Consider the following 56,956-nt stretch of genomic DNA (forward strand, 5'->3'; position numbering starts at 1 on the left):
ATCTGGCCGAACAGATTATGGCCGAGCAACGCCGCTCGGTAGCATCGCAAAGACAATCACCCGTCGCCAGGCCGCAACGAAAACAGGAGGATGCCATTTCACGGGTTGTCGGGCAGTTTATCACCCCATCCGATACATCGGAACCTAAACCGCCACAGCTCATTCCCCAACCTGAACACGAGGAAGCTCCTCAGGCCTGTCCAACAGAAATACCACAAGAAATTGCCCCGCAGGATACCCGCTCTCATGCATCAGAACTTCTGTTTGCCGACATCGTCAAACGTGATATTCTGCGGTTCCTTGACAAAAAACGAAAATCATTACAGAGACCTTCATGGTCCTGGAATCATAATTGATCAAGGATGATGGATGTCGGATTTATAGTATTGTTCATCGATTGGGCAGAAGGCATACTGGAAACACCTTATTTTTATGTGGCCGTTGGTGTTTTTTTTACCGGTATTTTATTTTTCACGCTTTGGCATTTGTTGGGCAAACCCAATCAGGCATCGGACAGTCATTCCGGCAAAACACACCAGAGGGTTACCGAGGAACACTATAGCCAATGTGCAGCCGAGATTACACAAAAAATCCGGTCGATGAATGGAAAAAATAAAGTGATTCTGTTCGCAGGGGCAAGCCTTGAAACCCTGCCTGTCACTATCCCCATAAAAATTGCGATTGCCCTGGCCCAGTCTGATTACAAATGTCTGTTTATCGATTTGGACACACGCCGCAATGCTGCCGCCAAGGCATTCGAACTCAATTCCAATACCACCGCAGGCATTATCACCCCGTATCCCCTGCAGACAGTCATCCGCAATTTGTTATTATGGCCGGCTGAATTTTTTGTGCGGTTCAGCCAGATTAATATTCGGATCGTCACTCAGGCTGCAAAAAAGCATTATCATATTGTCCTGATTAATGCTCCTTATCTGGACGGACACCCGGATCGCAAATTGATCGCATCCTCGGCAGACTATGGATTGATTTTCTATAACAAGCAGGCCCAGTTAGGACGCCTCAAGGCTATTTTTTCCGAAAATGACTGCCGGTTGATTCAATCCCAATCCATCAATGAGCTGAATAAGTAGGATTTGCCGCCTCGGCATCCACAAACCAGGTCATTTTATCCACCGCAGGCCAGAGAGCGTGTACTGGATATTGCCAAGGTCGAAGCGGCGGGGTCATCACTTCTCGGAGAATTTCCTGTTTGGAACTGCCCGTGATGATAAATAGAAGTGACCTGGCCGCAGTCAGCACCGGAGCAGTCAGTGTTACTCTGGTATGCGGCATCGTCTGTGAAAATACCGCGGCAGCCATATCGGTCTGATTATCCACAACGTCAGTCCCCACAAGCAGGGATGCCGTGTGCCCATCGGTTCCAAGCCCGAGCAGCACAACATCCAAGACAGGCCATTGACCAGCCTGCAATTCCATCACATGGCAAATTGTGTTTTGATAACGTTCAGCAGCTTCCGCCGGCGGCAATTCCCCAAAAACACGATGAATATGATGCGACGGGACCGGAACTTTTGACAATAGTGTAGTTTGAGCCAGTCGATAATTACTATCCGGATGATCCGGCCCCACACATCGTTCATCGGCCCAGAAAAAATGGATTCGCTGCCAATCCAGTGCCTCACTGGCAAGCTGTTCAAAAAACATCTTCGGACTGCTGCCGCCGCTGAGAGCACAATAGCAAATCCCTCTTTTCTCGATGGCATCCCGCACACAATTACCAAAGAAGGACACCGCCTGTTGAGCAGCCTGCACCGCCGTTGGCAATGATACAATCCGAGGCCTGCCCAGGGATTCTTTTTGCTGTTCCAGAAATGCCTGAAGAAAGACCGCCGCAGCAATGGCATCCTGCCGCTTTTTCCTCTCATCGCGGGTCCAGTCTGAACCGGCCAGCTTCCAGTCCGCTTCGGCACTGCTCAGACGCTCATCAAAAAGCGTGACAGGGACAGAAACGACCTTTGTTAATTGAGCTGCAAAGTCTCGAGATAGTTTTGCTCGCGGCCCCTCCGAGCCATCCATATTCAAGGGCAACCCGACGACCACAGCCCCCACCTTTTCGGACTGAATTATTTCTGCGATTCGGGCCATCAGTCCCGGCCCTGTCCCAAGCCCCCCCAGCGGAAAGGCCATCGATTGACCGGCGTCACTGATAGCCAGTCCAACGCGTTTTTGGCCCAGGTCAATGGCAAGATAACGCAATCCTCTGCTCCCTATCGTTACAGATAATGCTGACCGCCGTGCTGCTGAATTTGTTCCAGCAATTCCTTGATGCGATGACTCTGGCTGGCCGGGCAAATCAGCGTCGCATCGGAGCTGTGAGCCACAACCATATTTTCCACGCCGATTAAAGCAATAAGATGTCCGGCATCCTCGGTTACAACAATAGAATTCCTGCAGTCCAGCAGTTCGGCCTTCGGGGCGGCGACAATATTATTCGCCGCGTCCGATTCGATAATATCCGCCAACGCCGTAAAAGACCCCAAATCCCGCCAGCAGCAATCCAGCAAAATCCCGTATACTTCAGATGCTTTCTCCATCACCGCATAGTCAATGCTGATTTTCGGCAGCTTCACAAACCATTCCCGGATGGCATCCTCCTGCTCTGCTCTGCCCCAGGCGGACTGGATTTTCTGGAGCGGCTCAACACAAGCTGGCAGGAAATGATGCAATTGATCAAGAATGGTTTTGGTTTTCCACACAAACATCCCTGAGTTCCAGCAGTACTGACCGCTATCCACATACGCTTTGGCGGTTTGTGCATCGGGTTTTTCTTTAAAAGCTTCAAGCCGGCGCACCGCATCTGCGGATTCACCGCAAGGCACCGGCTGTCCCAATTTAAGGTATCCATACTGCGTACTGGCATATGTCGGCTTGACCCCAAATGTCAGCAGAGCCTCGGGGTGCTCCTCAACAAAATCCAGCGCAATCTGCATGGCCTTCTGGAATGGTTCGTCCGGCTCAAGGACCTGATCGGCCGTTACTACCGCCATCGTGGAATGCAGGTCATATTTATGAAGAACGGTTGCAGCAAGCCCGATGGCCCCCGCTGTATCGCGGACCATCGGTTCAGCAATCACATTCTCGGCAGGCAGTTCCAGCAGATTCTCACGGACCATATCCACATAACCCACATTTGTAACCACCAGAATATTCCGGAGATCAAATAGTCCACGGAGGCGATCAAAGCACCGCCGCAGTAAAGTCTGACCACCCAACAATCGTAACATCTGTTTGGGGCGATGCTCACGACTCAGCGGCCAAAGCCGCTTGCCGGATCCACCTGCCATAATCACTGCATAGTTCATCTCGTCTCCTTCACGATTGTCGTTGGGAACCGTCCGTTCGACGCTTATACAAGATAGCCGCCGTCAATCTGCTGGACGGGCTTAATCTTTTCGGCCAACTCTTCGTAGCCAGGCTGGTCCATCAGAGCAAATGTCGCTTCCTTACCCAATTCCACCGCGGGCTGATCATACGCATTGATATCAAACAAAAGGCCTGCCAGAGAAGTGGTCACTTCAAATAAATAGATAAACTGACCTATCGTAAACGCATTAACCTGATCGAAAAGCACTGTCATACAGGGACGCTTGTCATGCAGTAAGGCATATTCAGTCCCGATTTTTTCGCTGTTTAGCAGCCGCGACATCTGTTTGCCGGCCAGATAATTTAATTCCGGCGTGTTTTCAGGAGCCGGACCGATGATAATATCCCGGTCAAACTGCTTGACCTGAAGGAATGTGAAGATTTTGTCATTGGGACCTTCGCGATACAACTGGACCTGACTATGCTGGTCGGTGGTCCCCAAAGCATTTACCGGCGTGGGGCCAACATAGACATCCATTCCCTTGAGATTCTTGGTTTTACCCAGACTTTCCGCCCAGAGCTGGCGATACCAGTCGGACAAGTCCTTCAGACGCCAGGCATAGGGAAACATCACCGAAATCCGCTTGCCGGCATTATAATAATGCCAATTAATCGCTGCATTCAGGGCTGCCGGATTGGCAAAAAAATCCGTCCGACTGACCCGCTGATCCATATCCCGAGCACCAGCCAGCAGGTTTTCAATATCAATACCGCAAACTGCTGCACTCAGCAATCCGACGGGACTAAGCACGCTCCAGCGTCCGCCGACACCATCCGGGACTTCCAATGTCCGGAATCCCGCCTCGTTGACAATCTTGCGGAGGGTACCTTCTTTTGGATCGGTAGTTGCAATAATCTGTTTTTTATAACCGGCCGGACCAAGCTTTTTGAGCAGCATTTCACGGATAATCAAAAACTGGGCTGCGGTTTCCGCCGTACGCCCGGATTTGCTGATAACGTTAAAAATCGTCTTATCCAATTTATCACCAACCCAATCCAGAAAGCTGGCCAATTGCATCGGATCTACATTGTCAAAGACAAACAAACGCGGACCTTTACGCTGGGCGGCATCCAGATTATACAGATATGGATTTAACGCTGTCTGCAAAGCAATATTGCCCAGCGCCGAACCGCCAATCCCTAGAACAACAAAATTCTCACATTCATTCACGACTTGAGAAGCAATCTCTCGGACCTGTTTGGGATACTGCTCATTGTAGGGCAAATCACGATAACGGACCTTGCCGGCCTTGCGCTGCTGATTGAGCTGCTCAATTAGCGGGGTGGTTTTCTGGGCCAGCGTCTGAAACTGCTGGGCAGTCAATCCGTGTTCAGTTCCGATGACTTCGGCGGTTACATTTTTATAGTAAAAATGAATTCGTGCACTGGTCACACTATATCTCCTTGTTCAAGACTTAAATATTCCTGATTTATTTCCCTGCTCGTGTCAGGTTGGCATATTTTACCATCAACGATTTCGTTTTTCCAGACTGGAATTGTACAACAACAATACTATCCGGCCCCAGATCGAGAAATTCCTTAACCCGGCCCGGCCCGAACGTGTTGTGAACGACCATCTCTCCCACTTTAAACATCCCGGGCCTGGGGGGACAAACAGACGGCTCAACCACGGATTTTTCATCGTCTATACCGTAAGCATCTTCCGCAAATGAGACTTTTTCGCCTCCAAAGCCCACTTCATATAGAAATTGGGATGGAGTCGATCGGATAAACTGCCCCCGCAAGACGCGGTGCCGGGCGTAAGTCACCGTCAGGCTGTTCCTTGCCCGGGTGATACCAACAAAAAATAGTCGCCGTTCTTCCTCCAGATCATCCGGACTGTGAGCACTTCGTTCATGCGGCAAAAGTCCTTCTTCCAGCCCGGCAATATAGACATGGTCAAATTCAAGACCCTTGGCCGCATGCATGGTCATCAAAGAAACCTTGGACGTCCCGGCATCATAGGCATCGGTATCGCTGTATAAGGCAATGGATTGCAGATAATCCAATAACGACGGATTTTCCGCTTCGCGGTCATATTCCGCGGCAGCATTGATTAATTCATTAATATTTTCAATCGCATCGGTATTGGCCTCACTTTTGAGGGCATCGGCATAACCGGTTTCAGCAAAGACACAATCCATCTGGGGAGCAACTTCTCCGGTACTGTCCTGTTGAAACTTGTGGATCATCCTGGCAAATTCGCGCAAGCGTGTTCGGGTGGAAGATGAAACCGAAGTCAAATGGTCAGCACAATCCGCCGCAGCAAGCAGACTCTTGCCAGATTCTCTGGCAAACTGAACCAGCTTATCAACCGAGGTTTTGCCAATACCACGACTATGGGTAGCAATCGCTCGCAAAAATGCCAGATCATCCAGCGGATTGGCTATGAGTTTTAAATAACTCAGAAAGTCCTGAATTTCCTTGCGGGCATAGAATTCCACTCCGCGAACAACCTGATAAGGGATTCGAGCCCGCATGAAGGCCTCTTCAATCGGACGACTCATCGAATTGATCCGGTAAAAAACGGCAATCTGACCCGGATCCACGCCCGCTGTGATTTGTTTAAGAATGCGGTCGGCCAGCAGACGAGCCTCGGCATTTTCATCATCAGCGGCAAGAAATTCCACATCTGAACCTTCCGGTCGGGTGGCAATCAACCGCTTGGCTTTGCGGCGCGTATTACAGGCAATCAATTTGTCCGCACAGGCCAGAATCTTGCCGCAGGAACGGAAATTTTCTTCCAGCTTGATCACCACGGCCTTGGGCCAGTCTTTTTCAAACGCCAGAATATTGCCAATATCCGCACCCCGCCAGCGGTAAATGGATTGATCCGGGTCACCGGTCACGCAGATATTGCCATGAGCCTGTGCCAACAAACGGGCAATCTGGTATTGAGCGTGATTGGTATCCTGGTATTCGTCAATCAGCAGGTATTGGAATCGATTGCTCAATTCCATGCGAACCTGGGGATGGTTGCGAAGCAGCAGTGCTGTTTTCACCAGCAGATCATCAAAATCCAGGGCGTTGTTTTTGGCCAGAATCGCCTGATATGAAGCATAGACTTTGGCAGCTGTTTTCCCGAAATGGTCATAGGCGGCAGCCTTAAAAGACTCCACATCTTCAAGATTATTTTTCAATCGAGATACAAATTCCAGCATCCGTGAAGGCGAAAAATTGCCGCTGTCCACCTGACAGGCAGAGACCGCTTCTTTCATGCAGCGAAGCTGATCGCCGGAATCATAAATCGTAAAACCGGGCTGGATACCTGCCTGTTCGGCATATTGTCTGAGCAGACGGACACACAGCGAATGAAAGGTGCTGATGCAGGCGCCGCGGCTATCGGCGGCATCCACCCGATTCCGCATTTCTTCTGCGGCTTTATTGGTGAATGTGATCGCACAGATATGATAGGGCCGCACCCCCGATTCTATGAGGGCAGAAATGCGGCAGGTAATAACCCGGGTTTTGCCGCTGCCCGGCCCCGCCAAAACCAGCAAGGGACCGTCTTTATGCAATACGGCCTTTTTCTGTGAGGCCGTCAGTTTTTCCAGTGGCACCGCTGCAGACAAAATAAACCTCCGTGTTTAAAATCCATTAATATTGATCATAGTTGAGTATTCCATTTTGGCAAGACCCGTCACAGCGGAATCAACGAGGTGCTTCTTTTGGCCCGCGCCATACTCACACTTGCCAGATAGACATTCCGGATGATCCGCAACCGAGGCGTGATTATACACAAAACATCCCAAAAAGAAATACGTATTCCAGAAACCTTTTATGGCTGCTGCGGGGATTGCTCTGCTTGCTGTTGTTTTCTCAGTTGCTCAAAATAGGCCTGATCCTGTTTCTGCAATTTCTCAAACAAGTCCGGACGCTCAACCTGTAGCCGTCCCAGCAAATTCATTCGCAGTTCTTCCGGATACATTGGATCATACAGAAAATCCATAAATGAGGTGTATCGCAGCATTTCAAAAGTGGGAAGTCCCATGCGATAGGCCTCGTCAGCATGTTCTTTCTGATAAAACGTATGCACTTCCTGAGCCATTTTTTCAAGCCCCGCAGCCTCGTCGTCATTATGTACAGCATAACGAAAATAGCTTTCCCGCAGCATGCCGGTAATCGCCTCCACGGCATCCCGAAGACCAAGCCCCTGAAACTCCTCTTTCATGCGTTTCTGCAGGAATTCAATCATGGGCAATTTAAAATCTTCTTCTTCGATACCTTCATCGTTAATTTTATACCGCGTAATCATATTACGGTAGATATCCAGAGCCTGTTTAACATGGCCAGCCTGATAAAATGTCATCACGGCATTTTCAAGAAAATTCTTATGCCCCCCTCGCACCGCCTTTGGATTGCCCTTTTCCAGCGATTCATATTTTTCGATGATTTTTCGCCAGGTCTGATCACAACTGGCAAACATCCGCATGTCCGGACGAAGGAAAATATCCGTTTTGCCGTCTTTGCTGGTAAAGAGAATAATCGTGCCGGAACGATACAGCATTTGCAGACTGTGAAAAATAATCCGGTCGGTATTTTTTTCATCTACACGATACTGCCCCTCGCGTCCTGCAATATCCAGGCCTTTCGCAGACCAGTAAATGGCATGAACCGCCGGATGTTCCCAATTCAGCGGATCTCGCTGGTTGGGATCTTCCAGACGCATCGGACCATACTTTTGATTGAGCTGATGCATATAGGCAGGGTCCATTTTCCAGACATGCCGTATCTTATAAGCCTTGGCAAACACATCAAACTTTTCCAGGCCGGGGTCCTGTCGGAACTGATCGATCACAGCAAACGTCTCTTTGGGAAAACGATCCGGATTTTGCCGCAGGGTCAGATATTGATCAACAAATTGATCGTCGGAAAGAAAAGTTTTATCTGCCTGTCGCAGCGCATCCACAAAAGTTTTAACCTGCGGGTCTTTGAGAATCTCTGCAAAGGTCTGCGGAGCGGCAGCCAGTTTCTCAAAATAGGCATTGGTCTTATCCCCCAGCAGCGGTCGCATGGATAATGCCAGTTCCCGTTTGTAGTACGTATTGCAATCGTCGGCAATATCGCCTATTTTGTGAAGGAATATCCAGGAAAGCTGCCGATACAGCATAATACTGTGGGGATTATAGGCGATGCCTTTATCCCGCAGCAATTCATAGCCGTTGCGGACCCATCGCCAACGCTCCTGACACTGGGTATTGGGAATGGCTACAGAAATATTATACGCCATATTCCAGGCATGAAAATCCCAGACGGCTGCGAATCGCGGCTGAAGCATGGATATCCACTCAGCAAGCTGTTTGGCATCAAAGAACTTGCCGTCCTGTTTCAATTTATCCGCACGCATCCAGAGGACATCAACAATCAAACCGCGAAATGCCCCCATTGCCACCGTGGCAAAGGCCAGCGACGGCGGAGCATCCCCCAGATTGGTCGTCAGCATCAGCCCCATCTCTTTGCGGCTTGCACGGATGGAATCCTGCTGCGATGAAGCCAGATACAGCATCGCTCCGCAAACCACCACACACAACAGGATTATTCCATAGTCTTTCCAGCGCATCTCGTCACATCCTCAAACCACACTTTTGGCCACTTCCCGGCGGTGAAAGATATAAATTCCAAATCCCAGCAGAATCAATCCTTTTAATCCAACCGTAATGGCCGCCGTCTTGAGCAAAAACAGCCATTGAATTATCCGGCCGGAAACAATATAGCTGGTTGGATTATAAACCCCGTCAAACTGCGGCAACAGCAGCAGAAACGGTTTTATGGTATAGGTATAAAGAATACCAATCCCTGCCCCTAATCCGTCAATCGATTCCATAATGAAGCCATTGACAATTCCGGCCGAAAAAACCGCAAGGCACACCAGAACTGCCACGGGGAATGAAAGCCAGGTCGTCAGCGTAATTCCCAACGCCGCCAGAAACAGCAGCCGGATCAATATCAGCAGGGTTGCACGCCAGAAATTACCGGTAAATGTCCCGACTTTATATAAAACCTCCAAATCCTGAACCATCACAGTCACCATATTCAGATTCGGATTATTCATAAAACCCACTTCAAGAACACCATCCTTGGTCACGGCATCCGCCGGGACGGCAAATTCCTGAACGGCACGCGTCACAGAATCCTTCTGGAGATTGTATATCGGGGTTGTCAGCGACCCGCCGCCCTGTTCATACGCCGTCAGATCACCCACAGCCCACAGGCCATACACCGTCACATCGGAAACCGCATTGGTAGTATCCAGCTTGTACCGGACAAAAATCATGGCATTCGGATCGCTGGCTGGATGCACATTTTTAAACGTCCATTTTCGATCCCGCCCCACCTCAACGCTCTGATCCCGGAGGCGTTCTTCCCGCATTAGCTCAGTAAGAACCTCGATTTGAGTCATGGTATCGGGAAGACGGCGCTCTGCTTTAAGTTTTTCATACCGTTGCTTGACCCGTTCCTGCAGCATCTGTTCATCGGTAGACACCTTCAGGCCAACTCGGGCCGTGAAAAACTCGTCCTGAGCCTTGCTTAATTCGTCGGGAGTCGCTGCGATAAATCGCGGCATAAATAGGGTCAGACCGAAAATCAGTCCGCTAAACAACCCCAGCAGCACCACATCTACAATGACGATACCCAGAAATTTTCCTGCCAGAATTTGCCATCGACGCACCGGCTTGGTAACCACCAGAAATATCTGCCGCCGCTTCATTTCATCGCTGAGCGTAAACGTGGAAATGGCGATCGTCAAAATGCACAGCAGAACCCCCACCAGGCTCAATCCATAGCTGGAAAAGGTCTGCAATTTCCCCAGCAGGGTTCCATCTCCAATCATAATCATGCTCATCATCGGCAGCAGAATCAGCAGCAACACAACAACAATTCCCGCAATTTTCATTCGCAGGGTTTGTGCTATGGTATTTCGTGCGATAGCCCAAATACTATTCATAGTCCCTCACGCCTGTCATCGGGGATTGTCGGTTGGTGTTGTCGAACCATCGCTGGAGGGTCTTCGATCCATCAACTGATTGAGCAGGTCTTTTTTGACTGCCTCCACCGGCTTGACCGGCTCGGTCGCAACAGCGGTGTCGGACTGCCCTGGTGCGGCAGGTTTTGCTTCCATCAGTTGACTGAGTAATTCGCGGTTTTGGGATGGTTCCTGCCTGGTCTGCTGAACTGCAACAGTGTCGCTTTCGGCTGTTTGGGCTGGCTGGGGTGTCTTGGATGTGACCAGCTTTTCCAGGATGCCCGGCTGACGCACAATCTCTTTGTCCGCAAGAAAACCGCTGATGCCTGAGCCGACACTGGCACCACTGGTCGCCTGCTTTTCCTGCTGAGCCTTATTCACTATGCGAATAAAGAAGGACTCCAGCTTATCCATCGGGTGGACGATTTCACATTCACAGTGTTCCTGTTCCAATACCGCCCGAACCTTGTTTAACACCGTATCACTGATCCGTGAAGTCTGAATACATGTTTTGCCTGTCTGTTCCAGCAGTTCCTTCACAGACCCTTCCACCTGCATCCGGCCGCCATACATAATGCCGATCCGATCACAGATATCCTCCACATCGGCCAGCAGATGACTGCACAGCAAAATTGTTTTGCCGCGTTTGCCCAGCTCCACCAGCAAATCCTTCATCTGGCGAGTTCCCATCGGGTCCATTCCGGATGTCGGCTCATCCAGAATCAGTAAATCCGGATCGTTAATCAGGGCCTGGGCCAGCCCAATGCGTCGAGCCATCCCTTTGGAGAAGGTCCCCACCTGTCGATTGCCCGCCCCGGCCAAGCCCACCATCTCCAGCAGGGTTTCGATACGGGCCTTGCGAACAGAACTGGGCAGTCCAAACAACCGCCCATAAAAATCCAGCGTCTCATACGCCGTCAAATACCGATATAAATACGATTCTTCCGGCAGATATCCAATCCGGCTTGACACGGATGCCTGATCCGATGTGCCCCCCAGGACCATTGCCACACCTTTAGTAGGATGCAGCAGATTCAGCAGCATCTTGATGGTCGTCGTTTTGCCGGAACCATTGGGCCCCAGAAAACCATAAATTTCATTAGGATAGATTTTCAGATTCAGATTATCCACCGCAACCACACGGGGTCTGCCCCACCAGTCCGGGAATATCTTGGTCAATGAAATCGTTTCGATTGCAAATTGGTTCTGTGCCACTGAGGACCTCGCTACGCAAATTAATAATGATGCCCGGGCTGAATATGCGGGTCCAGATGCTCGCCGAACCGTACCAGCCGCGCGCTGTTAAACACCACCAGAACCGAACCGCCGAAATGGAGGAACGCCGCCACAATCGGAGGCAGCCACCCAACCGCCGAAGCAGCAATGCCCAGCACAATAAACAGAACGCCGAAAAACAGGTTCTGGTTGATTACGCCGCGGGTCTTTCGTGAAAGCTGCACCAAAAACGGCAGTCGCCGCAGGTCATTGCTCATCAGGGCAATGGACGCCGAATTGATCGCCACATCGCTGCCGGCCGCTCCCATCGCGATACCCAGATCGCCTGCCGCCAGTGCCGGGGCGTCATTGATGCCATCGCCAACCACCGCCACGATATGCCCATCCGCCTTAATACGTTCCACCACCGCCAGCTTATCCTGCGGCAGGCACTGCGCCTTGTAATCCGTGCAGCCCAGCTCCGCCGAGACCCGATTGGCCACTTCATTCCGGTCGCCGGTCAGCATCGTTACCCGCCGGATATCATTATCAAATAATTCCTTGACCGCCGCCTGGGCCTCGGGGCGAGCCTTGTCCTGCAGACCAATCCAGCCGATGCAGTGATTATTTTTCGAGACATACAGCGTGCTGAATCCCTGCTCCTCGTGCATCGACGGATCCGGCACACCGCTGACATCAATCTGATTCTCTTTCAGGAAACTTTCACGTCCGACCATCACCCGTACACCACCGACAGTGGCCATCACGCCTTTACCCGGGGTTTCCTTGAAATCTGATGCTCGCTCATAGGACACATTCGCTTCTTTGGCCAGATTGATCACTGCCCTTGCAGCCGGGTGTTTGCTCATTTGCTCCGCAGAGGCCGCCAGCGCCAGCAGTTCCGCCGGCTCGACCCCGCTGGCCGGCTCCAGCTTGGTCACATAAAGCTGACCGGTTGTCAGCGTTCCGGTCTTGTCAAAGACTACCGCCGTGATTTTCCCGGCGATTTCCAGCAGCGATACATTCTTTACCAGAATTCCCAGCCGAGCCGCCGCAGACAGCGCCGCCACCATCGCTGTCGGAGTCGCCAGAATCAGCGGACACGGACACGAAATCACCAGTGCCGAAATCGAACGATTCAGGTCTCTGGTAAAGAAATAGATAATCGCACTGATCATCAAAATCGTCGGGATATACCACATCACATACTGGTCGATCATTCGCATAATCGGAAGCTGTGTCTTTTCCGCTGCCATGATCAGCTGCTGAACCTTGCCCAGTGTCGTATCCTGGCCGGCCTTGGTCACCACAATATCCAGAACCCCTGTCAGATTGGATGTCCCTGCAAACACCTGCATTCCGGCCACTTTGTCCACCGGCAGCGACTCTCCGGTAATCGTCGCTTCATTAATCGAACTGAGGCCTTCACGAATCTGGCCGTCGGCAGGAATGTTATCACCAGGCCTGACCCGCACCACATCGCCGGGCTTGAGGGTCGCAACATTGACTTCGCTTTCCAGCCCATTGTTGCTGATTAGCGTCGCGGTGGTTGGTGTCAGCCGTATCAGGGATTCGATGGACGCCCTTGCCCCCAGCGCTGTACGGGTTTCCATCAATTCGGCCAGCAGCATGATAAACCCCACCACTCCGGCCGTCACATAGTCGCCCGAGGCAAATGCGGCAATCACGGCCAGGGCAACCAGCTCATCCATGTGCATGTGGCCATGGATGACCCCCCGAATGGCATGCACAATAATCGGCAACCCCAGCAGCAGCGCCCCCACCATAGCCACAATTTTACTGACATCTCCGTCCACGCCAAACAGGCTCGGCATCCACTTGGCCAGTTGGGCATTCAGCAGCAGTACCCCGCCGGCCAGTGTCCCGAACAGGGCAAAGCTGACCCGCATCTGCTTACCATGCGTATGCCCGCCTTCCAGTTCCGTCTGTTTTACTCCAATATGCGTATGAACCATAGCACTCTGTCTCTCTGAATTACTCTGTTATACGTAACTTCTGTTTTTCCATGTTTCCCAAGTCAATACCACCGGTTTAAACAGCTCGCCGAATAGTGTCTCCTGTTGGTTTGAATTCCATCACAGGACCCTGTCATCGCCTGTATTACTTGGTGGGTTCCTGGGATTTCTTCTGGCTTTTGGCGTCGCGATTGATCTGGATGCGCAATTCCTTGGGATTTTCGCCGCCGGGCTGAATAAACATTTTCTCTTCGGCCCTGGCCATAATCTGTTCAATGGCATCCTGATAAATCCGCTGCAGCACCAGCTCTGGACGCTTTCTATATTCCGGCAGCAGCTTCTGCAGGTATTCAGCATTGGCACGAGCCTCCGCCACAGTCGTGGTTTTGTAGCCGCGGGCCTCGGAAATCAAACCCTGCACCTGCCCTTTCATCTGGGCCACCAGCTCTTCTTTTTGAGCCTGGGTCAGACCGGGTTGTTTGAGTTTTTCCAGCAGCACCTCAGCCTCCGGTCCGGCCGTGTCGGTCAGCAGCTTTTCTTTGTAGGCATACGCATCGGTAACGGCAGTCTTGCTCTGCTGGCCGGCCTGAATCGACGCCTGAAACGCATCATCGACCTGACGCGGCCAGATGATCCGCTCGGCATTGACCCCGTCTATTTTCAACCCGCTGTTCAACGCATCCAGTTTTTTCTGCAAGAGGATTTTCACTTTTTCAGAAATATCACGATTGCTGGTCACCGCATCGTCAATACTGTATTTAACCATGGTACCGACAATCGCTGACGAGGCAAAACTTTCCAGCATCGGATTAATGGATTCGGATGCAGCATCCAGAAAATCCTCGCCGGGGCGCGGCTGGCGGTAATGCACATTTTCAAAAAACAGTTCCGGCCGATCAATTACATAGGTAATCGTCCAGCGGGAATGGACAATATTATAATCCTCCCCCTCCAATCCCAGAATGCTGTCATTACGAGTCAGACAGTATCCATCTTTAATCGGATCCAGATAATCCGGAGGAAATGGATTTTTCTGCCCCATTTTTTCCTGGGGCGTCTCAAAATACCAGAATGAATCCACATTCAGGGTCTGCACCTTGGTCACCGGGATACGGATGATTTCACTGATGGGTTCAGGCAGGGTAAAATGAAGTCCCGGCTTGAGCACCCGAGCGTCACCCAGCCCCTGCACCTTGCCGAACAGCAGCACCAGGGCCTGTTCATCCTCGCGAACCTTGAAAATGCCGCTGGCCAGAAACAAGACGACCAGGACAATCATGATAACCTTCAGGATGGCAAAGCTGGTCTTTAAGGCGCTGGTCAGCGATTTACTCGCAGCATCCTGCGGTTCAAACGCCGACCCCTGCGGCTTGCACCCGCAGCCTGAATGATGGTGATGGTCATGACTATGTGACATGCGTATTCCTTCACAATAGAATATTGTGTTATGAATATAATGGATTAATGCTGGGATTCCGTTTTCTTCATCTCGGGAATTCCCTTAAGCAACTGCATCGGCTCGGTGTCGGTCCCCAGTACAATCGTGGAGCGTTCTTTTAAAATCGTACGCAGGGCCTCCAGATCACGCAGAAACATCGCCAGCTCCGGATCCGCCTCCAGCATCTTGTAATAGGCTGCGGCTTCGGCATCGCCGGCCCCGCGGATCGCCTTGGCCTGAGCCTCCGCAACGGCCAGCAGTTCTTTCTGTTTAGCCAAAGCATCGCTGCGAATCTTTTCGGCCTCCGAGGTGCCCGCCGCAAGAATATTATCCGTCTTGCGTTTCCGATCGGCTTTCATCCGCTCAAACACCTTCTCGGTGGTCTTGGCACTGATTTCAAGCCGCTTGATGCCAACCGATGCGACCTCGATACCGTAGCTGCTTCTGGCACGCGGGGCGATTTCGTCCAATATTTCCTTTTCAATCACCTCAAACCGAACCTTGTCCGGATCCGTATTGACAAAATCACTGAAATAATGACGCCCAATGACTGAATTCTGGGAGTTCCTCAGCAGATTTTCAATCCCTTTCTGGGCTCCCTTGGTATCCCGAACCGAAACCAGATATTTGTGAGGGTCTGCAATGCGCCAGACAATAAAACTATGCACAATAATCGGCTCACCGCCGGCCGTTGTGGTCTCCTCCATCTTGATATCCAGCAGTTGAAGACGGGAATCAAACTTATGCACATTTTCAATCCCCACCGGCCAGCGGAACTGAAAGCCCGGTTTGTCGATCGTACGCACCGGATTGCCAAACCGCGTCACCAGAGCGGTTTCTGTCTGCCGTACCTGAAAGCTGCACATCGCCAGTGCCAGCGCCGCCACGACCACAACAATACTGATAATACCCCAAAGATTCTTCATATCTCTATCCTGCTACTGGTTAGTGTTATGTCCGATTATTGACTTATTTATTGGTATCCTGAATCACAGACCCAATGTCCATATCATACAGCGTCGGCGTCAGCTTCTCCTGCAAATCAACGATATAGACCTGAGTATCTTTTGTATCGCCTGCAACCACATACTTGCGAATCTTCTGCAACGTCTCCTCAAGCATCTTGAGCCGCTCAATGCGCTTATACAGCATTGGATTGGCCTGATAAGCCTTAAGCTGACCGGCAAACCGCTGTCCGGTCGCCTCGGCCAGAACCGCTTTTTCAAACGCATCAGCTTCAGCTTGCCGGATCGTCTTGAATACCTGCCCCCGCGCCTGCTCCAGGGACGCAGTCAACTGCTTACGCATCTGCTCCTGCTGCTCCACAGGCAGGGTATCTTTGACCCTGGAATATTCTCCGATTAATGCGTATAAGGCATCCACTTCCTCGATGGATCCTGCCAGCTCGGTTAACGTCCGGATCCGATCGGCCATCGCATTTAAAACCGACGCCTGGCGCGTTTGAATCGCAGCAACAACACTCTGATAATCCTCTGCCAGCTTCGGCGGGGGATGAATCCCCTGCAAACCGCATAGCACAATTTCGACTCCCAGCCCGGCATCATCGGCAGCCTTTTGAATCCGCTCCTGCAGAATCCGTGAGGCTTCCAGACGGCCTTTGCCAAGCAGGCTGAATTCAATGACATCCGTATCGGTTTCAATCGTCGCACTGGCCCCGAATCGAACCATCTCGCGATAACTGATCATCTCCAGCATCTTTGCTGAATCGGTGTGATTATACAGATAGTCAGAGACATTCTTGATACGGTAAAAGACAGGAATATTAGCACGGACAATACTGACCGGCGGAACCTTAATGTCGCTTTGCTGCCTGGAAATGACCTCCGTTGACGCAACCAGCAGATCAAATTCCTCTTTATAATGTTCCTTGCCCCACAGCAGGTCTTTGGCTCCGGCCTCATCCTCGACAAAGCCCACATTGATTTGCTGAATCAAATCCGTGGGGTACAGATAGACAATATCAAACGGCCATGGCCACTTCAGCGTCAGCCCCGGGCCAACCTGTCTGCCCCCCTGCGCCGGATCCGGCGATCCAAAATGCTCGATCACCCCCATTTGTCCAGGTCCCACAATCACCAGGCTGGTCATCAGGTACATCACCAGCGCCGCAAACAGAATCAGCGGCAGAATCGCCCGTTCCAGCAGCTTGTAAAACCAGGTTTGCGATACCTGAAATCCAAACTGATAATCAATCGCATTGGCTACCGAATGAAACAACCCGCCAGGCTCATTGACCAGCCCCAGCAGTCGGCTGTCAAATGCTGCCTGGGCATACTGCCCCGCAACCCGCGGCCGATAGATATCCAGAATCGTATTCAGCAGTATCTCCGCTCCCAGAACAATCAGCACCCAGGGAATCCCATACTCCAGCACGGTGAGACCAACCGTGTATTTATATTGTGCCCCAATCATTGCCGCGGTGGTCAACGCCCCCAGCACCGCCGTCAGCAGCAGATAACTGCCCCCCGCCCGCAGCGGACGCCAGATAACCTCACTGCTCATCCCTGTGGCATATCGACTGACCAGAAAACTGATAAACGCGACCAGAACAATCAGAATCGCAGCCAGAAATGGATTGGCCAGTTTTGGAGAGGCCACGATATCGGTCGCCTTGCGATACAACAAAAGCCCCACGACGATTTCCATGCAGGCAATCAGCGTCCCAGAGATAGGCAGTATCCATTTTTCGAAGAATACCAGACGTTTCTGTGCCTGTTCAAACAAGGCTGTTCGATCCGCCCCGCCTGAAAAAATGGTGTCCTGCTGAATCGCCTTGGACATCCGTGACATATCCAGCTTTTCCTGCTCAGCCAGCACCCGTTGATAAAACTGGATTAGCAGAACCAGCCACACCAAAGCCCCCGCAAGAATCTGCCAGCTCAAAAACGACAACACCCGGGCAGACCAATAAGCCCCAAGCCAAAACGTCACCAAGAAAAAAACAACCGACAAACACAAGCCCAGCCATGCTGTATTCTGGGCCTTCTTCGAAGAGATATTCATACTTCCTATTCCTGTCTTTTCTGGAAAATCGAAGAACTTTCTATTGCTAAAAAAGTAAAATTATAATAATTTTCTTAGCTAAAGGCAATCCTGACCCGACGATTCGGGAGAATATAACAGGATTCTATCGATAGGTTAAGCACTTTTTTCTAAAAATTATGTTCACAGCATTATATAGCATTGCCAAAAATACTTTTGTTGAAACCCTGCGACAACCCATCTATGCGGTTATCATTGTGACTGCCATTCTGCTATTTATCCTTGCTCCCTCTGTCAGCATGTACACCCTGGATGAGGATGTTAAGCTGCTCCGGGAATTGGGGTTATCTACGCTGTTTCTGGCGGGTTTGTTCATTGCTGTTTTTAGCGCCACCGGTGCAATTACCGAGGAAATCGAATCCAAGACCATCACCACGGTCCTGTCCAAACCAGTTGCCCGGCCGATCTTTGTCATAGGCAAATTCCTGGGGATTTCCTCAGCTGTGTGTCTTGCCCATTTTATCGGCACCGCAGCCTATCTTCTGGCCGCACGCCACGGCGTCCTGACAACTGCCCATGATGAGATGGATATGCCGGTAATCGTTGCCGCCATGACCATTATCCTCGGCAGCCTGCTGATTAGTGCGATTGTCAACTATTCGTATGACTGGAGCTTTTCGGCATCAGCCATTGTAACCGGAGCTATTTTGTCAGCTATTGCCCTTTTCCTGCTGACATTTGTAAATAAGGAATGGAAAATCGGTCCAACCGAAGGGCAATTCAGTCGATTCGACATCTATGCAAGCCTGTTGCTGCTGTTTGGCACCCTGATTCTGGTCGCTCTGGCGGTTTTGTTTTCGACACGGTGCAATATGGTGATGACATTAGTCTTTTGTATATCGGTATTTATGCTCGGCCTAATCAGCGACTGGGTGGCCAGCCAATACGCCGGCGAATATCTCTGGGCTAAAATTTACACCACCCTGCTTCCGAATATGCAGATATTCTGGGTCAGCGATGCTATTTATGAAAAAGGAATCGTGCCTTTTTCATACCTTATCAAAGGGTTGTCTTATTCAGCCTCATACACCGTGGGGATACTGGCTTTGTCAGTCGCCTTCTTCCAGCGTCGGCAAGTCGGATAAACGCTTATAATTCCATCATCAAGGCTGTTTCGTCGCAGTGGTCCTGCTTGGGACAAAGAGCACAATCGCTCCAGACCTTCATTGGGAACGCATTCTTTTCCGCACGGGTAAACCCTGCCTTTTCAAAGAAATCCGGGACCAGCGTCAGGGTAAAGACCTTTTTCAACCCCAATCGTCGTGCCTCCTCAACGCAGGCATGAACAAGAGCCTTGCCCGTCCCCCGACCGAAATACTGCTGGTCCACTGCCAGAGATTTGACCTCCGCCAGGTCGGACCAGATTACCTTCAGCGCACAGCAACCGATAACCTTGCCATCTTGTTCAGCTACTTTAAAGATCTGAAGATTCTCATAGATATCCGCCATCGAACGAAATAGCATCCGATCCAGTTCCGCATAGAAACTGATCAGACTGTGAATAGCCGGGACATCTTTAACCGTGGCATTTCGTATTTTCATTTTGCGTAATCCGTACTCGAATTATCCATATTTGCCATTTTGGGCGACATCTTACGCAAGAATCTCAACTAAGTCAATACGGAGGGATTGGGTTCGTTTGGTCAAAATGCATCAACACATAAACAGGATATATTGAGTCTGAATATAGATATATCTTGAAAAACCGTGTTGATTGAATTTGGGCTAACTCCCTGCAGAACGATCGGTAAAGACCGTCTGGCAGACAGACGATTTGTCAGGGGAGTATCCCGTCAGGTATTTGGCGAGAAGACGGGTCAGATTTGGCTTGTCAATGGGTTTTGGCAGGTAGTCATCACAGCCATTCTCGATACATTTTTGCATATCCCCCTGCATAGCGTTGGCAGTCAGAGCCACGATCGGCGTTTTGATATTGCGATGTCTAAGGATTTGGACAGCATCATAACCATTCATCACCGGCATCTGCATATCCATCAGTATCAAGTCGTAGGCGGTGGCCGTTGCTGCTTCCACCGCACTTTGGCCATTATCTACAAGGGTTACAGCCAGTCCCATTTTTTCCAACAGGATTTGAATCAACTGCTGATTGGCCGGATTGTCTTCGGCAACCAGAATGTGTCCGCCAAACCGGGCAGAACTTTCAAGAGATTCCGAGTCGGCTATCTCTTTGACAAGATTGACCGCCTGCGGCTTGACAGCAGAATCAACAGGCAGCGGCAACAGGATACTGAAAACAGATCCCTTGCCCGGCTCACTTTTGACCTCCATCGTTCCGCCCATCATTTTTACCAACTGGCTGGTGATGGTCAGGCCAAGGCCGGTGCCGCCGTATTTGCGGGTCGTGCTGTTATCCGCCTGGGTGAAGGGTTCAAAAATCACCTGCTGTTTTTCCGGCGGAATGCCTATCCCGGTGTCTTTCACGTCGAACCGTAACAGACCTGCAACATGATCGGGATCATACGATACATACAGATGCACATGCCCCTGGTCCGTAAATTTGATGGCATTGCCGACCAGATTCACAAGACACTGTTGAAGTCGCAGCCCATCCGTACGAATTATTTTGGGCACGGTCGGGCTGGAAATGATATTGAATTGAATTTGTTTGGCCCTTGCCCGGACCTGCATCAGATTGCTGATATTATCAAGCAGCTCAGGCACAGCACAATCTGCCATTTCAATCACCACCTTGCCGGATTCGATTTTGGATAAATCGAGAATATCGTTGATGATGTTGAGCAGATGTTTGCCGGCCTTATTGATAATGTTGACATAGTTGGCCTGTTCTTCCGACAACTGTTCTTCGGCCAGCAGATCGGAAAAACCAATGATGGCATTCATTGGGGTCCGGATTTCATGACTCATATTAGCCAGAAACTGGGATTTTGCCAGGTTGGCTTCTTCAGCCTTTTTCTTCTGATACTCCAGTTCAAGAATACGGCGCTGCTCGGTCAAATCCGAAATCATGGCAAAAGACCCAACATGGCGACCTTGTTCATCAAACAGCGGCGACGCATTAAACTGGCAAAACACCGTTGTTCCATCGCTGCGGTTCAATACCACATTATAAATGGAGTTTGTTTTCTGCTCAGCACGGATTTTCAATTGCTGCTGAAATATCGCCTGGTTTTCATCGTCGGCCAGATCGAACAGGGTTTTGCCGACTAACGTTTCCATCTTGAGCAGCCGGCATATTGCGGGATTGGCCTCCTGAATCCGCCCGGACGTATCGACCAGAATAAACCCCTCCAGCGAGGAATTGATGATGGAACGCAGACGTGCCTCGTTCATCACGATTGCCTGATGCGAGATTAGAGTCTCTTTCAACAGATAAAAATGGCAATTCTGCGGCTTGTTCAATCCATTGAAAATAGCCATTGCCATAGCCTTGCATTCCCCATAACCGCATGAATTGCAATTGTACAGGTCCTCATCGCTGTATTTATGCATGCTCCGGTAGATGTCCTGCAACTGCTGCGGGTCGGGAATGCGGAGGTGAAGGTTTCCACTCAAATCAACATAGCTGCGGCGATACAAATCCTGATTCCAGTAGCGATTGACATTCTCTTCGATATTCAAACACGGCCTGTTCGGGTTGGCCGCAGCCTGTTGATAGAGCGCCTGCATTTGTTCTTTGCGCTGGCGCAAAGCATATTCTATCTCATCAATGGTTTTTTGCGACAGGACGGTTCCCGTTCCAACATTACAGCCATACTGACAGTTCAGGCAATCTATCAGCAAAGGAGCTGTACCCTTGTCAATCGATGATTTAAGACTGTCCAGATATTTGTAAACCGCCGGGGCACCCTCGATTTGCCGGGTCTTGTTGCGAATATCCGGCATCATCCTCTCGGCCGTCTGAGTCAGTCCGCCGGGAGAAGGAAGAATCACAGCTCGTTCGGCAGGCGGATTATCAAATTCGACCGGCTCAAATGCATCCAGAGTGATTTGATTAGTCTGCAGATGGTGTTCCAGAGATTGATAGGTAATATTATAATCCCCCAGGCCGGTCTCGACAAACTCCCGCTTTTTAGCAATGCACGGCGAGATCACCGCAATCCGGTGATTGCTGTAGTGCGGGTAATAATGGCGTATCATCTGGATGGTGTGCAGCATGGGACTGTGGACCGGGGCCAGATACGGGATCAATTCGGGCCTGTATATCTGGATGTAATTGACAATCACCGGACAGGACTGTGCAATCACAGTTTTGGGATTATTATTTTTAATATATTCAATATACGATTTGGCGGTTAATTCTGCCCCAAAACTCGTGTCAAACAGGGCTTCTACACCCAGTGACTTGAGCCACCCATTGAGATGCAGATACAGATTGGGAAAGTTTGACACCACCGAAGGTGCAACAACCGCTACCATGCGAATCCCATTATGGATATCCTGCACGAACGCAGCGTAATCATCCGTGTAAAAACGAGCATTATGCTTGCAGGCACGCAGACAATTGCCGCAATTGATGCACAGGTCCGAATTTACCGTCGTAGGAATATCACTGCCGTTATTGGCATATTTGACCGGACAATAGATAATACAAGCGTGGCAATTGACACACTTGTCGGGCGACACATTGATAATCGGATAGGGCTTTGTCATATAACCCATTCAAACTTGATTCGGAAGCATCTGTCTTCACTGACATTCCAATTTTGCTGCCTGCCGCAGTCAAAGATCCAAATTGTCAGCAATATTACCCTAAATATCGGGAAAAATACGGGATGGTATAACTACGTATTCATTATTAGACATTAAAGGCATCCCGGCTGCATTTTTCTGTCTATTATCAGACCATACCTGCAACGCCGGGACCATAAAACCGCCCAATTGCTGACGTAAAAGTCTTTGCATATTGTAATAGCGGCGGGTAAAATGGGAGACAATTCGATACTTTATAATAGGAGTTGTCAGCTTATGGAATATACCACCGATCAAAAGGTCTTCCCGGCCGGGGAAGGTGCCTTGCTCAGCATCAATGATATGCTGGCCTATTTTGAGAAGCAGGGAGCCATGCGGGTATCCGATCTGCATATCAAGGTGGGCACACAACCCTGCTATCGCATCGATGGAGAATTGGTTAAACTCAAGGGCGGAATCGTAACCCAGGATGTGGCAGAAAAACTGATTTTCCCGCTCTTGGGGGAAAAGAACATCGAATCCCTCAAACGTGATTTGGCGGTGGATTGCTCTTTTAAATACGGGACAATCCAGTTCCGGATTAACGCCTTTTATGAAAATGACGGCCTGTGTGCGGCCATTCGGGCCCTGGGAACGGTAATCCCTCCCCCGGAGCAAATCGGGTTTCCCAATGATGCCTGGCAGGACATTGTCCGGCGAAAACACGGTCTGGTTTTGTTCACCGGAATTACCGGGGCAGGCAAAAGCACCACGATTGCCTCGCTGATTGAACGGATTAATGAAAACCGTGCCTGCCGGATTATCACCCTGGAAGACCCTATTGAATATATCTACTCCCAGAAAAACTCGATGATTTCACAACGGGAAATCGGGCGTGATGTTACATCGTTTGCATCGGGATTGCGATCCATGATGCGGCAGGACCCCGATGTGATCTTCGTCGGTGAGATGCGTGATCAGGAAACCGTATCCATGACTTTGACAGCCGCAGAGACAGGGCATCTGGTATTTTCGACTCTGCATACGCGTGATTCGGTCGGTTCCATTACCCGTATTCTGGATTTTTTCCCGGAAGGCCGGCAGGAAGAAGTTCGCAACCAGTTGTCGCTTGGATTGCGGTATATCATCAGCCAGAAGCTGCTGCCTCGCAAGGACGGCAAAGGACGCGTCGTGGCGATGGAGATATTAAACAACAACTATGCCATCGCCAACCTGATTCGCAAAAACAAGCTGGAACAGGTTTATTCGCAGCTTCAGGTCAAGACCAAAAACCAGGTGGAAGAGAAGATGATCACCATGGAACGCCATCTGGCATTGCTGGTCAAACGTGGTGTTGTCGATTTGCGTGAGGCTCAGAAATGGGCCAATGATCTCAAGAGCTTCCAGGATGCCATGAACAGCGAAAGTGATCTTGAGCTGACATAAAAAATAAGCACGCGGTCCTGGGGGCAAGCATCATCAGGGAGCTGGATGTGCTGAGTTTCAATTGTCCCAAATGCAAACGATTTTGTGCGGTGGTGGAAGAGTATGCCGGGCGGCGAGTTCGGTGTACTCATTGTTCCTGCCGTTTTATTGTGCCAGCCAAACAGGGTGAGAAGGCCAAAATCTATGTCGATCCCCCAGAACCTCCCCTGCCGGGCTTTTACCGGGCAATTTTTGTGGATGGCTGGAAAGGCCTGTTTGTCAAAGACAGCATGGTAGGTCTGGTATTCTGCCTGGCAATGACGGGATTTCAGTTTTATTTTAGAGACCTGGATTATTCGTTTTCGGTAACCGGAGCTTCCGGTGGATGCTTCCGGCTACTGCTGATTGTGGGCTGGATTACGCAGTTTTTTACACTGGGGGGACAGTGCTGGTACTATTTCCAAATTATTGGTGCAACCGCGATCGTCCCAGACAGCCTGCCGGAACTGGATATCGGTTTTGGATTTGAATATCTGGGTAGTCTGATTAAGTCGATCTATTTATTTGTCGTAGCAGCCTTTCTATCCCTGATTCCAAGCATGATCATAGCCATCTGGCTGCAATCTCTGGGCATTGCAGCCCTGTGGATTCATGTCGTATTGATGCTGACATCCGGTTTGTTATTCGGACTTATCTTGGCGATATTCGGCATGGATACCCCTTCCTGGGTCGTGGTCTTTCGGCCAGATCTGGTGATTCGGACAATCATAAAAACGTTTAGACCCTATCTGGTCACCACGGTAATTGTCGATATCGCCTTTGTGGGCTGGTTTTTTAGTTTGTTTACGTTTGCCACAACCAAGGAGATGACTCCGCTCAAAACAGTCCTGTATCTGGGTGGCCGTGTGGCTGCGGTTCTGGGAATGTTGTATGCCATGCGCGTAATCGGATTGTACTGCAGGCACTATAAACGATCATGTCCCTGGCTATGGACAATACAAAACAAGGATGGAGCCTAATCCCGCCTGTCCCCAGGGCTTAGGGTTTATTTTCGTCAGACAACGGCTGAAGATGAATCGGAATTTCAAGCCAGAAGGTGGACCCTTTGCCCAGCTCGCTTGTCAGGCCGATGGTTCCGGCCAGCAAATCAGTCAATTGCTTGCAGATAGCCAGGCCCAGACCTGTCCCTTCCCCCAGTCGGGTAATGGATCCATCCAGCTGACGAAATTTTTCGAATATCTGGTCTTGAGCTTCCGGAGGAATGCCGCAGCCGGTGTCGATAACGGCTATGCGCACGGTAATATCGGTCGGCATCGTGGCTTTGACATCGATACGACCGCCTTCGGCGGTAAACTTGATGGCATTGCTCAGAAGATTGTAGAGAATCTGCTGCACTTTTCCGCTGTCGGTCATGACCAGCGGGATTTTGGGGTCTACTTCTATCTCCAGCGTCAGCTTTTTCTTTTCTGTCAGCGGAAGAAAGAATGCCGACAAGCCTTCGCAAAGCTGCTGGATACTGGTGCGTTCAATATGCAGGGTTAACTTGCCTGCCTCGGCTTTGGCCAGATCAAGCAGGTCATTAATCATATTCAGCAGCGAACGACCGCTGGTAATAATATGTTCGGCATACCGTCTGGATTTTTCGATATCGGCACCAGGTTTTTCACGCAGTAGCTCGGCAAACCCCAGGATGGCATTAAGCGGGGTACGAAATTCATGCGACATATTGGCCAGAAATTCGCTCTTGAGCTTATTGGCCTTGAACAGCTCGATATTTTTTTCTGAAAGCTGGGCAATTTTGGCATCCAGCTGCTGATTGGCTTTCTGGAGCTTGGTCTGTGATTCCAAGAGATTGTCCAGCATATGATTGAACGCATCAGACAGACGCTCGTATTCGTCGCCGGTTTTAATGGCACTTCGAACATCATAATTCCCTTCGGCGATGTTATTCACCAATGCCCGCAGCTGACGAATGGGTCTGAGGATAACACGCTGGGTAATGGCGTAAAAGGCGACCATCGCACCCGTAGCGGCCAGCAGTCCGGCAACAATAATCCAAAGACGATTGAGCAGCTGCGTTTTGGAAAATTCCTGGGCGGAGGTCTGGACCCAGATCACACCGATTTCCTGATTTTTATTGTAAGCCGTGGCCGATCCCTGCGGATTGTGGCAGACCAGACAGGATTCGCTGGCCCTGACCAGGTGCAGATACATATTTTTGGTCACACCATCGACCGATGATTTCCATCCGATATCCTGTACATTGGCATTCTTTTGAAGAAGTTTAAGTTTCTTCTGGAGAGCCGGGTCCAGAGCAGCGGGTCCTTTTTCCGGATCCATCCGAAACCACTGGGCTACCGTATCATCGGCAGCACGGATCTGGCCGGTCTCATCAATCATCGGCAAGGCATCCTGGCCATGCGCCGGCAGACGGAAATGCTGTTCAAAAATACTCTGAGCAACCGCACGTCCGGCATCCAGCGCGTTTTTTTCCGTGAGCTTGCCCATCCAGAAATACGGAATCCACAGCGCCAGAATCAGACTAAACACAACGGCGGCACCAAACTGAATGCGGCATTTTTCGGCCAGCGACAGAGGCTTTAAGCGAAGCTTTTCTAAAATCGTATCAAGCCTTTTTTGCCAATTCAATGCCATACATCCTCATGCGGTATCTACAGACGGGATTAGGCGTTTCAAGGAATCGCCGCAGCAGTCCGCAATTACGGTTTGCCCTGCTTGTCTTCCAGCTGGTGCAGGTGTTTCTGAACCTTCAGATTCAATTCATCCAGCTGAGCCTGATCGACACCACTGGGGGCCTCAGTCAAAAGACACTGACCACGCTGAGTCTTGGGGAACGCAATCACATCGCGGATGTTGTCGGTGCCAGTCAGAATCATGATCAGACGATCCAGACCGAAAGCAATACCGCCGTGCGGCGGTGCACCGTATTCCAGGGCCTTGAGGAAGAAGCCGAATCGATCCATAGCCTGCTGACGGGTAATCTTAAGCAGGTCGAAGATTTTGGCCTGGGTTTCCATATTGTGGATACGCACCGAACCGCCCCCGATTTCCGAGCCATTGACGACAAGGTCATAGGCCTGGGAACGGATATGGCCGGGATCGGTATCGAGTTTGTGCAGGTCTTCAGGAACCGGGGCCGTAAAGGGGTGATGCAGGGAGTCAAACCGATTTTCATCGGCATTCCATTCCAGCAGCGGAAAATCAACGACCCAGACAAATTCAAATTTATTGGAATCACACAGCCCCATATCTTTGCCAAGTTTGACACGCAGCGGTGCCAGGGCTTTATTGACAATCGCAGGCTGATCGGCCACCATCAGAATCAGGTCGTCATTTTTGGCCCCAAAGCGTTCGATTAATTGCTTTTGCTGTTCGGGGGTAAAGAATTTGGCAATGTTGCTCTTGAGGCTGATTGCACCTGTGGCTTCATCGGGCCCCACTTTGAACCAGGCCAGCCCCTTGGCACCCAGCTCAGTAACAAATTGAGTCAAGCCGACTTCGATGTCGCTGCGGGAGTACTTTGCACCGCCAGGCACGCACAAGCCCTTCACAATGCCGCCCTTGTTGACGGTATTGACAAAGACCTGGAAGGTGCTGGCAGCGGCAATATCGGTAATGGTCTTCAGCCGCATATCAAACCGCAAATCGGGGCGGTCAATACCATACTCCTCAATCGCCTGTGCATAGGTCATCCGGCGAATCGGCGTGGGAATCTCCAGCCCCAGGATTTCCTTGAAAACTCGGACAATCATCGCCTCGTTCATAGTCATCACATCTTCAGCCTGAACAAAGCTCATTTCGACATCGATCTGAGTAAATTCAGCCTGACGGTCAGCACGAGGGTCCTCGTCACGGAAGCAGCGGACAATCTGGAAATATCGGTCCACATTGGAGACCATCAAGATCTGCTTGAACAACTGCGGCGACTGCGGCAAGGCGTAGAATGACCCTTTATAGAGCCGACTGGGGACAAGAAAGTCGCGGGCTCCTTCCGGCGTGCTCTTGCCCAGCATGGGGGTTTCGATTTCCCAGAAGCCATTGGAATCATAATAATCACGAGCTATCTTGGCAACACGGTGCCGCACGGCAAGACGATGGAGCATACCCGGACGCCGCAGGTCAATATAGCGGTATTGCAGGCGAAGTTCTTCCCCGACGTTAACGTTGCTGTCAATCTCAAACGGCGGAGTCTTGGACTGATTGAAAATCTCCAGTTCCTCGACGGCAATTTCAATCTGACCGGTGGAAAGACGAGGATTCTCCATCCCCTCGCCACGAGGACGGACGGTCCCTTTGATGCCAATGACCCATTCACACCGCAGGGTACGAGCAAGTTTGTGAATCTGAGGGTATTTTTCCGGATCAAAAACAAGCTGCACCAGACCGGTTCGGTCGCGTAAGTCAATAAACACCAGATTTCCGTGATCGCGATAGGAATTCACCCACCCGGTCAATATGATTGTCTGCCCAACATCACTAATTCTGGGTTGTCCGCACGTTTGTGTTCGTTTTAACATTGTTTTCGCCTTATTTTTATAATCCGAATTATACTCCATCCAAAGCGCACAAATATAGTCCAAAATATCGCTTAGGTCAATACGGATTCTTTGAATCAGCACATACTATATAGATATACCCCGTCTGCATGTGCTTCTATAAATTGGTAATTCGGTTGAAATTATAAAAATTATATGACATTTTTACTCTTGTTTCGTATAGTGTGATATACAACTCGATATCAGGAGCTATCGTGATTCAGAAAGAACGCATACGCAGCTTGAATCATAAACCCCGCCAGAATCGGGCCTGGGTGGTGTATTGGATGCAGGCGGCACAGAGGGCCGATTTCAATCATGCCCTCGAATATGCCATGGGTATAGCCAATTCAAGCAGAAAACCCCTGATTACGGTGTTTGCCTTAACGGCCTACCCGGAAGCAAACTTGCGGCATTACCAATTTATGCTGGAAGGACTGGCTCAGACCCAACACATCCTTGCAGGTCGAGGAATTCAACTGGTGGTCCGGATAGGCCGGCCAGCAGAGGTCCTGGCAGCATTTTCGGACAAAGCCGATATAATAATTACGGATGATGGCTACCTGCGGATTCAGCGGGACTGGCGCCAGGAAGTCGCCGAATCCGTCGATTGCGAGATGATTGAGGTGGTTACCAATGTCATCGTACCGGTACAGACAGCCTCAGATAAGGAGAATTTCTCGGCCGGGACACTGAGACCGCGAATTCATCGGCAGTTAGGGGCATTTTTGACAGGATTTAAATCGAGCAGGCTGAATTCCCGCCTCCACAGGACTGACAAGCTGCCTGAATCCCTCCCGCTTGGCGACATCGATACGATTCTCAAAAAACTGAACATCGACCGATCCGTGCCGGCATCGAAGGTGTTTTTGGGCGGGCCGGCGGAGGCGTCCCGGCGTCTGAAGGTCTTTATTTCGCAGAAACTGGACTCCTACGGCGCACAGCGGAACGACCCCTCGCTGGATATTCAGTCGCACCTGAGCCCTTATCTGCATTTCGGACAAATCAGCCCGCTGGAGATCGCCCTTGCGGTTTCCGCTACCGATAGCCCGGGCAAAGATGCCTTTCTGGAGGAGCTGATTGTCCGGCGGGAGCTGGCATTCAACTATGTCTGGTACAATCGCCGATATGATGAGTATGACGCCCTGCCGAACTGGGCAATCAATACCCTCAACGTCCATGCAAAAGATCAACGAGAGTATGTGTACACGCTGGAGCAGTTCGAAAACGCCCGGACGCACGACCCGGCCTGGAATGCCGCCCAGATGGAGATGGTACTGACCGGCAAGATGCATAATTATATGCGGATGTACTGGGGCAAGAAGATTCTGGAATGGACCAAAACGCCACAGCAGGCCTTTGAGTGGGCATTGTATCTGAATAACAAATACCAACTGGATGGACGCGACCCGAACAGTTTCGCGGGGGTGGCATGGTGCTTCGGCAAACACGATCGCCCCTGGGGCCAGCGGCCTGTATTCGGGAAAGTACGGTATATGAATTATGCGGGCCTGAAGCGGAAATTCAGGCCGGAAGACTATATCCAAAAATATTTGCCGGGCGGTGATTTATGAATCTCCCAATCCATGCTGTCACGGGTGCTTTCGGATATACTGGAAGCTATATCGCCAGACAATTGCTGGAAGCGGGACAGCGTGTTATCACGCTGACAAATTCTCTAAATCGCCCCAACCCCTTTGGCGATAAAGTCAAGGCCTATCCCTTTGACTTCGACAACCCGGACAAGCTGTGCCGGTCACTGGAAGGGGTAACCACGCTTTACAATACATACTGGGTGCGATTCAACCACAAGACATTCACATTCGAACAGGCAATTACCAATACCTCACGACTGTTTGAAGCCGCCAAAAAGGCCGGCGTGCAGCGGATCGTCCATATCAGCATCACCAATCCATCCATCGACTCGCCGCTGGATTATTTTCGGGGTAAAGCACAGGTGGAACGGCTTTTGATGGACCTGGGGATTTCCTATGCGATTGTTCGTCCGACCATCCTGTTCGGCAGCGAAGGTGTCCTGATCAATAACGTTGCCTGGATGCTCCGGACATTTCCGATATTCGGAGTATTCGGCCTGGGCCGGTATAAACTGCAGCCGGTTTATGTAGGCGATTTGGCAAATCTGTGTGTACAGCAGGGAATGAGCCGGGAAAACGCGATAATCAATGCAGTTGGCCCGGAAACGTTTACATTCAGGGAATTTATCCAGACCATTGCCAGGACGATTGGAGTCAGGCGGATTATCCTGCCGACGCCGCCTTTTGTTGCGGCGATGATCAGTAAACTGATTGGATTGTGGGTGCACGATGTCATGATAACCGGAGACGAGATAAAAAGCCTGATGAATAATCTGCTGGTGGTGGACACTCCTCCGACCGGCAGCACAAAACTGACATGCTGGCTGGAACAAAACAAGGATCTTCTGGGAAAACATTATATCAGTGAATTACTGCGAAGACATAACACATCTTCACAGACTTGACCGAAAAGGAAAAATGATGAAATACGGACTGATTGCGGCAAAATTACTGGCAGCGGCAGGGATTACGATAGGATTGCTGATGGTGATGCGGCCTGGGTGAGGCAACCCCCTTGTATCGCTTGGAGCGATACTCTGCATGGTGTGTGTGCCGCTGGCCTTGGTGTTCGGCATCATCGGGATTGTTCAGGACCAGCGCAAGTGGCTGGCATTTGTCATGGCGGCTATTGCCCTGCTGCTGATGCTGCCGTTTATTTTGCAATGGTTGTCCATTTGTTAACTTGACCCGGAATGGATCAGGCCGGAATCTCCGCTTGTGGTTCCGGCTTTTTTTGCTTTATGGGCAGAAATCTGAATCTCTGCAAGAAGTTTTATTGGCATATAGATTGATCCTACTTGAAATTTCCCGTTTCGTCGCGGCTAAGTACAGTAGCTTCAACCACTTGCTTCTTTTGCTCGCGGACTAATCATACCCATTGGGTATATTTTTTGCTTTAGTCTTCGCTGTATTGCCGGTACAATCGTCGGTCTTATGGATACGCTTCTGAAACGACAATTGGATGGGCCCGGCGGAATACGGGAAATGCTGGCGATTGCGATGCCAATGGTGGTGTCCAATGCCTGTGATACGGTGATGATTTTTACTGACCGGTTGTTTTTATCCCGACTGGGTTCTGAGCAGATGGCCGCCGCCATGGGAGGCGGCCTGACCAGCTTTATGCTCACAACGTTTTTCCTGGGCCTAACCGGCTATTGCACTGCCCTTGCAGCACAATATTTTGGGGCCGGACGAAAAGGATCCTGTTCCAAAGTAATTACTCAGGGGGTACTGGTCTGTCTGCTGGCATATCCGATCATTCTATGCTGCCGGCCGCTGGGACTGTGGCTGTTTGAACTGGTCAAGGTCTCACCGGAACAGCTTGCGCCACAAAAGGTCTATTTCAATATCCTGATTTATGGAACCCTCATCGGCCTGGTTCGTAACTGTCTGAGCTGCTTTTTTTCCGGAGTGGGCAAAACCCACGTGGTCATGTTCTCCACCGTGGCCGCAATGATTACCAATGTCGGCCTTGACTATGTCTTTATATTCGGCAAAGGTGGATTCCCCGCTATGGGCATTTCCGGCGCCGCTTATGCCACACTGACCGGCGGCGTTGTCGGCCTGAGTATCCTGGTCATATCCTATTTTATCAGAACCAATCGGCTGGAGTTTGCAGTCCGCCAATCGTTCCACCTTCACTGGCCTATCATGAAAAAACTGCTGCGGTACGGCTACCCGACCGGCGTTGAGTTTTTTCTGAATATGCTGGCGTTTACAGTTCTGGTATTGAAATTTCACGGCATCAGCCCGACCTCTGCTGCAGCCGTTACCGTCGTATTCAACTGGGATATGGTCTCGTTCATCCCCCTGATCGGGATTCATATCGGCGTTATCAGTCTTGTGGGGCGATACATGGGAGCCAAACAGCCCGATACGGCCCATCGCGCCACACTGTCGGGCTTGAAACTGGCCTGGGCATATTCGTTCTGCACCTTGATGATTTTTGCCCTGCTGCCGCATTATCTGGTGGGGGTATTTCGGCCCGCCCAGACAGATCCCGTATTCGAACAGGCGTTTCCGATGGCCGTAACCATGGTCCGCATGGCGGCACTCTATGTCATGGCCGATGCGATGATGCTGGTCTTTGGCGGGGCTTTGCGGGGAGCGGGGGATACGTTTTGGGTCATGTGCATTTCCGTCACAATGCACTGGGCACTGGTGGGTGTACTGGATGCGGCGCTGCGGTATTTTCACTTCACGCCGCAATCGGCCTGGAGTATCCTGTGCATCACCATGATGTTGTTCAGCGGAGTGCTGTTTCTGCGATATCGCAGCGGCAAGTGGCGATCCATCCAGCTTGTTGGCGAGCCGCAGGAACCGCTGGTCTCGGAATTTGCCAGCTTGAATGAAACCCGTGAAGTGTAAATGAGATACTTGTCGTCTGGTTGGATATCGATAGAGACAGGAGATAAAACCATGAATCCAAAGCGGTATGAATCCATGAGCTATCGTGCCTGCGGGAAAAGCGGCCTCAAGCTGCCATTAATATCCCTGGGACTGTGGCAGAATTTCGGGGAACAGGACAGCTTCGACACCGCCCGGGCGATGATTTTGACTTCCTTCGACGCCGGCATCACCCATTTTGACCTGGCCAACAACTATGGCCCCCCGCCGGGAGCCGCGGAACACTGTTTCGGCACTATTCTAAAGACGGACTTATCGGGATATCGCGAGGAGCTGGTCATTTCAACCAAAGCCGGCCACCTGATGTGGCCAGGACCTTATGGTGACGGCGGCAGTCGCAAGTATGTCCTCTCGAGCCTGGACCAGTCGCTGGAGCGGATGAATTTGGAGTATGTGGATATCTTTTATTCCCATCGGGTCGATCCAGCCACCCCAATGGAAGAAACTCTGACCGCCCTTGCGGATGCAGTACGGATGGGCAAGGCATTATATGCCGGGATTTCCAAATATCCGCCAAATCTGACCCGCAAGGCTGCCGAGTTCCTGCGACGGCTGAACTGCCCGTTCATAATCCATCAGCCACGTCACTCGATGCTGGTAAGGAATCCAGATGGTGAGGCTCTGTTTGAAACACTGGAGGAATTGGGGCTGGGCTGTATTGTTTTTTCGCCCCTGGCCCAGGGGCTTTTGACCAACAAGTACCTTAATGGCTCCATCCCCGCCGATTCCCGTGCAGGCAAGCAAAACGAGTTCCTGAAACCGGAGATGATTACTCCGCAGCTTGTGAAACAATTGAATGATTTAAATCGTATTGCCCAGAGACGGGGGCAAAGTTTGTCTCAGATGGCAATAAGCTGGTTATTATCCGATAAGCGTATCACCTCGGTCCTCATCGGGGCAAGCCGGGTTGAACAGATTCAGGATAATTTGAAGGCGATAAATAACATCGAGTTTACAAGCCAAGAGTTATCTGAAATAGACATCATTGTTGCCGGGAAAAGCATTTAATACCCCTTATGCCGGTCATTCGATTTATTTTGTAACCATATTCTAGGCCGGCGCATTTTATATAAAGATCCCTGTTGCCGTGAATAGAGTCATAAATGCTTGACCTTTGGCGGGTTTATGATAGAATTTAGAGAACTACAAACAAAAGAATAATCGGAAAGGATTGTTTCGATGACCAATATGCTTGCTTTTATGGGTCTCCCTCAAGGTGCTGAGTGGATTTTGATTGCTCTGGTGGCGCTGTTAATATTTGGCCGGCGTCTGCCGGAAATCGCTCGGGGTCTGGGCAAAAGCATCACTGAGTTCAAAAAAGGCATCAAAGAATCGGAGAACGAAATCAGCCGGGCATTGGATGAATCGGACAAACAAGCCGACAAACAGCTTTCCGAGGAAAAAAAACAGAATAACGGCTAAGATTGCTTTTCCGGTTCCGGAAATACCACGTCGGGCTGCTTAGCCCCTTTTCTTTTCATACTGCAATAAAACAGACTGCCTTCATAGAGAATATACAAGGGAATGGCCAGGGCAGTTTGTGTAATCATGTCGGCTGATGGGGTCACCATCGCCGCCACAACAAACACACCCAAAAGCACATATTTGCGGTTTTCTTTGAGGGTTTTCAGGGAAATCAAGCCCAGACTTTCCGCAAAAACTATAATAATCGGCATCTGAAAGGCCAGGCCGAAAATGAGGGACAACATCAGTATTAAATTGACATAGTCGCCGATATGCGGATTATATTCGAGGTATTCAATACCCAGATTAAACGTGATGAAAAACTTCATCGTCATCGGGGCGATCACAAAGATAAAAAACAGCGTCCCAGCAATGAATAATCCGGCAGAAAACGGAACAACTTTATAAATGAATTGCTTCTCCTTTTTGTACAAACCCGCAGAAATGAATGCCCAAAGCTGATAAAATAACCAGGGCGAGGAAATCAGCATTGCCAGCACAATAACAGCTTTGATATAAACCATAAAAGGTTCAGCAACCGTAATAGCCTGAATATGACTGGTATTCAGGCCGGCCTGTTTGACCGCATTCTCAAATGGCACCATCAGGGCCTGCACAAAACGATGACCAATAAAAAAAGAGAGCACTAAGGCGACTGCAAAACCCGTCAGGGCAAGGATTAACCGTGCGCGGAGTTCCTCCAGATGGTCTCCCAGACTCATCGAAGGCAATTGTTCTTCTTCGTTCTCGTATCGCACCATATCGCTTATCCGAAATAGGTTTGTCTTTACAGACGTCTATAAAGGTCTTAAGTGTACGTGAAAAAGTTGAATCCTGCAACGACTTTTATTTGTTCTAAAATTCACAATATTAAGTAGTCTGTCTGTATCCTAAATAAGTAGTTATACTCATATATTCCTCTGAAATGCTCACAATCAATTTTGCATTAAAATATTATAAGACCTTAAATGTGCATCGTTGATTTCACAATAATTAAAACAATAAGTAATTCTACTTAGTATCACATTTTCTCGGACCAGGGGATTATTTGTACTTTTTTTTTAACTGACTCCTCTTTTATTCAGATAAACCGTATGCAACCCCCGTATTTGCCGTCTGTTTCAGGTACAGAGGCAAATTTGACATATTGATTACTGTAACCGATGAAAGGAAAAAACATGAAGACTATGAAACTGTCATCGAAGCTGTGGGCAGGTTTTGGACTGATGGTGGCTATTTCTGCTATCCTGGGAATTGTGGGATGGAAATCGCTCAGTCAGGTTCGCTCCATTGCTCAATTGGATGAACAGGCCAATGTCGTCCTTGAGCAAATGACGCAGTGTGAAAAACTGCAAAAGGATTTTGCAATCTATAAATTTGATAAAATCGAAGGCGACAAATCCGCTGCCGACCTGTGGCAGGACAAGTTTAAGACTTTTTCGGAGACTTTGGCACAGACGGCCTCCAACAGTCAGCTTGACGGGGAAGCCCGGCAGAAAATGGAATCGGCCCAGGGAGAGCTGGGGACCTATAAAACCACTTTTGAGTCCTACGTGACAGCCCAAAAGAACAAGGATCAGGGCTTTGCCGAGTGGGGCAAGATCGGATGGGACATCAATCAAAATATCAATGAAGCCCATGATAAAGTCATCGAACCGGCCATTGAAAAGGCCAAAAATGATAACAATCTCGAAGCCCTGGTCAAATGGGACAGATTATCCACTCAGCTTCAGGAAGAGATTGTTCAAAATTTCCTGATGACCCGCATCACTGCCATCTACCTGGTCGCCACCAATGCGGACACACAGTGGGAAGCCTACCAGAAGCAGCAGGCTAAATTGAATGATGCACTGGCCGGCTGGAAGCAGCAGGTCAGTGATATTCCAGAGCTGTTTCAATCCGCCCAAAAACTGAGCGAGCATCTTGCTTTATATCAGCAAGCTGGAAAAACTTTTTATGATGGCATTCTGACCCAGCGGCAGGCCATTCAGTCCCTGCGTACCATCGCACTCAAAATCGCAGGAGATATCACCTTTGTCAGCGAACACTTGAATCAAACCATGAACCGGGTTATTGCCACCAGCAATGTGATATTTGTTGCTTTTGCCGCCTCAGGCATTCTGGCAGGAATGTTGCTGGCATTTCTGATTACCCGCAGTATTGTCAAACCCATCAACCGTTCGATTCAGAGCCTCAACGAGGCCTCGGATCAGGTCGCGTCGGCATCCACCCAGATTTCTTCAGCCTCCCAGTCCCTGGCTCAGGGTGCTACCGAACAGGCGGCAGGGCTGGAAGAAACATCCTCCAGTCTGGAAGAAATGGCTTCTATGACCAAGCAAAACGCCGATAACGCCACGCAGGCCAATACCCTGGCCTTTGAAGCCCGCAAGGCCGCCGATAATGGTGCCGAGGCGATGAGCCGGATGACCCAGGCAATCAATGATATCCAGAAAAGCTCCGACGAAACGGCCAAGATCATCAAGGTCATCGATGAGATCGCATTCCAGACCAACCTGCTGGCCCTGAATGCCGCAGTCGAAGCCGCCCGCGCCGGTGAAGCAGGCAAGGGATTTGCCGTCGTTGCCGAAGAAGTTCGCAATCTGGCCATGCGGTCGGCAGAAGCGGCCAAGAACACCGCTCGGATGATTGAAGAGTCCGTCAATAACGCCCGCAACGGCGTCCAGATCTCCGGCCAGGTCAAAGCCGCATTGGATGAAATCGTTCAGGGCATCAGCAAAACAACAGACCTGGTCAGCGAAATTGCCGCCGCCAGCAAGGAACAGGCCCAGGGCATTGACCAGATCAACACGGCCGTCTCCCAGATGGATAAAGTCACCCAGCAGAATGCCGCCAACGCTGAAGAATCGGCAAGCGCCTCGGAAGAATTAAATGCTCAGGCCTTCTCGATGAAGGAAATTGTGGCCAGCCTGGATGGATTAATCAATGGAACCAACCATCAGATTGCATCCTCCGCAGCCGCACGCAAGAGCCCTGCCGGACGTAAATCGCGGGACTTGTCGTTAACCGACAAGGCTTTCCATGCGATAGCCGAAGGTGGCAATCCTGGGCATACCCTCCAGACCACGCATAAGGATTTTGCGGATTTTAACAGCTAATCTTCAGCTGTATTCCATATCAAAGGCCGTGCTGAACAAGCCGGCCTTTTTTATTGGGACTGCTCATCCCTTGATACAAATCAGCGGCAAAAGTTTGGCCACTTTGGTCGCCAGCCCCACCGCATCAGAGACCTCGACTACCTCGCTGACATCTTTATAGGCCCCCGGGGCTTCTTCGGCCAGGCCGCGAAGAGATGCCGAACGTATCAGAATGCCCTGCTGTTCCAGTGTGCGAGCAATCTCTTTTCCATGCCATTGTTTGGTCGCAGCGGTTCGGCTCATCTGTCGCCCGGCACCATGACAGGACGATCCCAGCGACAGGGATTCGCTTCGCGGTCCGCCGACCAGAATATAGGAAGCCGTTCCCATCGTACCGCCAATCAGTACGGGCTGGCCGACAGAGCGATACTCATTCGGCAGGTCCGGGCTGTCCGGTCCGAAGGCTCGCGTGGCTCCCTTGCGATGGACAAAAACCTTTTTCTTTTTGCCATCGATCAGGTGTTCTTCCTCCTGACAGGTATTGTGCGAGACATCATATAGTAACTGAATATCGGCTCGGGGCAGAATCTCAGCCATCGCCTCTCGAATCAGATGGGTCAGAATCTGTCGATTGGCCAGGGCACAATTGATGCCGGACCGCATGGCCGCCAGATAGCTTCTGCCAACCGGTGAATCAAGGCGGGCACAGGCCAGTTCACGCTCAGGCAGTTCAAGACCTGCGGATTTGGCCGCCAGGCTCATCTGCTTGAGATAGTCGGTTCCAATCTGATGCCCCAGGCCGCGGGAACCACAATGGATACTGATTTTGATATCCCCCAGTTCAATGCCAAAGGCCCTGGCGGCTGACTCATCGTAAATCTCAACGACCTGCTGAACCTCGAGGTAGTGATTGCCGGAACCGAGCGTGCCCATTTCCTGTTCCTGCCGTTTTTTGGCTTCTTTGGATACACACCCCGGGTCTGCCCCATGCATTTGACCGCCACATTCAATAAACCGCAGGTCGCGAGGGATCCCAAATCCCTGTCCAACCGCCCAGACCGCCCCACCGGCGAGAACTTCATCGAGCCTTTGCGGAGTCAGTTTGAGTCTGCCGGTACTGCCGACACCAGCCGGAATATGGCGAAACAGGGTGTCGGCGATGTCGGCTTTGCAGTGTTCAATGTCCTGAATTTTCAATCCAGTGTGCAGAGTCCGCACGCCGCAGGCTATATCAAATCCCACGCCGCCGGCGGAGATAATCCCCCCTTGTTCCGGGTCAAACGCCCCGACGCCGCCGATACAGAACCCATATCCCCAGTGAGCATCAGGCATGGCAAACGATGCAACAACAATACCCGGCAGCGTTGCAACGTTGCGTATCTGTTCGGCAACTTTGTTGTCCATCTCGGCAATCAGGGCTTCGGATGCGTAAATGATACCATCAACACGCATCTTGCCGCTTCGCTCAAGAAGCCATTTATATGCCGAACGCTGTTTGACTAATGTTCGATCCATTGACACCCTCCTGATGGCTCATGTGCTCACCTCAAAGACGACCTTAAACGTCCACCACACACTGAGCAATCCATTGACCGTCGGTGTGTTTGGCAACTTGAAGTTCCAGATAAGTCGCGGCTTTGACCTCCACAGCAGTCTGATGTCTGGACAGATCCGCTTTTTCTCCCCACGCAATACCAGACAGAGCGTCTCCATCAATGTGCACCCGGAATTTACTGAACAGCATCTTGCGGACGTCCATTTCATAAATCAGCGCATTGAGCCAATCCGCCAGCAGCATCTCCAATTCCGCAGCATTACAACGGATTTCAACAGCTGTCTGTGGAGCCACCTTGTCAGGGTCACAGATTACCGCCATCAGGGCAACCGCAACCTCCTCAAAGGCGCCTTCCAGCGTCGGAGCCATTCCCCGTACACCAATATCCGCCAGATGATGGAAATGCTCCCACATCGGCAACACTCCAAATCAAAACTGGTAGTTCATCTGTAAGAATCTGTCGCAAAACGGTTTAATAGCGATAATGGTCCGGCTTGTATGGACCATCGACAGACACGCCCAGATAACGAGCCTGCCGTTTGGTTAAGGTGGTGATTTTTCCTCCAAGCGCCTCGACATGCATCCGGGCAACTTCTTCATCCAGTTTTTTCTGAAGGGTATATACTCCGGGTTTAAGCTTTTCAGTCGCCAGCCATATCTGGGCAAGACTCTGGTTGGTAAAGCTGTTGCTCATCACAAAACTCGGATGGCCCATGGCACAGCCCAGATTGACCAGACGGCCTTCAGCCAGCACAATAATTGACCGGCCCGACTGGAGTGTCCATTTATCGACCTGCGGCTTGATGGTTAGCTTTTTGCATTTGGGGTTGTTTTCCAGATAGGACATCTCAATTTCGCTGTCAAAATGGCCAATGTTACAGACAATCGCTTCATCCTTCATCTGTTCCATATGTGCACCCGTGATGACATCGCAACAGCCCGTAGCAGTAACAAAAATATCACCGATCGGGGCGGCCTCATCCATCGTCGTCACTTCGTAACCTTCCATCATGGCCTGCAGAGCACAGATAGGATCAATTTCAGTCACCAGAACCCGGGCACCAAAGCCCCGCATCGAGTGGGCACAACCTTTGCCGACATCACCATAGCCACAGACAACAACCACCTTGCCAGCCACCATCACATCGGTTGCCCGCTTGATGCCGTCGGCCAGCGATTCGCGGCAGCCATAAAGATTATCAAACTTGCTCTTGGTAACGGAATCATTGACATTAATCGCCGGGAAAGGCAGTTCTCCCGCTTCAGCAAGCTGGTATAGCCGATGAACACCCGTGGTGGTCTCTTCTGACACCCCACGCAGCTTTTTGACAATCGATGTCCATTTGCGGGGTGACGTTTTCAAACCAGCCGCCAGACGGTCAAGAACAATCTGGAATTCTTTGTTGTCAGATTTCTTCTTGAGCAGCGACGGATTCTTTTCGACTTTCATACCCTGAATAACCATCAGCGTCGCATCACCGCCGTCATCAACAATCATATCCGGGCCTGAACCGTCCGGCCAAGTCAAAGCCTGCTCCGTACACCACCAGTACTCCTCCAGCGTCTCGCCCTTCCAGGCGAAAACCGCCGTCCTGCCCGCCGCAGCAATCGCCGCAGCGGCATGGTCCTGCGTCGAAAAGATATTGCAGGATGCCCAGCGGACATTGGCTCCGAGAGTCTCAAGGGTTTCAATCAGCATCGCGGTCTGAATGGTCATATGCAGGCTGCCGGCAATCTTTAACCCCTTGAGCGGCTTGATTTTACCATATTTTTTACGGACCGCCATCAGACCGGGCATTTCTTTTTCAGCAAGCTGCATTTCACGCCGACCCCATTGGGCCAAACTAATATCTTTGACCTTATAAGGCAAACTCAGATCCAGTTCTGGAACGTGTTTTGATTCCACAGTTTTTATTGACTTCATGATTTTTCCTTGGATTTCGGAATTATAATAGATATTGAATGGGTCCCTACTATATCGAAAAAATTCGAGGTTTTCAAGCAAATCCCCCCTCTTCAAAACCGCTTGAAAACCTCGCCATTTATATAGGATATATTATGTCATTTTTCTCCAGCCAACACTTCCGCAATATTAAAGGCATGGTCCTTGATACGGCGGTAGGAGGTCAGCATATCCGTAAAAATCAGACTTTTCAGCGGCGTGGCGACTCCCTGCCCTACACGAACCAGATGCCTGCTGCGACATTCTTTCATCGTCACAGTAATAGCAGTGCCTTTGGTCTTTGCTTCACTGAAGAATTCCAATTGTACCCCATCTGCATAAGCGGCTTTGTTAATCAGGTCGATATAGCTAGCCGTCATATCGTGGAGTTTCAACAAATCCTGCTTGCCTTCCGGCGTAATACGCAATTGACCATCCCTGATTTTCAGCCGCAATTTCAGAATCGCCGTCACATAATCACTGATGGATTCAAACTCGTCCGCCATACGGACCTGACGACGGCTCTCCTCAACGGCCTCATGCGAAATATTGCCAGCCATCACATCGCCCAGAAACTCAACAATTTCTTTCTGGACCATATCCATATCATTCTCTTTCTGGAAAATAGAGTTCGCTTTTTCAGAATCAATCTGGTCGGCATCCAGAATATCACGGAGCGTATCCATCATTGTCCTGCAGGTCTGCCCCATCCGGAGCACTTCTTTCCAGGACTGTTCCAGAGCAATGGAAGGAGTATCAAACAGACGCATATCCAGATACGTCAGCCGCGGAGTTTCAGGGGCTGTCTTGTCTGGAACTATATGCCTCAAAACCCGAGCAAGAAGACCAACAAACGGCAAAAACAACAGGGTATTCAGAATGTTAAATCCGGTATGTGTCGCCGCTATTGCTGCCTGTGTATAGGGATACGTTACGGCATTGTCGACATAGACCGCTTCATCAGGCAGATGCCCCTGCTGAAAGTGTTCAACAAACCAGGCAACACTCTGAGTGTAGGGCTGAAAAATGGTCGTAATCCACAGCACACCCAGGACATTGAACAGCATGTGCGCATAGGCCGCACGGCGGGCATTGGTGGTCGTACCCAGCGAAGCCAGAAACGCGGTGATCGTTGTGCCAATATTTTCACCAAGCACCAGCGCCGCACCGGTTTTAAAGTTGATGATGCCCGAAAAAGCCAGCGCCATGGTGATACCCAGCGTTGCCGAGGAGGATTGCACAATAGCGGTTAAAGCAGCCCCCACCAGAACACACTTCATCACCCCAAAATAATTGACGGGTTCAAACCGATGAAACCATTCCACAAATTGAGGCATATCCTTGACCGGCGAAAAGCCTTCTTTCATCAGCTCCAGACCGAAAAACACCATCCCCAGGCCCAGGAAAAACATCGCGGTAAAACGAATGCGGTCGCGGCGTGAAAACAAATAAAACAGGGCCGCAACCCCAAGTAATGGCAGCCCATACTTATCAATTTTGACCGTCAATATCCAACCGGTAATCGTGGTACCGATGTTGGCGCCAAAAATAACACCAATCGCCTGCTTGAGTGTCATAATCCCGGCATTGACCATCCCGACAACCATCACAGTGGTTACCGAACTGGACTGGATGATACTGGTAACAGCCGTCCCAACACCGCAGGCCAAAAACCGGTTGTTGGTAACAGCACCAATCAGTTTTCGCAGCCGCTCGCCGGCAACTGCCTGCATCCCTTCGGACATGAATTTCATGCCCAGCAGAAAAACACCCAGCCCCCCGATAACCACAAATAGAATTTCAACTATTTTCTGAACGTCCATACTTCTCCTGATTCACACCTTGCGGTAATGGTCTTTCAAACGATGATTCATTCCGGGCCTTGCTGCTTTTCTTGACTGTTTTATTACGAATACAACTTCTCTAACTATCTCGGCTTTGAAAGGGTACACTTACAGCTTCCATTGAATCCAAAAACAAGAACCACATTATCACCCCAGAATATACCACAATTGAGTAGGAATTATATGCAACAATCTGGATTGAGGCAACCCTTTTTTCACAAAAATCTAACATTTTAGCCCGTTGAGGCAACACAATCCGACAATATGGGGAACGTTTCAGTTTAAAATTCCGGCTTATCCGCGTTTTGAGATTTTTTTAAGCCTGTCCCTCTTTTTGCACCATTTGGCTGTATCCCGAACACAGGTTGTTGAGTCCTTATATCAAATAGGCGATTTCGCCCTGTAGCAAACTACCTGTACGAATGGAAAGGACAGTACAATGCAACGAATTTCCTGGATTGCTCCGGTGGTATGGCTGGTATGGTTTGTTGGTTATGGTACCGCTGCGGAACAGAATGCTCCCAGGGCCGCCCGCAGCGTCCATTTGTGGTACCCTGCCCCGGCCGGGATGACCTATTACAATGAGCTGACAGTCGAAGAGTCGGTACCGGGCAGCTATTTTTGTGTGTGCGGATTCAAGAACGGCTATTTCGGGATACAGGAACTTTACGACAGCCGTAAAATTGTCCTGTTTTCAGTCTGGGACCCGGGCAACCAGAACAATCCCAACAGCGTGCCGGAAGAACAGCGGGTCAAAGTCCTTTACCATGACCCGGATGTCAAGATCGACCGGTTTGGCAATGAAGGGACAGGCGGTAAAAGCATGTTCGAGTACGACTGGAAAATCGGCCAGCGGATTCGATGTATGGTCAAAGCAACCGTAAAGGGGGACCGGACAACCTATGCGGCGTTTTTCTATCTGCCCCAGACCAAACAATGGAAACATCTGGCAACATTCCAGACCATTACCGGCGGCGATTCATTAAGCGGCTATTATTCCTTTATCGAAGATTTTCGCCGTAACGGCACGAGTGCTCAGCAAATACGCCGGGCCCGATTCGGCAACGGCTGGGTACAGGCCGTAGATGGACAGTGGACCGCCCTTGGGAAGGCGACATTTACTGCCGACAATAATCCCGCCATGCACATTAATGCAGGTCTTGCCGACGGCGGCTTTTTCCTTCAAACGGGCGGAGACACTCAAAACCAGATGGCCTTGCAATCCTCAATGACCTGCAAAACCGACTTGTTTGTACAGCCGGAGGACCCACAATGGCAGTTGAGCTGGTCGGATGAATTCAATGGCTCAGGACTGCTGGATTCGGCGAAATGGAATTATGAGGAGGGATTTATCCGCAATCAGGAAAAACAGTATTATACCCGCGCGCGAGTGGAAAACGCCCGACAGGAAGATGGATGCCTGGTAATTGAATCGCGGAAAGAAGACTTCAAAGACGGCCACTATACCTCCGCCAGCGTGATCACTGCAGGCAAACAGTCGTTTTTATACGGGCGGATTGAAGTCAGGGCAAAATTGCCCACGGGCAAAGGAACCTGGCCGGCAATCTGGATGCTGGGGGACTCGATCCGACAGGTCGGCTGGCCCGCCTGCGGCGAGATTGATATTATGGAAAACGTAGGATATGATCCGCAGCGGATACATGCCAACATTCATACCACCACCTATAACCACGTCAAAAAAACCGGCAAAGGGTCCAGCATCCTGGCCGACAAGCCCTGGGAGACATTCCACCTGTATGCCTTGGAATGGTATAAGGACCGGCTGGAGTTTTTCTTCGATAACCACAACTATTTTACATTCAAAAACGAGGGAACCGGCAGCGAGGTCTGGCCTTTTGACAAACCGCACTATCTAATACTCAATACCGCCATTGGCGGTGCATGGGGCGGCCAGCAGGGAATTGATGACGCTATTTTCCCGCAGAAATTCCTAATCGATTACGTGCGGATTTACACACAGAAAAAGTAATCCACACAACAAAAAGAAAAAGGACGTCCCCCCAGACCGTCCTTTATCGTGATGTCGTATTCAGGTGAATCCTGGGATTGGCCCACAAGACCCATGACAAATAGGATGTGTCATCCCCGGCGCTGTTGGTGGATATCAGTGTCAGGAAGCGGGCATCCCCTTTAATCCGGACATTCACTGGGATAAAATCGTCAGATAAGTCCAGGGCTTTTTTCTCAAAGACCACTACACCATCCAGCAAAACCGTAACATCCGCTTTGGTGCGACTCTTTCCAAAGCGTCGCTCATGCTCAAGTACTTCTTTGTCAATTCCACAATAAGCGGTAAAGGAGGCGGCCGTCACACCATGAAGGAACTGACGAATCTGCAGCAGGTCAAAGGTAATGCCGGCATTGGCATGCAGACAAAGGGTCGGACAGGAAGCCAGCGAAACCTCTTTGCCGTTAAGCAGGAATGACTTGCGTTCCGATGGCGGATTCACATCGTACAGACCGTAATGAATGTCCCAGGAATAATGGCCATCGGTATCAGGGCAGGCCTCATAGACCAGTCCCGTAGAACTGATCTGAACAGGTCCTTGCCCTCCATCGGGAACAAAAACCCCGTCCACATAGGGCACATGAGGTGTCGGGATATACTTGCCGGGACCGGGAACTCGCATGATATGGGTGTCGGCATCGATCTGACCGGTGATCAGGTCAATGGATTGATTGATCGTGCCGTTGCCCAGTCCGTTGCCCCCGCCGGCGATGTCAGCCAGGCTTAAGGATTGCCCCCGCCAGACAATCTTTTCCTGCGAATTAATCGTACGGGCAAAATAGTAATCATCATACGGAATCGCTTCACTTGAACGAATCACAGAATCGATACTCATCGCGTTTCCAGCAGACAACACAACGGCCTCTTTTTCTGCAGCATCATTTTCATATTCTACCAGGGCCTTGCCTTCAACCATCTGGACTTCGACCAGACCGCCGGGCCTGACATGCACACCAAACTGAGTGCCCAGGTCGGTAATCTTGGCCGAAGGCGTGCGAACCACAAACCCCTCCTGGCCGGCAGCAACTTTGACAAACACCTTGCCCTGTTCCAGAAACAGCGAGTTTTCCGAGTTGCAGCGGAATACCGATGGACCTTCAACAACAACCTCGGTCCCGGAGTCAAACTGCATCCTGACATAACCGCTCAGCAGCGAATAAAAATCGCGGTCCGACAAACTGGTACGATTGCCGCGCAACGCCGTCCCCTGAGACCACTGCACATTTAACACATCATCAATATGAGCAACATAGCGATCGATGGGCCGGGGATGATAATAGACATATACCAGCAAGGCCAAAAATACCGCCGCACAGGCGGCAAAGAACTTCATCGCAAAATAACTTCGCTTGACCAGCGGACGCATAATCTGAACAGGTTCGACGATTTCATGCGCCGGTTCCTGTCGGCGGGGTTTCTTTCGCCACGTCCAGCCTTTGCGTTTCCGCGGCAAAAGCACTGTCGGGGCCTGCTCTTCCTGGCTGGCCAATTCATCATACAGGGAAATATAATTGCGAACGGTCTCGGGCTTGCTGTTTAACTCACGAAGCACCTCAGGACTGTTTAGACCGATATAGCTGGCAATCACTTCATAATAGTATTGCCGTGCCGGGGCAGAATCCAGCAGGATCTGCTGAAGCCGGCGCGTCTGTTCGACGTTGGCGTGCCCTTCCATCGACAGCACAATCAGCTCTGCCAGCTCACGTGAAAAGTTTTTGTGTTCTGTCGGATTCATCGATTACTCCAGGGCTAACTGCATACGGACACAGCGAACCAATCGCCCGTGAATAATTGCAATGCGTTTGAATACAGCTGTCGTCGATATGCCCAACCGCGAACTGATCGCTTTGAGGGTACAATCCTGTTCATACCGCAATTTAATCAGCTGCCTATCCTGAGAATTCAATTTGACCACACATTCCTTCAGAGCCGCCAAACGCTGCTCAAGCCCATCAAGCATGGTACCGGATTCCTGCTCAATCACTTCCAGCAGCTGTTCATTCAGGGTGCATTGTCCGGAGGGGTTTTTCTTGAAGAAATTATAGATTTCATAGCGAGCAATCTGGATGGCCCATGCCTGAAAATCAGTCCCTGGCTGATATGTAGAAAACTTTCTCCAGATAACCGATATCGTATTTTGGAGAATATCTTCAGCATCAGAATAATTCGGAATAACGGCCAGAATATAAGCAAAGATTGACTTTTGATTCGGTATCAGTAGCCGAATAAATGTATCTGAATTATCTGGATCCAGACGCCCCATCAGATTGTTATCATGGGTAACCATAATTACTTAATAAACTCTGGAACCGAGTTGTTTTTTTACTTGTTTTGTCTCTTTTTTCAAAAAAGTCAGTTTTTTTGCTATAAACAGGCCACGATAAGACTTTCATCGATGGTTATTGTCCCGGGGTAGGGGTTATTGCCTGCCAGTTGGCATAATCATTGCCATACGCCGAAGGAGTAATACGTCCCAGAGCTTTGCCCGTTCCATCCGGCGATGTTGGCCACGGAGCATCATCGTCATAATTCACACGGTCCACACGAATATAATACCGTATCCCATTGGCTGTATCACCCGGCTTAAGCAGTTCCAGCCTTTCGCCGCCATTGGACAGACTACCCGAAGACCAAACGGCATATTTCAGACCTGACGGGATAGAGCCAAATTCACTCTGGAATGCCGCCAAATTCTTAATCAGCAACATCTTTTCGCCGGGGGCAAGCCAGGTATCGACAGGGATATTCAATAAAATGCTGCTGTCTTCATCCACAAATCGCCATGGAATCACTTGTCCAGCATCGGACAGCCATAAATCGACTGTCTGGCTGCTGATATTCTGGATTTCCACATACTCTGCGTCTCCGTTGGACAGCGGATTGTACATAATCTCAGTGATCACTACCGGGCCAACCAGTGGAGCCGCATTGGCAGCATTCGGCGTATTGCTGGTCATTAATACAAAGTCATAGCCGCCTGAGGTTTTCTGGTAACGGCCAAATGAGACACCCGTTTCTGAAGCCCCGAATTCCTGCTTTACGCTATAACCCGTCATAACCCCGCCCACAGCCGCAGTCAGGCAGACTTCTTCCCCGTTTTCGCTTAGGCGGAATGCGGTACCAAAATGGGTATCTTCATAAAGCACCAGGTATCCATAGCGAGGAACAAACAATCCATCCGGGATTTGATATTTTTGCGGAACAGCGGCATCATCACTGAGATACCAGCCGCCAACCGAAATCGGCGAATCGGTTGTATTATACAGCTCGATCCAGTCCGGGGCGTTATCATGGGAATGTGCCAGAATCTCGTTGATGACAATACTGCCGGGTGCCAGCGGGGTGTCTGTCCGGCCGGGAGAGCCGCCAGTGTAGGTACTGGGAGCCCAGCCGGTTTTTTGACTCCACAAAGTCAGATCTGCACTGGTCGGATTGAGCATCGTCAGCGAGAATCCATCGCCATCGGTCTGCGGATACCATGAATCCTTGTAGGCAAACGACTGGATAACCGCTCCGGCAGCATCGAGCAATTGAATCGTTTCGCCGCTATTACTCAGTTGTCCGGAGGTCCACTGAATCACCGGAACCCCGGCAGGTATCGTATACGCGGATTCAAACCGGGGTTTGTTATTGACCAGCAGGACAAATCCATTCGGGGCAACATCCACGTCGTCAAAGGTATGTGTAATTCCTCTGTCGAAGGCAACCCAATTCAGATTGATCGTCTCAGTCCCAACGTTCTGTAATTCGATAAATTCCAGATTAGGATCCTGGGGATTATACATCAATTCAGTGATGCGAAGGCTTTCTTTGATCGGGCCGACGGCAAAAGTGGCCTTGTTGACAGCGGACCATTCGGAGCCGGTAAATACCCGGGCTTTGACCTGAGTGCTTTTCCTTAGCGTCACCGGCGACGTATAAGTCGTCGCAGTCGCCGACGGCGTGCCGATGGACATCCTGCCAACCAGTTGGGCCGAAATCAGGAAATCGCTGCTGGTACTGACATTATTCATCCCCTGAATCGCCAGCACATTGGTTCCAACCTGAAGCTGATTGATATACGCACTCAAATCAAATATCGCCGGTGTCAGAGCAATACTGTCATCGCGGTATGTCGCTGCAGCAGTGTTCCAAACCGGTGCAGACGCCGTAGCCACATTATCCCGTGCCACTTCTTTACCGTTGAGAAAGACGACGATGCCATCGTCGTAGCGGATTTTCAGAAGCAGCTGCGTAATCGCCTGGCCGTTATACTGGAAGGGAATGCGAATATAACAAGACGTATTGACATTATACATCTGGGAACCCACATTGATCCCGCTGCTGACATAGCTGGAAAAGTTTACGGCATCGCCGGGATTGCGCTCATACGCGACCGCCCCGCTGCCGGTAATCCAGCCGGTTGGGGTATACGTACGGCTCGCCCAGACATTTTCCGGAATCGACAAATATTGTCCGGCAATGACAACCGGTCCGCTGATCCCAGGCCCGGACCAGGCAATACTCAGATGGTCGCCGCCGGCATGCTCTTTCTGAATCGCCTCGATATAATACGCATTTCCGGCAGTCAACACTCTCGACGTCGATTTCTGGCTGCTGTAGGTCGTCCAGGTATTCGGATTCACCCAGGACGAGATCGAAGCAACCACCGATGCGTTGGCTTCTGTTGCATCGGTACTGAGCAGCAGCTGACCATTGTCATCGCTGGCAATCCAGAAGGTGTAAGATCCTGTCGCCGGAGGATAAACCAGCGCCCGGACACGTGTTCCATAGTAATCCGCCCAGTTGATCGCCGGCATCTGGAAGCTGTTCCAGAATTCCACTTTGCTTGGCATATTCGGGTAATTCGCATTTCCGGTCAGGCTGGCGATGGTATCTCCGCTAATGCCTGTCCAGGTCTCGGCCCGTACCGTACCATCGGGAACATAAATGTTCTGCGTTGGAATCAGCACCTGTTTAGCGGCGTTTTCAGCAACCAACACCACTTCTGTTCCGGCCTGATCATCCGTCGGGGCCTGGCGGGGGTCGGACCCGTCCAGCGTATAGTAAATCGTCCCGCTGCTGTTAGGATTGGTTATCGATAAGGCGTAATTGGATGCAACATATCCCCCCTGCTGACCATACTGCGGCGCATCAATTGCCGGGAACCATTTGACCGAACGGAATTGGTCGCGGACGCGGATTTCGCGTAATTGCATCGGCCAGTTCTGATACCCATTGGCAGTGGGGTCGGACAATGTCGAGCTGGTTCCATAAATATAATTATGCAAAAATGTCAGGGCTTCCAGCCAGGTCTCTCGTGTCCGTGGCGTCGATACCGTCGCATCGCCCCAGCGGGCAGATTCGGCAATAATCGCCATATCGATCTGCGAGGCCAGACCTGTCATCGTCTGCCAGACCCTGTCAGCACTGAGCAGACCGCCGTTGAAGAATAATTCCTGGGTTCGGTCAGCAAACCGCAGGCGATATTCGGGGTTCTGATTGGCCAGCTGTTCATGCAGCCAGTGCGGGTTAAAATAGGCAAAGTTAGCCCCTGCCGTCGTCAACGGCGTCACCATATTTTCACGCCGCGAATCCCCGGCCTCATAGGCACCAAACGTATGTTCACTGTCGTGCTGTATCCACTTGAAGCCATCCGGGTTATTGCGATTGTAGATGCCAAAGAAATTATTGGTTGCTACAAAACGCGAACCGGCTCCGTCACCATCGGAACTGTAGTAATCAATCAGCATATAATCGATCAGATTATCCACATCCAGAAGCCGTTCATAAGCCGGATTGCGGGTCCCGTCCGGATTCATCCCCTGAAGAGCGTAGTATTCGGTAATGGACCCTATCCCGTCGATAACCGCATCATAAAGACGACGATAGGCATCCATATTCCCATCCGTTGCAGCCACTGTACGACCCACGGTAATATCCGGCTTGACCACATCATAATCGTCTTTGACTCCGCCCAGATAAGACGCGGCAAACCGTGCATCCGGACGTTCCTCCGTCTGATACAGTCCCCAGTACTGACCGTTGATATACAGATGATAATATCGTCCGCGGGTGTAAGGATGCCCCAGCTGCCCTTGAACCAGCCGGGAATATTCATCCCGAACAAAGGTATTCTGGGTATTAATCGAAGCAGACAGCCAGCAGGCCGACCATCCGTAGTTGGCCGCGGTCCTTAAATCGATCTTGTCGAATTCATCGGTGCCTTCCTCGCCAAACAGCGGATATTTCAGCTTGCCTGCCCCATACTGACTGCGGAAAAAGAATCGCAGCGCATGCTTGGGATTGTTGGCGTTCCGGCTGGCACCCCCGCGAATGCGCATCCCGCAGTCAATCTGAAATCCATCCGAACCGTCCGGATTAATCAATTCCAGCGAACAGGGACGCTCAAAGGAATCGCCATCGGATCGCGTTGTGTTACCGGTATTGACATAGACCCCCTGAACCGGGTCAAACAGATATTTCAGGTCCGTCACCAGCGACAGGGTCGGAATAGCCAGCAAGGCCTCATCCATCAGCGACGAATAGACCGCATGATTGATAATATCCGGATCCATCCCATAATCCATAATATGGCTATTGACGGCTCTGCTGGCAGGCCAGCCCGGGCCGGGCAATTCGCCATTGGGCGACTGGGTTATCACATCGCCGATGAAAATATAGGTTTGGGTATCGACATTACCGGGCAGCCAGCCGGTCTTAAAGGCGGTCGCACGCAGTGTCGTTGTCTTGCTGATGTGGATGGGGGTATCGGGATTGTAAACAAAACCGTTTTCCAGAGTCGGCGTGCTGCCGTCCAGCGTATAACGAATCGTGGCTGTCGGGTCGTCGGTGGTAATGGTAACATCGAAGGGAGCCGTGAAGAATCCCCGCTTGACGCTGAATTGTGTATCCGGAGCAATGCCCATCGCGGAATTTTTGTTGGGTCGGTTGGGTGTTGCCGGATAGAAATACCGATGTTCGGTAAAATAGCCGAACAGACCGTAGGAGACGTTGGTTTCCTGCGGCGGATACCCCCCATTGACATCGCGATATTCCGATACTATTTTCCCTCCGGGAGCAACCAGAGCCAGATACTCCCCGCCCTCCGACAGCGAAAAATTGGTGTGAATGTAATCTCCGCTGACATGATCCTTGCCGCTGGCATAAATCAGCAAATACGACTTGGGCTGTAAAATAACATGCGAAGGAAACGCCCATTGCGTCAGATTGTCCGGATTATCAGTAAGATACCAGCCGTTCATGCTGATGGGAATATCCGAAACATTATACAATTCAATCCAGTCGGTCGATTCGCCGGTTTCGTCGAAAACCTCCCAGGATTCGCGCGAATCATCAGGGTTGGTGCTGGCATTCTGGGCCATAAACTCATTGATCACAACCGGCCCAAAGGTATCCAGCCATGATTCAGACAGAATGACCAGATCGGCAAAGTTCACCCCGTCATCTCCAATCAGATCCCCACAATACAGGCCGCTGCATCCGGCAGGATCCAGCCACTGCATGGCAAACAATTGCAGATCATCAAGAGTGACTTCGCAATCCCCATTAATATCGCCGGCCGGACAGGGATGGACGACATAATCGACAATAAAAACAGACAGAGGCGAAACATAGCCGTTGTTATAGTCAGGATCGGCACTGACAATCCCAAACGCAACAGAACATACTTCATCCCCCTCTTCAAGGTCATCCTGAACCGCCACCAGCTGCACTGTCTGTGCCACCGCCCAGTTGGCCGGAGTAAAGGTCAGGGTAATCGGATCCCCGGGGAAACCACCATTCAGCTCCAAATCGCCCGTCTGAGGGGTCAGCGTAACCTGGACGTTGGCTGTCGGCTGTTTTTTAAGCACAATCGAAATGGAATCGGCAGTCTTGCCTTCTTCAACAGCTGTTGCCCCGCCGGTTTGCTCAATATCCAGCAGTGTTAATGGAATGGTATCCGGCCCGCGGTTATAACTGACCTGAACCTCCGCATCGGTCATCGCATGATTCCAGATGCGAAATTCATTGTAGCTGCCGCAGAACATCGGATCTATCCATTGCGAACGTCCAAGCCAGTTATTGTTATCCGTCATCGAAGCTAGGGCAAAATGAATTGATCCGCTGGCCACCCTGACGCCATCCAGATACATCACTGTTTCAGCGGTATTTTCATTCCAGGTAACAACAACATGATGCTGACCAGAGCCAAAGACCGGTCCGTCCATCACCCTTTCATCGGACGAGGGACCATAGCGGTAGCCAAAGCGAAGGACACTGGCTCCACCCAGAGGGGTTGCAAAAAAATACGTGGTATTGGCAGAACTGGCCGAATAGCCTTCTCCGGCACTACTGGTGCCGAAATCAAAAATACGCTGCCACATCGAACTGCCCGTCCAGGTTACCCAGGCTTCGAAAGTCGCCTGCTTTCCCAGCGAGGAAATAATGCCGTTAGGCAAATCGACATAATCAATGGCTGATCCGCCCGAACTCTGAGAACCATTATTGCCCAGGATCAGTTGACCATTGGCAAAGCGGGCCTGACCCGTACCATTGATCAAAAGCCCGTGGGCAGTCCCGATACTGTCATTGCAGGTGCCGCTGAAACTGTAACGGTGAACCAGCTCTGCCGGAACTTGGCAAGTCAGAATCACCGCGAACCATACTGTCACTATCCATCGGTCCATATCCATACCCCTTACAAGGTCCCATAACTTGTATTGCCTGACTACAAAGCTTATAAGTCAGCTTTATTATTTCGTCTAAACAGACCCCTCGATTGACCGAATACCCGGAAATCCGAAATTTCCGGGATTATACTTATCGCCTGATATAACCCATTTTGTCACGGCTCAATAGCGTCCAGCAACAGCTTTGTCCCCGCTGCTGCGTAGGGGTCGCAACCCCGTGATGGCCCGGCATAAAACGGCCTGTGGCCGTCGCGGGATAATCATACCCCTTGGGTATACAATCTGGCACTCCTGAATCTGTCACTTAGCCGCTGACGCGGTTTGAACCGTATACTCCCCATTTGGATGAATCCAGAGCATCTCCGTATCTCGCAGGAAATTCATCTTCGCCACAGCAAAATCCGCCATTGCCGTCACATAGCCTTCCTGAGCAGAGTAATAATCTTCCTGAGCACGCAGCACATCGCGGGTGTTGGCCCGGCCATGCTGCATCAGCAGCAAAGTCGTATCCAGACGCTGCTGGGCCAGCTTTTTGGCGTTGACCTGCAACACACTGCGATCGTGAGCCTCTTCCATATCACGCCAGGCTTTGCGGACCTCGGCAATGACCTGATCCGTCAATTGCAGATGAGCACGCTGCTGCTGACTCAAGGCAATCAAAGCCCGTTTATAGTTGTTCCGTTCCAGCAGACGGTCCATCGCAAAATCCGCTCGCAGACTCAGTTCATAGCGATCCTGAGTCCGCTGTAAATCACCTGGATCGGCCCCAAAGGTCATTCGCCCCCGGGAGGCCGGAGAGGCCAACCCGACGACCGATAAATCCATTTTCAGAGCATCCGCCGCCACCTCGATATGCCGATAGGCATCTTCCACCTGGTCAGACATATTCGCCAGGTCCAAACGCTGACACTGAGCCGCATCGATGGCCTGCTGTTCGGTCATCATGATTTCGCACTGACCGAAATCTTCCAGTGCCTGCCACTCTGCCGCGTCGGGTTCAATATCCACATCCGGCGGAATCAGCAGACGCAGCTTGAATAAATCCAGCATTTCCCGGTAGAGACGCTGCGTTTGAGCAAAGCCATCTTCGGCCTTCAGGATATCCTGACGGGTTTCTTCCAGTTCATGCTGGGCAACAAAGCCAAACTGGCTGAGATGCTGCATCTTTTGATACAACTGCTTGAGCTGCTGGATATTGTCCCGGGCATAACGCACCCGCAGTGCATATTCCATCAGGCGATAATAATCACTGACCACCGAGACCGTAAACGTCTTGCGAAAACGATTAAATGACCGTATCTGATAGAGCGTATTGCGCTGGGCCTGGGTCAGGGTTTCCAGCACCACCTTGCGATCCGCCCCCCGCAGCAGCGGCTGGGTAATGGCAGCCTGAAACAGAGATGCCCCGCCGGTTCGGTAGCTGCCCGACACCACATCAAATGACCCAAGAGTCAAATCCGTCGTAAACAGCGCTCCGGTTGCCAGGAGCTTCTGAATGCCAACAGTCCCCTGTCCGCCGCGGATTTCATTTTCATAAGGACGAGCCGAGCTGGACGTGGTATTGCGTACCATGCTCTGCCCGGCGGCGGCTGAGGCAAACGGAGTAATCTCGTACAGGTGTTCCGCCTCGGTCTGATCCAGACCAACCAGGTACAACTGTTCCCGTGCCGTCTGAAATTCCGGACTGGCCCAGGTTGCCAGCTGAACCGCCTCCGACAGCGTCAGGGTACCTTTCTCACATACGCGCGGCAAAATGGTACTGTTGAGGGATTGAGCCCCGCGATCAATTTGATAATCCGTACGAGCACCAAAGGAGTCCTGCCACTGATTCTCGATAAGACGATAGACCTGCTCATCGGCCTCTTGACCCGCCTTCTGACGGTCCATACCGCAGCCGACCAGTCCTGCGGCCAATACGGCAAGACACAACCCCAACCCCAGATGCGACAGACTCACATAACGGAACAGGCTATGGGTTTTTGGATAAGACATCTTTACCCTGAACAATATCATGATATTCTATGTGCATATTTACAGGCCGCGAATGCCGACCAGTTCATTGGCCATCAGACTGACCCCCTGCGGTACTGCAATACGAACAGGCCTGCCCCACAAAGGCAGCTTCGGATCGACCCACAACTGTGCAGGAATCTGCTCAAACGCCGACCCAACAGAAACCACCTGAGACCGAATCACCGAACGAGGAATGGTTGATTTAATCAACTCAACCGGCATATTTTCCTTGACCAGTCCCGCCTTATGCTGATCCAGCCAGATCATTACATATTCGGCATCCGGACTGGTCACAGTCAGGATGGGAAGTCCCGGAGTAATAGACTGCCCTTCACTGTATGCAATACTGCCGACAACGCCATCGATTTCGGCCCGAACCGCCAATTGACTAACCGGGGCAAAGCATTCTTCGATGTATTTTTCCTGGACCTCGACAGCCTTTTCAAACGGTGCCAGCTGCCGCTGAAGATAATCATCACCCAATACGACCTGCTGCTGCTGTTCCAGTTCTTTCTGAGCCAGAAGCAGGTTTTCCTGGGCCTCCTTGACCAACTCCTCTTCGGCGCGAACCTTGCGGGCCATGCTTTCATGCTCCATCCGAATACGCTGAACCTCATAGGAATCGACAGCTTGACGCTCCAGCAGCAGTTCCAGGCTGTTCTTCTCCAGCTCCAGCCCGGCCAGCATACCGCGATCCGCTTCCAGGGTTGCCTTGGCATCCAGCAAATCCAGCCTGGCCCGTTCCACATCCAGGGCCAGCCGGCGATAGGCCAGGCTCTGCTCGGACTGCTGGACCTTCATCGTATTGTCAAACTCGGCCTGCATGGCATCCAGCTCCGCTCTGAGTCGCTCCACTTCCGCACGAGCCGTGGCCCGCTGAGCCGCCGCCAAAGAACGGGCGTATTCATTTTCCAGAGGATTGCCCAGCTCAATCAGCACCAGCAAATCCCCCTTGCGAACCGCCTGGCAGGGCTGCACGTAAATACGCCGGATAGTGGCATTTTCCACAGCCATAACAGTCTGACTGGGGGCATAGGCAATCCCCTGGACTGTAAAGCTGCCAATCCGCTGGGTGTAGAGCACCACCACGGCGCCAACTGAAGCCAGCCAGATAATAACCGGCAGAATCCCTCCAAATGTTTTACCTGCTTTCCGAGCCATTTCTG

At 50.8% G+C, this 56,956-nt stretch carries 38 protein-coding genes (1 of these 38 only partly in view); 13 read left to right on the forward strand and 25 right to left on the reverse strand.

Annotated features, from left to right (window positions below; all coding sequences use genetic code 11):
- Together ACQ9LF_RS09455 and ACQ9LF_RS09460 are read left to right on the forward strand one after the other, a co-directional pair.
- Window positions 1-356, forward strand: the 3' end of a protein-coding gene (locus tag ACQ9LF_RS09455; RefSeq protein WP_462489149.1) for a coiled-coil domain-containing protein. The gene continues 1,792 nt to the left of window position 1, outside the view; only the last 356 of its 2,148 coding nucleotides appear in the window; its start codon lies beyond the left edge, outside the window; its stop codon occupies window positions 354-356.
- A 6-nt stretch (window positions 357-362) separates the two neighbouring features.
- A complete protein-coding gene (locus ACQ9LF_RS09460; RefSeq protein ID WP_462489150.1) occupies window positions 363-1,094 on the forward strand; it encodes a P-loop NTPase family protein in 732 nt (243 codons plus the stop codon).
- Here the strand turns inward: ACQ9LF_RS09460 and pgl are convergent.
- The 11 genes from pgl to ACQ9LF_RS09515 form a co-directional block, all read right to left on the reverse strand.
- A complete protein-coding gene (gene pgl / locus ACQ9LF_RS09465; RefSeq protein WP_462489151.1) occupies window positions 1,075-2,220 on the reverse strand; it encodes a 6-phosphogluconolactonase in 1,146 nt (381 codons plus the stop codon). The genes ACQ9LF_RS09460 and pgl overlap by 20 nt on opposite strands.
- Before the next feature lie 17 nt (window positions 2,221-2,237).
- Window positions 2,238-3,326 carry a mannose-1-phosphate guanylyltransferase gene (locus ACQ9LF_RS09470; protein WP_462489152.1) on the reverse strand — a complete coding sequence of 363 codons (1,089 nt, stop codon included), beginning with the start codon at window positions 3,324-3,326 and terminating at the stop codon, window positions 2,238-2,240.
- 44 nt (window positions 3,327-3,370) lie between these two features.
- Entirely contained in the window at window positions 3,371-4,780 is a 1,410-nt protein-coding gene (locus tag ACQ9LF_RS09475; RefSeq protein WP_462489153.1) for a glucose-6-phosphate isomerase, read from the reverse strand.
- Between the two features lie 37 nt (window positions 4,781-4,817).
- Window positions 4,818-6,959, reverse strand: a complete 2,142-nt coding sequence (locus ACQ9LF_RS09480) for an ATP-dependent helicase (RefSeq protein ID WP_462489154.1) — start codon at window positions 6,957-6,959, stop codon at window positions 4,818-4,820.
- A gap of 206 nt (window positions 6,960-7,165) precedes the next feature.
- The gene (locus ACQ9LF_RS09485; protein WP_462489155.1) at window positions 7,166-8,947 is read right to left on the reverse strand and encodes a hypothetical protein; all 1,782 of its coding nucleotides are present in this window, start codon (window positions 8,945-8,947) and stop codon (window positions 7,166-7,168) included.
- 12 nt (window positions 8,948-8,959) lie between these two features.
- Window positions 8,960-10,333: an ABC transporter permease gene (locus ACQ9LF_RS09490; protein WP_462489156.1), complete on the reverse strand. Its 1,374-nt coding sequence runs from the start codon at window positions 10,331-10,333 to the stop codon at window positions 8,960-8,962.
- Window positions 10,334-10,348: 15 nt separating this feature from the next.
- A complete protein-coding gene (locus ACQ9LF_RS09495; protein ID WP_462489157.1) occupies window positions 10,349-11,566 on the reverse strand; it encodes an ABC transporter ATP-binding protein in 1,218 nt (405 codons plus the stop codon).
- 20 nt (window positions 11,567-11,586) lie between these two features.
- A complete protein-coding gene (locus tag ACQ9LF_RS09500) occupies window positions 11,587-13,542 on the reverse strand; it encodes a heavy metal translocating P-type ATPase (protein WP_462489158.1) in 1,956 nt (651 codons plus the stop codon).
- A gap of 145 nt (window positions 13,543-13,687) precedes the next feature.
- Window positions 13,688-14,959 carry a protease modulator HflK gene (hflK, locus tag ACQ9LF_RS09505; protein WP_462489159.1) on the reverse strand — a complete coding sequence of 424 codons (1,272 nt, stop codon included), beginning with the start codon at window positions 14,957-14,959 and terminating at the stop codon, window positions 13,688-13,690.
- Window positions 14,960-15,003: 44 nt separating this feature from the next.
- On the reverse strand, window positions 15,004-15,906 hold the full coding sequence (hflC, locus tag ACQ9LF_RS09510) for a protease modulator HflC (protein ID WP_462489160.1): 903 nt from the start codon (window positions 15,904-15,906) through the stop codon (window positions 15,004-15,006).
- Window positions 15,907-15,949: 43 nt separating this feature from the next.
- Window positions 15,950-18,004, reverse strand: a complete 2,055-nt coding sequence (locus tag ACQ9LF_RS09515) for an SPFH domain-containing protein (protein WP_462489161.1) — start codon at window positions 18,002-18,004, stop codon at window positions 15,950-15,952.
- A gap of 158 nt (window positions 18,005-18,162) precedes the next feature.
- On the opposite strand from ACQ9LF_RS09515, the gene ACQ9LF_RS09520 reads away from it, so the two are divergent.
- Window positions 18,163-19,128, forward strand: coding sequence for an ABC transporter permease (locus ACQ9LF_RS09520; RefSeq protein WP_462489162.1), 966 nt, complete (start codon window positions 18,163-18,165; stop codon window positions 19,126-19,128).
- A 4-nt stretch (window positions 19,129-19,132) separates the two neighbouring features.
- On the opposite strand, the gene ACQ9LF_RS09525 is transcribed toward ACQ9LF_RS09520, so the two are convergent.
- Together ACQ9LF_RS09525 and ACQ9LF_RS09530 are read right to left on the reverse strand one after the other, a co-directional pair.
- Window positions 19,133-19,585, reverse strand: coding sequence for an N-acetyltransferase (locus ACQ9LF_RS09525; protein WP_462489163.1), 453 nt, complete (start codon window positions 19,583-19,585; stop codon window positions 19,133-19,135).
- Window positions 19,586-19,768: 183 nt separating this feature from the next.
- Entirely contained in the window at window positions 19,769-22,675 is a 2,907-nt protein-coding gene (locus ACQ9LF_RS09530) for a [Fe-Fe] hydrogenase large subunit C-terminal domain-containing protein (RefSeq protein WP_462489164.1), read from the reverse strand.
- Window positions 22,676-22,990: 315 nt separating this feature from the next.
- Here ACQ9LF_RS09530 and ACQ9LF_RS09535 point away from each other — a divergent pair, with 315 nt between their 5' ends.
- Together ACQ9LF_RS09535 and ACQ9LF_RS09540 are read left to right on the forward strand one after the other, a co-directional pair.
- Entirely contained in the window at window positions 22,991-24,139 is a 1,149-nt protein-coding gene (locus tag ACQ9LF_RS09535; protein ID WP_462489165.1) for a type IV pilus twitching motility protein PilT, read from the forward strand.
- 47 nt (window positions 24,140-24,186) lie between these two features.
- Window positions 24,187-25,137: a hypothetical protein gene (locus tag ACQ9LF_RS09540; protein WP_462489166.1), complete on the forward strand. Its 951-nt coding sequence runs from the start codon at window positions 24,187-24,189 to the stop codon at window positions 25,135-25,137.
- 19 nt (window positions 25,138-25,156) lie between these two features.
- Here ACQ9LF_RS09540 and ACQ9LF_RS09545 read toward each other — a convergent pair whose 3' ends face one another.
- Complete coding sequence (locus ACQ9LF_RS09545) at window positions 25,157-26,773, reverse strand: sensor histidine kinase (protein ID WP_462489167.1); 1,617 nt, start codon at window positions 26,771-26,773, stop codon at window positions 25,157-25,159.
- Window positions 26,774-26,838: 65 nt separating this feature from the next.
- On the reverse strand, window positions 26,839-28,656 hold the full coding sequence (gene aspS / locus ACQ9LF_RS09550) for an aspartate--tRNA ligase (protein WP_462489168.1): 1,818 nt from the start codon (window positions 28,654-28,656) through the stop codon (window positions 26,839-26,841).
- Between the two features lie 233 nt (window positions 28,657-28,889).
- On the opposite strand from aspS, the gene ACQ9LF_RS09555 reads away from it, so the two are divergent.
- The 6 genes from ACQ9LF_RS09555 to ACQ9LF_RS09580 all read left to right on the forward strand — a co-directional run bounded on the left by ACQ9LF_RS09555 (window position 28,890) and on the right by ACQ9LF_RS09580 (window position 34,598).
- Complete coding sequence (locus ACQ9LF_RS09555; protein ID WP_462489169.1) at window positions 28,890-30,248, forward strand: deoxyribodipyrimidine photo-lyase; 1,359 nt, start codon at window positions 28,890-28,892, stop codon at window positions 30,246-30,248.
- Window positions 30,245-31,174, forward strand: a complete 930-nt coding sequence (locus tag ACQ9LF_RS09560) for an NAD-dependent epimerase/dehydratase family protein (protein WP_462489170.1) — start codon at window positions 30,245-30,247, stop codon at window positions 31,172-31,174. Before ACQ9LF_RS09555 ends, ACQ9LF_RS09560 begins: the two co-directional genes overlap by 4 nt.
- A 145-nt stretch (window positions 31,175-31,319) precedes the next feature.
- On the forward strand, window positions 31,320-31,451 hold the full coding sequence (locus ACQ9LF_RS09565; protein ID WP_462489171.1) for a hypothetical protein: 132 nt from the start codon (window positions 31,320-31,322) through the stop codon (window positions 31,449-31,451).
- Between the two features lie 252 nt (window positions 31,452-31,703).
- Complete coding sequence (locus ACQ9LF_RS09570; protein ID WP_462489172.1) at window positions 31,704-33,137, forward strand: MATE family efflux transporter; 1,434 nt, start codon at window positions 31,704-31,706, stop codon at window positions 33,135-33,137.
- A gap of 51 nt (window positions 33,138-33,188) precedes the next feature.
- Entirely contained in the window at window positions 33,189-34,184 is a 996-nt protein-coding gene (mgrA, locus tag ACQ9LF_RS09575; RefSeq protein WP_462489173.1) for an L-glyceraldehyde 3-phosphate reductase, read from the forward strand.
- A gap of 171 nt (window positions 34,185-34,355) precedes the next feature.
- Window positions 34,356-34,598 (forward strand): Sec-independent protein translocase subunit TatA/TatB, encoded by a 243-nt coding sequence (locus ACQ9LF_RS09580; protein ID WP_462489174.1) that lies wholly within the window; start codon window positions 34,356-34,358, stop codon window positions 34,596-34,598.
- On the opposite strand, the gene tatC is transcribed toward ACQ9LF_RS09580, so the two are convergent.
- Complete coding sequence (tatC, locus tag ACQ9LF_RS09585; RefSeq protein WP_462489175.1) at window positions 34,595-35,401, reverse strand: twin-arginine translocase subunit TatC; 807 nt, start codon at window positions 35,399-35,401, stop codon at window positions 34,595-34,597. The two genes, ACQ9LF_RS09580 and tatC, sit on opposite strands and share 4 nt — an antisense overlap.
- A 417-nt stretch (window positions 35,402-35,818) precedes the next feature.
- On the opposite strand from tatC, the gene ACQ9LF_RS09590 reads away from it, so the two are divergent.
- The gene (locus ACQ9LF_RS09590; protein WP_462489176.1) at window positions 35,819-37,756 is read left to right on the forward strand and encodes a HAMP domain-containing methyl-accepting chemotaxis protein; all 1,938 of its coding nucleotides are present in this window, start codon (window positions 35,819-35,821) and stop codon (window positions 37,754-37,756) included.
- A gap of 63 nt (window positions 37,757-37,819) precedes the next feature.
- Here ACQ9LF_RS09590 and ACQ9LF_RS09595 read toward each other — a convergent pair whose 3' ends face one another.
- The 4 genes from ACQ9LF_RS09595 to ACQ9LF_RS09610 form a co-directional block, all read right to left on the reverse strand.
- Window positions 37,820-39,250, reverse strand: coding sequence for an RtcB family protein (locus tag ACQ9LF_RS09595; RefSeq protein ID WP_462489177.1), 1,431 nt, complete (start codon window positions 39,248-39,250; stop codon window positions 37,820-37,822).
- Between the two features lie 43 nt (window positions 39,251-39,293).
- Window positions 39,294-39,704, reverse strand: a complete 411-nt coding sequence (locus ACQ9LF_RS09600; RefSeq protein WP_462489178.1) for an archease — start codon at window positions 39,702-39,704, stop codon at window positions 39,294-39,296.
- A 58-nt stretch (window positions 39,705-39,762) separates the two neighbouring features.
- Window positions 39,763-41,214 carry an adenosylhomocysteinase gene (ahcY, locus tag ACQ9LF_RS09605; RefSeq protein WP_462489179.1) on the reverse strand — a complete coding sequence of 484 codons (1,452 nt, stop codon included), beginning with the start codon at window positions 41,212-41,214 and terminating at the stop codon, window positions 39,763-39,765.
- A 137-nt stretch (window positions 41,215-41,351) separates the two neighbouring features.
- Complete coding sequence (locus ACQ9LF_RS09610; protein ID WP_462489180.1) at window positions 41,352-43,055, reverse strand: Na/Pi cotransporter family protein; 1,704 nt, start codon at window positions 43,053-43,055, stop codon at window positions 41,352-41,354.
- A gap of 460 nt (window positions 43,056-43,515) precedes the next feature.
- Here ACQ9LF_RS09610 and ACQ9LF_RS09615 point away from each other — a divergent pair, with 460 nt between their 5' ends.
- Complete coding sequence (locus ACQ9LF_RS09615) at window positions 43,516-45,066, forward strand: DUF3472 domain-containing protein (protein ID WP_462489181.1); 1,551 nt, start codon at window positions 43,516-43,518, stop codon at window positions 45,064-45,066.
- A 43-nt stretch (window positions 45,067-45,109) separates the two neighbouring features.
- On the opposite strand, the gene ACQ9LF_RS09620 is transcribed toward ACQ9LF_RS09615, so the two are convergent.
- From ACQ9LF_RS09620 to ACQ9LF_RS09640, 5 genes are all read right to left on the reverse strand, one after another.
- The gene (locus tag ACQ9LF_RS09620) at window positions 45,110-46,840 is read right to left on the reverse strand and encodes an NPCBM/NEW2 domain-containing protein (RefSeq protein WP_462489182.1); all 1,731 of its coding nucleotides are present in this window, start codon (window positions 46,838-46,840) and stop codon (window positions 45,110-45,112) included.
- Window positions 46,841-46,843: 3 nt separating this feature from the next.
- Window positions 46,844-47,392 carry a sigma-70 family RNA polymerase sigma factor gene (locus tag ACQ9LF_RS09625; protein WP_462489183.1) on the reverse strand — a complete coding sequence of 183 codons (549 nt, stop codon included), beginning with the start codon at window positions 47,390-47,392 and terminating at the stop codon, window positions 46,844-46,846.
- Window positions 47,393-47,504: 112 nt separating this feature from the next.
- On the reverse strand, window positions 47,505-53,774 hold the full coding sequence (locus ACQ9LF_RS09630; protein WP_462489184.1) for a lamin tail domain-containing protein: 6,270 nt from the start codon (window positions 53,772-53,774) through the stop codon (window positions 47,505-47,507).
- 303 nt (window positions 53,775-54,077) lie between these two features.
- The gene (locus ACQ9LF_RS09635; RefSeq protein ID WP_462489185.1) at window positions 54,078-55,769 is read right to left on the reverse strand and encodes a TolC family protein; all 1,692 of its coding nucleotides are present in this window, start codon (window positions 55,767-55,769) and stop codon (window positions 54,078-54,080) included.
- Window positions 55,770-55,808: 39 nt separating this feature from the next.
- A partial coding sequence (locus ACQ9LF_RS09640) for an HlyD family secretion protein (protein WP_462489186.1) occupies window positions 55,809-56,956 on the reverse strand: 1,148 nt, incomplete at its 5' end.

This window comes from Anaeroglomus insulsum, from assembly GCF_050689095.1.
Lineage (GTDB): Bacteria > Planctomycetota > Phycisphaerae > Sedimentisphaerales > Anaerohalosphaeraceae > Anaeroglomus > Anaeroglomus insulsum.

Bases quoted from the DNA above. Each gene is read 5' to 3' on its own strand.
- ACQ9LF_RS09600 (WP_462489178.1), bottom strand. From the start codon at position 39,704: ATGTGGGAGCATTTCCATCATCTGGCGGATATTGGTGTACGGGGAATG.
- ACQ9LF_RS09625 (WP_462489183.1), bottom strand. From the start codon at position 47,392: ATGGTTACCCATGATAACAATCTGATGGGGCGTCTGGATCCAGATAAT.
- tatC (WP_462489175.1), bottom strand. From the start codon at position 35,401: ATGGTGCGATACGAGAACGAAGAAGAACAATTGCCTTCGATGAGTCTG.
- aspS (WP_462489168.1), bottom strand. From the start codon at position 28,656: ATGTTAAAACGAACACAAACGTGCGGACAACCCAGAATTAGTGATGTT.
- ACQ9LF_RS09620 (WP_462489182.1), bottom strand. From the start codon at position 46,840: ATGAATCCGACAGAACACAAAAACTTTTCACGTGAGCTGGCAGAGCTG.
- hflK (WP_462489159.1), bottom strand. From the start codon at position 14,959: ATGTCACATAGTCATGACCATCACCATCATTCAGGCTGCGGGTGCAAG.
- ACQ9LF_RS09595 (WP_462489177.1), bottom strand. From the start codon at position 39,250: ATGGATCGAACATTAGTCAAACAGCGTTCGGCATATAAATGGCTTCTT.
- ACQ9LF_RS09570 (WP_462489172.1), top strand. From the start codon at position 31,704: ATGGATACGCTTCTGAAACGACAATTGGATGGGCCCGGCGGAATACGG.
- ACQ9LF_RS09580 (WP_462489174.1), top strand. From the start codon at position 34,356: ATGACCAATATGCTTGCTTTTATGGGTCTCCCTCAAGGTGCTGAGTGG.
- ACQ9LF_RS09520 (WP_462489162.1), top strand. From the start codon at position 18,163: ATGTTCACAGCATTATATAGCATTGCCAAAAATACTTTTGTTGAAACC.
- ACQ9LF_RS09530 (WP_462489164.1), bottom strand. From the start codon at position 22,675: ATGACAAAGCCCTATCCGATTATCAATGTGTCGCCCGACAAGTGTGTC.
- ACQ9LF_RS09490 (WP_462489156.1), bottom strand. From the start codon at position 10,333: ATGAATAGTATTTGGGCTATCGCACGAAATACCATAGCACAAACCCTG.
- ACQ9LF_RS09610 (WP_462489180.1), bottom strand. From the start codon at position 43,055: ATGGACGTTCAGAAAATAGTTGAAATTCTATTTGTGGTTATCGGGGGG.
- ACQ9LF_RS09560 (WP_462489170.1), top strand. From the start codon at position 30,245: ATGAATCTCCCAATCCATGCTGTCACGGGTGCTTTCGGATATACTGGA.
- ACQ9LF_RS09485 (WP_462489155.1), bottom strand. From the start codon at position 8,947: ATGCGCTGGAAAGACTATGGAATAATCCTGTTGTGTGTGGTGGTTTGC.
- ACQ9LF_RS09590 (WP_462489176.1), top strand. From the start codon at position 35,819: ATGAAGACTATGAAACTGTCATCGAAGCTGTGGGCAGGTTTTGGACTG.
- ahcY (WP_462489179.1), bottom strand. From the start codon at position 41,214: ATGAAGTCAATAAAAACTGTGGAATCAAAACACGTTCCAGAACTGGAT.
- mgrA (WP_462489173.1), top strand. From the start codon at position 33,189: ATGAATCCAAAGCGGTATGAATCCATGAGCTATCGTGCCTGCGGGAAA.
- hflC (WP_462489160.1), bottom strand. From the start codon at position 15,906: ATGAAGAATCTTTGGGGTATTATCAGTATTGTTGTGGTCGTGGCGGCG.
- ACQ9LF_RS09500 (WP_462489158.1), bottom strand. From the start codon at position 13,542: ATGGTTCATACGCATATTGGAGTAAAACAGACGGAACTGGAAGGCGGG.
- ACQ9LF_RS09515 (WP_462489161.1), bottom strand. From the start codon at position 18,004: ATGAATATCTCTTCGAAGAAGGCCCAGAATACAGCATGGCTGGGCTTG.
- ACQ9LF_RS09630 (WP_462489184.1), bottom strand. From the start codon at position 53,774: ATGGACCGATGGATAGTGACAGTATGGTTCGCGGTGATTCTGACTTGC.
- ACQ9LF_RS09615 (WP_462489181.1), top strand. From the start codon at position 43,516: ATGCAACGAATTTCCTGGATTGCTCCGGTGGTATGGCTGGTATGGTTT.
- ACQ9LF_RS09470 (WP_462489152.1), bottom strand. From the start codon at position 3,326: ATGAACTATGCAGTGATTATGGCAGGTGGATCCGGCAAGCGGCTTTGG.
- ACQ9LF_RS09525 (WP_462489163.1), bottom strand. From the start codon at position 19,585: ATGAAAATACGAAATGCCACGGTTAAAGATGTCCCGGCTATTCACAGT.
- ACQ9LF_RS09460 (WP_462489150.1), top strand. From the start codon at position 363: ATGATGGATGTCGGATTTATAGTATTGTTCATCGATTGGGCAGAAGGC.
- ACQ9LF_RS09635 (WP_462489185.1), bottom strand. From the start codon at position 55,769: ATGTCTTATCCAAAAACCCATAGCCTGTTCCGTTATGTGAGTCTGTCG.
- ACQ9LF_RS09535 (WP_462489165.1), top strand. From the start codon at position 22,991: ATGGAATATACCACCGATCAAAAGGTCTTCCCGGCCGGGGAAGGTGCC.
- ACQ9LF_RS09545 (WP_462489167.1), bottom strand. From the start codon at position 26,773: ATGGCATTGAATTGGCAAAAAAGGCTTGATACGATTTTAGAAAAGCTT.